The organism is Streptomyces sp. BK79, assembly GCF_044142145.1.
Lineage (GTDB): Bacteria > Actinomycetota > Actinomycetes > Streptomycetales > Streptomycetaceae > Streptomyces.
The window spans coordinates 166,342-221,574 of the sequence record NZ_JBHVOC010000016.1; the positions used below are offsets into that span (position 1 = coordinate 166,342).

At 74.5% G+C, this 55,233-nt stretch carries 53 protein-coding genes (1 of these 53 only partly in view); 30 read left to right on the forward strand and 23 right to left on the reverse strand.

Annotated elements, in window-relative coordinates:
• Window positions 1-1,354: the 3' portion of an RICIN domain-containing protein gene (locus ACFIF2_RS21415; protein ID WP_395574799.1), read on the forward strand. Its footprint begins 254 nt before the window's first position; 1,354 of the gene's 1,608 nt are visible here — the last part of the coding sequence; the start codon falls outside the window, past its left edge; it ends in the stop codon at window positions 1,352-1,354.
• A gap of 41 nt (window positions 1,355-1,395) precedes the next feature.
• On the opposite strand, the gene ACFIF2_RS21420 is transcribed toward ACFIF2_RS21415, so the two are convergent.
• A complete protein-coding gene (locus ACFIF2_RS21420; RefSeq protein ID WP_395574800.1) occupies window positions 1,396-2,580 on the reverse strand; it encodes a lactate 2-monooxygenase in 1,185 nt (394 codons plus the stop codon).
• Window positions 2,581-2,938: 358 nt separating this feature from the next.
• Between ACFIF2_RS21420 and ACFIF2_RS21425 the strand changes: the two genes are divergently transcribed.
• Entirely contained in the window at window positions 2,939-3,373 is a 435-nt protein-coding gene (locus tag ACFIF2_RS21425) for a protease inhibitor (protein WP_395574801.1), read from the forward strand.
• 188 nt (window positions 3,374-3,561) lie between these two features.
• On the opposite strand, the gene ACFIF2_RS21430 is transcribed toward ACFIF2_RS21425, so the two are convergent.
• From ACFIF2_RS21430 to ACFIF2_RS21470, 9 genes are all read right to left on the reverse strand, one after another.
• Window positions 3,562-3,816 (reverse strand): CDGSH iron-sulfur domain-containing protein, encoded by a 255-nt coding sequence (locus ACFIF2_RS21430; protein ID WP_395574802.1) that lies wholly within the window; start codon window positions 3,814-3,816, stop codon window positions 3,562-3,564.
• Window positions 3,797-4,441, reverse strand: coding sequence for a HemK2/MTQ2 family protein methyltransferase (locus ACFIF2_RS21435; protein ID WP_395574803.1), 645 nt, complete (start codon window positions 4,439-4,441; stop codon window positions 3,797-3,799). Before ACFIF2_RS21435 ends, ACFIF2_RS21430 begins: the two co-directional genes overlap by 20 nt.
• A 30-nt stretch (window positions 4,442-4,471) precedes the next feature.
• Window positions 4,472-5,524: an iron-containing redox enzyme family protein gene (locus ACFIF2_RS21440; RefSeq protein WP_395574804.1), complete on the reverse strand. Its 1,053-nt coding sequence runs from the start codon at window positions 5,522-5,524 to the stop codon at window positions 4,472-4,474.
• Window positions 5,525-5,580: 56 nt separating this feature from the next.
• Window positions 5,581-5,760: a hypothetical protein gene (locus ACFIF2_RS21445; RefSeq protein WP_395574805.1), complete on the reverse strand. Its 180-nt coding sequence runs from the start codon at window positions 5,758-5,760 to the stop codon at window positions 5,581-5,583.
• A gap of 64 nt (window positions 5,761-5,824) precedes the next feature.
• Window positions 5,825-6,838, reverse strand: a complete 1,014-nt coding sequence (locus ACFIF2_RS21450) for a Ppx/GppA family phosphatase (protein ID WP_395574806.1) — start codon at window positions 6,836-6,838, stop codon at window positions 5,825-5,827.
• 81 nt (window positions 6,839-6,919) lie between these two features.
• A complete protein-coding gene (locus tag ACFIF2_RS21455; RefSeq protein ID WP_395574807.1) occupies window positions 6,920-9,742 on the reverse strand; it encodes an NHLP bacteriocin export ABC transporter permease/ATPase subunit in 2,823 nt (940 codons plus the stop codon).
• 1 nt (window position 9,743) lies between these two features.
• The gene (locus ACFIF2_RS21460) at window positions 9,744-11,966 is read right to left on the reverse strand and encodes an NHLP family bacteriocin export ABC transporter peptidase/permease/ATPase subunit (protein ID WP_395574808.1); all 2,223 of its coding nucleotides are present in this window, start codon (window positions 11,964-11,966) and stop codon (window positions 9,744-9,746) included.
• Window positions 11,963-12,769 (reverse strand): HlyD family efflux transporter periplasmic adaptor subunit, encoded by an 807-nt coding sequence (locus ACFIF2_RS21465; RefSeq protein WP_395574809.1) that lies wholly within the window; start codon window positions 12,767-12,769, stop codon window positions 11,963-11,965. Before ACFIF2_RS21465 ends, ACFIF2_RS21460 begins: the two co-directional genes overlap by 4 nt.
• Before the next feature lie 120 nt (window positions 12,770-12,889).
• Window positions 12,890-13,105, reverse strand: coding sequence for a type A2 lantipeptide (locus ACFIF2_RS21470; protein ID WP_395574810.1), 216 nt, complete (start codon window positions 13,103-13,105; stop codon window positions 12,890-12,892).
• Between the two features lie 582 nt (window positions 13,106-13,687).
• Here ACFIF2_RS21470 and ACFIF2_RS21475 point away from each other — a divergent pair.
• Complete coding sequence (locus ACFIF2_RS21475) at window positions 13,688-14,995, forward strand: S1 family peptidase (protein WP_395574811.1); 1,308 nt, start codon at window positions 13,688-13,690, stop codon at window positions 14,993-14,995.
• Window positions 14,996-15,133: 138 nt separating this feature from the next.
• On the opposite strand, the gene ACFIF2_RS21480 is transcribed toward ACFIF2_RS21475, so the two are convergent.
• Window positions 15,134-17,284 carry a SpoIIE family protein phosphatase gene (locus ACFIF2_RS21480; protein ID WP_395574812.1) on the reverse strand — a complete coding sequence of 717 codons (2,151 nt, stop codon included), beginning with the start codon at window positions 17,282-17,284 and terminating at the stop codon, window positions 15,134-15,136.
• 186 nt (window positions 17,285-17,470) lie between these two features.
• Here ACFIF2_RS21480 and ACFIF2_RS21485 point away from each other — a divergent pair, with 186 nt between their 5' ends.
• The 5 genes from ACFIF2_RS21485 (at window position 17,471) to ACFIF2_RS21505 (ending at window position 22,329) form a co-directional block, all read left to right on the forward strand.
• Window positions 17,471-19,954, forward strand: a complete 2,484-nt coding sequence (locus ACFIF2_RS21485; protein ID WP_395574813.1) for a SpoIIE family protein phosphatase — start codon at window positions 17,471-17,473, stop codon at window positions 19,952-19,954.
• 86 nt (window positions 19,955-20,040) lie between these two features.
• Window positions 20,041-20,460 (forward strand): CBS domain-containing protein, encoded by a 420-nt coding sequence (locus ACFIF2_RS21490; RefSeq protein WP_395574814.1) that lies wholly within the window; start codon window positions 20,041-20,043, stop codon window positions 20,458-20,460.
• Window positions 20,461-20,547: 87 nt separating this feature from the next.
• Window positions 20,548-20,730, forward strand: a complete 183-nt coding sequence (locus ACFIF2_RS21495) for a hypothetical protein (RefSeq protein ID WP_395574815.1) — start codon at window positions 20,548-20,550, stop codon at window positions 20,728-20,730.
• Between the two features lie 88 nt (window positions 20,731-20,818).
• On the forward strand, window positions 20,819-21,805 hold the full coding sequence (gene rfbB, locus ACFIF2_RS21500; RefSeq protein ID WP_395574816.1) for a dTDP-glucose 4,6-dehydratase: 987 nt from the start codon (window positions 20,819-20,821) through the stop codon (window positions 21,803-21,805).
• 23 nt (window positions 21,806-21,828) lie between these two features.
• Window positions 21,829-22,329 (forward strand): metallophosphoesterase family protein, encoded by a 501-nt coding sequence (locus ACFIF2_RS21505; protein WP_395574817.1) that lies wholly within the window; start codon window positions 21,829-21,831, stop codon window positions 22,327-22,329.
• Window positions 22,330-22,355: 26 nt separating this feature from the next.
• On the opposite strand, the gene ACFIF2_RS21510 is transcribed toward ACFIF2_RS21505, so the two are convergent.
• Window positions 22,356-23,609 carry a YncE family protein gene (locus ACFIF2_RS21510; protein WP_395574818.1) on the reverse strand — a complete coding sequence of 418 codons (1,254 nt, stop codon included), beginning with the start codon at window positions 23,607-23,609 and terminating at the stop codon, window positions 22,356-22,358.
• 178 nt (window positions 23,610-23,787) lie between these two features.
• On the opposite strand from ACFIF2_RS21510, the gene ACFIF2_RS21515 reads away from it, so the two are divergent.
• Window positions 23,788-24,447, forward strand: a complete 660-nt coding sequence (locus ACFIF2_RS21515) for a TetR/AcrR family transcriptional regulator (RefSeq protein ID WP_395574819.1) — start codon at window positions 23,788-23,790, stop codon at window positions 24,445-24,447.
• A 54-nt stretch (window positions 24,448-24,501) separates the two neighbouring features.
• On the opposite strand, the gene ACFIF2_RS21520 is transcribed toward ACFIF2_RS21515, so the two are convergent.
• Window positions 24,502-24,867: a nuclear transport factor 2 family protein gene (locus ACFIF2_RS21520; RefSeq protein WP_395574820.1), complete on the reverse strand. Its 366-nt coding sequence runs from the start codon at window positions 24,865-24,867 to the stop codon at window positions 24,502-24,504.
• A gap of 183 nt (window positions 24,868-25,050) precedes the next feature.
• Between ACFIF2_RS21520 and ACFIF2_RS21525 the strand changes: the two genes are divergently transcribed.
• The 4 genes from ACFIF2_RS21525 (at window position 25,051) to ACFIF2_RS21540 (ending at window position 28,222) form a co-directional block, all read left to right on the forward strand.
• On the forward strand, window positions 25,051-25,335 hold the full coding sequence (locus ACFIF2_RS21525) for a hypothetical protein (protein WP_395574821.1): 285 nt from the start codon (window positions 25,051-25,053) through the stop codon (window positions 25,333-25,335).
• A 128-nt stretch (window positions 25,336-25,463) separates the two neighbouring features.
• Window positions 25,464-26,552 carry an S-(hydroxymethyl)mycothiol dehydrogenase gene (locus ACFIF2_RS21530; protein WP_395574822.1) on the forward strand — a complete coding sequence of 363 codons (1,089 nt, stop codon included), beginning with the start codon at window positions 25,464-25,466 and terminating at the stop codon, window positions 26,550-26,552.
• Window positions 26,552-27,181, forward strand: coding sequence for an MBL fold metallo-hydrolase (locus ACFIF2_RS21535; RefSeq protein ID WP_395574823.1), 630 nt, complete (start codon window positions 26,552-26,554; stop codon window positions 27,179-27,181). The genes ACFIF2_RS21530 and ACFIF2_RS21535 overlap by 1 nt, the downstream gene beginning before the upstream one ends.
• Window positions 27,182-27,295: 114 nt before the next feature.
• Window positions 27,296-28,222, forward strand: coding sequence for an SDR family oxidoreductase (locus ACFIF2_RS21540; protein WP_395574824.1), 927 nt, complete (start codon window positions 27,296-27,298; stop codon window positions 28,220-28,222).
• On the opposite strand, the gene ACFIF2_RS21545 is transcribed toward ACFIF2_RS21540, so the two are convergent.
• Window positions 28,206-28,745, reverse strand: a complete 540-nt coding sequence (locus tag ACFIF2_RS21545) for a hypothetical protein (RefSeq protein WP_395574825.1) — start codon at window positions 28,743-28,745, stop codon at window positions 28,206-28,208. The genes ACFIF2_RS21540 and ACFIF2_RS21545 overlap by 17 nt on opposite strands.
• A gap of 49 nt (window positions 28,746-28,794) precedes the next feature.
• On the opposite strand from ACFIF2_RS21545, the gene ACFIF2_RS21550 reads away from it, so the two are divergent.
• The 3 genes from ACFIF2_RS21550 (at window position 28,795) to ACFIF2_RS21560 (ending at window position 30,848) form a co-directional block, all read left to right on the forward strand.
• Entirely contained in the window at window positions 28,795-29,595 is an 801-nt protein-coding gene (locus ACFIF2_RS21550; protein ID WP_395574826.1) for an SDR family NAD(P)-dependent oxidoreductase, read from the forward strand.
• Window positions 29,596-29,748: 153 nt separating this feature from the next.
• Window positions 29,749-30,444, forward strand: coding sequence for a L,D-transpeptidase family protein (locus ACFIF2_RS21555; RefSeq protein ID WP_395574827.1), 696 nt, complete (start codon window positions 29,749-29,751; stop codon window positions 30,442-30,444).
• A gap of 218 nt (window positions 30,445-30,662) precedes the next feature.
• On the forward strand, window positions 30,663-30,848 hold the full coding sequence (locus ACFIF2_RS21560; protein ID WP_395574828.1) for a hypothetical protein: 186 nt from the start codon (window positions 30,663-30,665) through the stop codon (window positions 30,846-30,848).
• A 127-nt stretch (window positions 30,849-30,975) separates the two neighbouring features.
• Here the strand turns inward: ACFIF2_RS21560 and ACFIF2_RS21565 are convergent, their stop codons facing one another.
• Window positions 30,976-32,337: a S1 family peptidase gene (locus ACFIF2_RS21565; RefSeq protein WP_395574829.1), complete on the reverse strand. Its 1,362-nt coding sequence runs from the start codon at window positions 32,335-32,337 to the stop codon at window positions 30,976-30,978.
• A 178-nt stretch (window positions 32,338-32,515) separates the two neighbouring features.
• Here ACFIF2_RS21565 and ACFIF2_RS21570 point away from each other — a divergent pair, with 178 nt between their 5' ends.
• Complete coding sequence (locus tag ACFIF2_RS21570; RefSeq protein WP_395574830.1) at window positions 32,516-33,694, forward strand: MalY/PatB family protein; 1,179 nt, start codon at window positions 32,516-32,518, stop codon at window positions 33,692-33,694.
• A 56-nt stretch (window positions 33,695-33,750) separates the two neighbouring features.
• Window positions 33,751-34,143 carry a PPOX class F420-dependent oxidoreductase gene (locus ACFIF2_RS21575; protein ID WP_395574831.1) on the forward strand — a complete coding sequence of 131 codons (393 nt, stop codon included), beginning with the start codon at window positions 33,751-33,753 and terminating at the stop codon, window positions 34,141-34,143.
• 7 nt (window positions 34,144-34,150) lie between these two features.
• On the opposite strand, the gene ACFIF2_RS21580 is transcribed toward ACFIF2_RS21575, so the two are convergent.
• Window positions 34,151-34,564 (reverse strand): Zn-ribbon domain-containing OB-fold protein, encoded by a 414-nt coding sequence (locus ACFIF2_RS21580; RefSeq protein ID WP_395574832.1) that lies wholly within the window; start codon window positions 34,562-34,564, stop codon window positions 34,151-34,153.
• Between the two features lie 185 nt (window positions 34,565-34,749).
• Entirely contained in the window at window positions 34,750-35,493 is a 744-nt protein-coding gene (locus tag ACFIF2_RS21585) for a TetR family transcriptional regulator (RefSeq protein WP_395574833.1), read from the reverse strand.
• Between the two features lie 137 nt (window positions 35,494-35,630).
• On the opposite strand from ACFIF2_RS21585, the gene ACFIF2_RS21590 reads away from it, so the two are divergent.
• Both ACFIF2_RS21590 and ACFIF2_RS21595 read left to right on the forward strand, forming a co-directional pair.
• Window positions 35,631-36,467 carry a hypothetical protein gene (locus tag ACFIF2_RS21590; RefSeq protein WP_395574834.1) on the forward strand — a complete coding sequence of 279 codons (837 nt, stop codon included), beginning with the start codon at window positions 35,631-35,633 and terminating at the stop codon, window positions 36,465-36,467.
• A 45-nt stretch (window positions 36,468-36,512) separates the two neighbouring features.
• Window positions 36,513-37,001: a flavin reductase family protein gene (locus ACFIF2_RS21595; protein WP_395574835.1), complete on the forward strand. Its 489-nt coding sequence runs from the start codon at window positions 36,513-36,515 to the stop codon at window positions 36,999-37,001.
• 16 nt (window positions 37,002-37,017) lie between these two features.
• Here ACFIF2_RS21595 and ACFIF2_RS21600 read toward each other — a convergent pair whose 3' ends face one another.
• On the reverse strand, window positions 37,018-37,401 hold the full coding sequence (locus ACFIF2_RS21600) for a hypothetical protein (protein WP_395574836.1): 384 nt from the start codon (window positions 37,399-37,401) through the stop codon (window positions 37,018-37,020).
• A gap of 301 nt (window positions 37,402-37,702) precedes the next feature.
• The gene (locus ACFIF2_RS21605; protein ID WP_395574837.1) at window positions 37,703-38,620 is read right to left on the reverse strand and encodes a MurR/RpiR family transcriptional regulator; all 918 of its coding nucleotides are present in this window, start codon (window positions 38,618-38,620) and stop codon (window positions 37,703-37,705) included.
• Between the two features lie 204 nt (window positions 38,621-38,824).
• Here ACFIF2_RS21605 and ACFIF2_RS21610 point away from each other — a divergent pair, with 204 nt between their 5' ends.
• Both ACFIF2_RS21610 and ACFIF2_RS21615 read left to right on the forward strand, forming a co-directional pair.
• On the forward strand, window positions 38,825-38,986 hold the full coding sequence (locus ACFIF2_RS21610) for a hypothetical protein (RefSeq protein ID WP_395574838.1): 162 nt from the start codon (window positions 38,825-38,827) through the stop codon (window positions 38,984-38,986).
• Window positions 38,987-39,076: 90 nt separating this feature from the next.
• Complete coding sequence (locus ACFIF2_RS21615) at window positions 39,077-39,502, forward strand: DUF3662 domain-containing protein (RefSeq protein WP_395574839.1); 426 nt, start codon at window positions 39,077-39,079, stop codon at window positions 39,500-39,502.
• Here ACFIF2_RS21615 and ACFIF2_RS21620 read toward each other — a convergent pair.
• Entirely contained in the window at window positions 39,497-40,153 is a 657-nt protein-coding gene (locus ACFIF2_RS21620; protein WP_395574840.1) for a nucleoside/nucleotide kinase family protein, read from the reverse strand. The genes ACFIF2_RS21615 and ACFIF2_RS21620 overlap by 6 nt on opposite strands.
• 54 nt (window positions 40,154-40,207) lie before the next feature.
• Between ACFIF2_RS21620 and ACFIF2_RS21625 the strand changes: the two genes are divergently transcribed.
• From ACFIF2_RS21625 to ACFIF2_RS21640, 4 genes are all read left to right on the forward strand, one after another.
• Window positions 40,208-40,948, forward strand: coding sequence for a beta-phosphoglucomutase family hydrolase (locus ACFIF2_RS21625; protein ID WP_395574841.1), 741 nt, complete (start codon window positions 40,208-40,210; stop codon window positions 40,946-40,948).
• Window positions 40,945-43,299, forward strand: a complete 2,355-nt coding sequence (locus ACFIF2_RS21630) for a glycoside hydrolase family 65 protein (protein ID WP_395574842.1) — start codon at window positions 40,945-40,947, stop codon at window positions 43,297-43,299. Before ACFIF2_RS21625 ends, ACFIF2_RS21630 begins: the two co-directional genes overlap by 4 nt.
• Before the next feature lie 170 nt (window positions 43,300-43,469).
• Window positions 43,470-44,948 carry a hypothetical protein gene (locus ACFIF2_RS21635; protein ID WP_395574843.1) on the forward strand — a complete coding sequence of 493 codons (1,479 nt, stop codon included), beginning with the start codon at window positions 43,470-43,472 and terminating at the stop codon, window positions 44,946-44,948.
• 115 nt (window positions 44,949-45,063) lie between these two features.
• Complete coding sequence (locus ACFIF2_RS21640; RefSeq protein WP_395574844.1) at window positions 45,064-45,570, forward strand: DUF5709 domain-containing protein; 507 nt, start codon at window positions 45,064-45,066, stop codon at window positions 45,568-45,570.
• A 186-nt stretch (window positions 45,571-45,756) separates the two neighbouring features.
• Here ACFIF2_RS21640 and ACFIF2_RS21645 read toward each other — a convergent pair whose 3' ends face one another.
• Together ACFIF2_RS21645 and ACFIF2_RS21650 are read right to left on the reverse strand one after the other, a co-directional pair.
• Window positions 45,757-45,978, reverse strand: coding sequence for a hypothetical protein (locus ACFIF2_RS21645; RefSeq protein ID WP_395574845.1), 222 nt, complete (start codon window positions 45,976-45,978; stop codon window positions 45,757-45,759).
• A 119-nt stretch (window positions 45,979-46,097) separates the two neighbouring features.
• Complete coding sequence (locus tag ACFIF2_RS21650) at window positions 46,098-47,216, reverse strand: PP2C family protein-serine/threonine phosphatase (RefSeq protein ID WP_395574846.1); 1,119 nt, start codon at window positions 47,214-47,216, stop codon at window positions 46,098-46,100.
• A 153-nt stretch (window positions 47,217-47,369) separates the two neighbouring features.
• Between ACFIF2_RS21650 and ACFIF2_RS21655 the strand changes: the two genes are divergently transcribed.
• Window positions 47,370-47,747, forward strand: coding sequence for a hypothetical protein (locus tag ACFIF2_RS21655; protein WP_395574857.1), 378 nt, complete (start codon window positions 47,370-47,372; stop codon window positions 47,745-47,747).
• Window positions 47,748-47,751: 4 nt separating this feature from the next.
• Here ACFIF2_RS21655 and ACFIF2_RS21660 read toward each other — a convergent pair whose 3' ends face one another.
• Window positions 47,752-48,639 carry a Gfo/Idh/MocA family protein gene (locus ACFIF2_RS21660; protein WP_395574847.1) on the reverse strand — a complete coding sequence of 296 codons (888 nt, stop codon included), beginning with the start codon at window positions 48,637-48,639 and terminating at the stop codon, window positions 47,752-47,754.
• Between the two features lie 315 nt (window positions 48,640-48,954).
• Here ACFIF2_RS21660 and ACFIF2_RS21665 point away from each other — a divergent pair, with 315 nt between their 5' ends.
• From ACFIF2_RS21665 to ACFIF2_RS21675, 3 genes are all read left to right on the forward strand, one after another.
• Window positions 48,955-49,887 carry an alpha/beta hydrolase gene (locus ACFIF2_RS21665; RefSeq protein ID WP_395574848.1) on the forward strand — a complete coding sequence of 311 codons (933 nt, stop codon included), beginning with the start codon at window positions 48,955-48,957 and terminating at the stop codon, window positions 49,885-49,887.
• Window positions 49,888-50,140: 253 nt separating this feature from the next.
• On the forward strand, window positions 50,141-53,749 hold the full coding sequence (locus ACFIF2_RS21670) for a LuxR C-terminal-related transcriptional regulator (protein ID WP_395574849.1): 3,609 nt from the start codon (window positions 50,141-50,143) through the stop codon (window positions 53,747-53,749).
• 116 nt (window positions 53,750-53,865) lie between these two features.
• A complete protein-coding gene (locus ACFIF2_RS21675) occupies window positions 53,866-55,155 on the forward strand; it encodes a PucR family transcriptional regulator (protein WP_395574850.1) in 1,290 nt (429 codons plus the stop codon).
• Window positions 55,156-55,233: the final 78 nt, after the last annotated feature.

Here is a 55,233-nt window from a genome sequence, read left to right on the forward strand (position 1 = left end):
GGACGCGGCCACCGCCCTGCGTCCGCGCCTGCTGGTGGCCGTCCGGGACACGGTCCGGCAGTGGTCCGGCGACGACGCGATATCCGGAGTTCTCCCGGACCTGCTCAAACCCGCCGGCGGGCGTGGTATGCGGGCGGCGAAGTCACTGACTCCGGAAAACCGCACGCTGGCCGCGCGGGCATTCGCCTCCCTTCCCGGACCGGCCCGTTGTTTGCTGTGGCACACGGAGGTCGAAGGTGAACCGATAAGCGTCCCGGCCGGTCTCCTCGGGATGGATACCGACACCGCGTCGGTCACGTGCGCGCAGGCACGGGAGAAATTCCGCGAGGCGTGTCTGGACGCCCACCGGCAACTCGCGCCCAGTCAGGACTGCCGCTTCCACAGCCGTCTGCTGGACGTCCCGATCCGCCGGGGCGGCGCCCTGCTGCCCGACGTCCGCAGGCATCTGGCGGACTGCCGGCACTGCCGGCACGCGGCCGAGCAGCTCGGGCACTTCGAGCGGGGGCTGGGGACGCTGATCGCCGAGGCGGTGCTCGGCTGGGGCGCCCGGCGCTACCTCGACTCCCGTCCGGGGCGGGCGGCGCCCGGCGCGCTCGCCAAGGGGGCCGCCCGGCACCGCGGCGGGCGCCCGGGACTGCTGGCGCGGATCCCCGTGCCCGCGCGCCGGATCCCGGGCCGGCCGCGTTCCGGCCGGGCGGCGCTGAGACAGTTCGGCGCCGCCTCCGTCGGCGTGCTGGCCGTCGTGCTCGTGGTGAGCGTCTGGTCGTACGGCGGCGGCGGCGCCGATCCCACCGCCTCCACGAGCGCCGTCGGCGGCGACGGCGCGGCGTCCGGGACCAGCCGGCCGCGACCGTCCGACGCGGCCGGCGCACCCGCGGCGGCCGACCGGACGCGTCTGCGCAACGTCGCCGCGGACCTCTGCCTCGACGTGCGGGGCGAGCCGAAGGCCGGAGCGGGCACCCGGCTGGCGGCGTGCTCCGAGGCGTGGACCCAGCAGTGGACCCACGAGGACGACGGGCTGCTGCGCAGCGTCGCCGACCCGGGACTGTGCCTGGACTCGCGGGCGGACGCCGGGGTCGTCATCCTCGGCACCTGCGCCGACGCGGGCACCGGGCGGGGCGACGACGTGCGCTACGACCTGAGCGGGCAGGGGGAGCTGGTGCCGCGCTGGCAGGACCAGCTCGCCGTCGCCGCCACCACCGTCACCACGGACGCCGACATCGTGGTGAAGGTGCGTGACGACTCCGAGGGCCAGCGCTGGCGGACCGATCCGGTACCGACGGCGGACGGCTCCCTGTCCGTCTCCGGTACCGGCGCCCCGGACGTCCGGAAGGCGGAGCTCCCGGGCGGCTGACCCGTCCGCGCGAGCACGGCCCGACGGTCATGGCCCGACGGTCATGGCCCGGTCGGTCGCACGGGGTCCTCGACGAGGTCCGCGGGTCCCGGCGTGAGCGGCGAGGCGTGTCCCGACAGGGCCAGCGTCAGGTCCAGCTCGGCGAGCAGGCAGCGGATGACGTGTTCGACGCCCGCCTGCCCGTCGAGGCCCAGGCCGTAGACGTAGGGGCGGCCGAGCAGCACCGCCCGGGCGCCGAGCGCGAGCGCCTTGAAGACGTCGTCGCCGGTGCGCACGCCGCTGTCGAACAGCACGGTGAGCCGGTCGCCGACCGCCTCCACCACGCGCGGCAGCGCGTCGGCCGCGGCGACGGAACCGGCCACCTGCCGCCCGCCGTGGTTGGAGACCACGACGCCGTCCATCCCGGCGTCGGCGGCGAGCCGGGCGTCGTCCGGGTGCAGGATGCCCTTGAGGACGATCGGACCGTCCCAGTTCTCCCGCAGGAAGGCCAGATCCGGCCAGGACTTGGCAGGATCGGAGAACATGCCCACGAAGTGCATCACCGCCGCGTCCGGGTCCTCGTGGACCGGCTTCGCCAGCCCCGCCCGGAACGCCGGGTCGGAGAAGTAGTTGGCGGTGCCCACCCCGCGCAGGAACGGCAGGTACGCCTGGTCGAGATCGCGCGGGCGCCAGGACAGCAGCGGCGTGTCCAGCGTGACGAACAGCGCGGTGTACCCGGCCGCCCCCGCCCGTCGCAGGAAGCTGCGCGCCACCTCGCGGTCCTTGGGCCAGTACAGCTGGAACCAGCGCTCGGCGTCGCCCATCGCCTCGGCCACCTGCTCCAGGGGCGTGCTGGAGGCCGACGAGAGGACGTACGGCACGCCCTGCGCGGCGGCGGCCCGGGCGGCGGCCGGCTCCGCGTCCGGGTGCATGATCGACAGGACCCCCACCGGGGCCAGCGCCACCGGCGCGGGCAGGCGGCGGCCCAGGACCTCGACCGAGAGGTCCCGCTCGTGCACGTCGCGCAGCATGCGCGGGACGATGCGGCGCCGGTCCAGGGCGGCCCGGTTGGCGCGGGCGGTGCTGCCGTCACCCGCGCCGCCGGCCACGTACCCGACGGGGCCGGGGCCCAGGCGCCGCTCGGTGAGTTCCTCGAGCCGGGTCAGGTCCGTGGGCAGGCGGGGTACGGCACCCGTCATCCCGTTCAGGTAGATCTCGTACTGGAAGTCCGCCCAGTGCTTGGCCATGCCCAGGTCCCGCCTCTCGTCGTCCTGCTCGCGCCGCGAGCACCGTACCCGCGAGTATGTCGGCGCCCTGGGGCAGAGGGAACGGGCGTGTTTCCGGAGTGTTTCCGGCCTATCGGCGAAGGTGCGGATCACGCCATCCGGCCAGTTCGCGCCGCAACGACCGATCAAGAACCGCCGGGAATGGGACTTGAAACGTTCGAGGTCTGTGACTTCGCGCCACTGATTCAATACGCAAGGTTACCGAAACCCATGGGGTCGAGATGAGTTTCGGCGACGGACTCGGCATAGTCGCGCTCGCCGTTCCGGCACACCGAGCCGGAACGGCACCCTCCTCGAAACGAGCGGAAGGATGCACACAATGCGGAACACCGCGCGCTGGGCAGCGACTCTGGGCCTGACGGCCACCGCCGTCTGCGGGCCCCTCGCCGGGGCCTCCCTCGCCTCCCCGGCCACCGCCCCTGCGTCGCTCTACGCCCCCTCGGCCCTCGTGCTGACCGTGGGGTACGGAGAGAGCGCTGCCACCGCCGCACCGATACGCGCGGTCACCCTGACCTGCGCCCCGACGCCCTCGGGGACGCACCCCGCGGCCGCGTCCGCCTGCGCCGAACTGCGCGGCGCGGGCGGCGACCCCGGCGCCCTGTCCGCCGACCCCGGTGTGCTGTGCACCCGGGAGTACGCCCCCGTCGTCGTCACCGTCGCCGGGGTCTGGCAGGGCCGGCACCTCTCCTACGAACGCACCTTCGCCAACGAGTGCGTGAAGAACGCGGGCAGCGCGAGCGTCTTCACCTTCTGAGGACCGGGACCCGTGACCCGTGCGGCATGACCGGCGGCTCGCCACTGGGGAGTGCGAGCGTCGCCGTACGGGACGCGCGGTCCCGCACCGGGGGCGGCGGGCGGAGTGGGGCCGTCCGCCGTCCTCCCCGTCGTCCGGTCCGCGTCGTCCGGTCCGCGTCGTCCGGCCCGTCCGGCCCGTCCGGGGCGTCAGCCCTTCGCCGTCGGCCCGTCGCCCGCCGCGGACGACCTGGCGCGGTGACTGGTGTCGCACCAGGGGTAGCGCCGGCTGCGGCGGCAGGTGCACAGGGCGACCCGGAAGCGGTCGGACGAGACCGTCGTCCCGTCCTCCAGCTCCACCTCCACCGGGCCCTCGACCAGCAGCGGCCCCCGCCGCTGCATCCTGACCCGGCGCCGGTCGCCGGCGTCGGACGGGCGCGGGGGATCAGACGGGGAGTTCGGCACGGACGACCACCAGCTCTTCCTCGTTGTCGGTCCCGGACAGCAGGCCGCGCCTGCGCAGCCAGGGTTCCCGGCCGCGCACCACGGGACCGAACGCGATCCGCTGCCGCCGGGTGACCGCCGCCTTCAGACCGGACTCACGCAGCTGTCCGACGGTCAGCCCGGGATCGCTGAGCGCGGACTGCACCAGCAGCAGCACCCCGCCGGGCCGCAGCAGCGCCGGAACCTCCCGGCAGATCCGGTCCAGGACCAGCCGCCCGTCGTGGCCCGCGTCCCAGGCCCGAGCGGCACCGCGCGGCCGGCGCCCGCCGCCCGGGGCGGGCACGTACGGCGGGTTGGCCAGCACCAGGTCGAACGACTCACCGCGTACGGGGGTGAAGAGGTTCCCGTGCCGGACACGGATCCGCAGCCCGGCCCGGGCGGCGTTCAGGCGCGCCGCGTACACCGCCCGCCACGACACGTCGACCGCGGTCACCAGCGCGCCGCGCCGCGCCGCGGTCAGGGCCAGGGCGCCCGTGCCGGTTCCCACGTCGAGTACGGCGGCGCCCGGCGGCAGCGCCTCGTCGGACAGGGCCCCGGCCAGCAGAGCGGTGTCCTCCTGGGGGGCGTAGACGCCCGGTAGCACCATGAAATTCACGGAACCCACGTACCCCGGCGTTCACGGAATATGGGAGATTTCGGGAGACTCGCGGGACGGGCGGGACAGCGGGGTACGCAGGGACGACCGCCCCGCCCGCCAGTCGGCGAGCAATTGGGCGCCGAAGCGGCCCTCCACGAACTCCGTGGCGTCGATGCCGAAGGCGACGTCCGCCGCGAGGTGCGGTTCCTGCTCCAGCAGCCCGTCGATCACCTCGTGCCGCACGATCTGCTCGTGCACCGCGTCGGCCTCGACGTGCTCGTCGTAGAAGTGCTCGGCGGCCGGCCCGGCACCGGCGCGGCGCATCGCCTCGGCGAGCCGCCGCGAACCGGGGGACGAGGTGATCTCCACCGCCGCGAAATGACCCACCAGCGCCCCGCGCAGTTCCCGGTGCAGGCCGAACAGGGACATCATGTTCACCGTGACCAGGCACTCCGCGGACGCCGCGTCGAGATGACGCCCGTACGCCGTGTCCAGGCCCAGGTCCGCCATCAGGTCGGCGAACAGGCGGGCGTGCACCCGCTCGGCACGGCCGCCGCCGTACTCGTCGAACTCCACCGCCGCCATCGCCGCCTTGGCGCGCCCCCACAGCCGGGGCAGCACCCAGGCGTGCGGGTCGGCCTCCTTCAGGTGGTACAGGGAGCGCTGGGCCGCGTACTCGCGCAGGTGCCACAGCTCGCCCTCGTCCCGCAGGAAGTGACTCACGCCCTTTCCGTCGACGGGCTCGACGAGCAGCGCCCCGACCGCGTCCGCCACGCTGTCGTGGACCGGGGTGTCGGCCCGCAGGGCGGACAGGAAGCGGTCCTCCATGGCGGCCCGCGTGCCCAGCAGGCCGGGGTCCCACTCCAGGGCCGGGGACACCCCGGCGAAGCCCCGGTAGTGCAGTTCGTAGCACTGGTACAGGGCGAGCTGGAGGTCGTCACCGTACGGCGACGCGGCGGCGACGGTCTCCGGGGCGGGCAGCGGGCCCGTCCCGAGCAGATAGCCGCCGACGGCCTCGGAGAGCGGGCCCCGGGCCGTCGGCGGCCGCGGTCCTTCGCGGTCGGTGGGAGGGGTGTCGTACTCGGTGTCCATGACCTCGCGAGTACCCGGCGACCGCCGCGGCACCCCGTTCCGCGCGGCGGCGCGGGTCACTCTCCCTCGGCGTCCTTCTGGGCCCCGGTGTTGGGCGAGGTGGCGTCACCCGCCTCGCCCCGGCGCGGGGCGTCGTCGGCCTCGGCGTCGCGGGGCCGCGCCTCCTCGATCTCGCGCAGGACCTCCTCGATGGCCGTCTCGGGCTCCTGAGGGGTGCGGTGGTCGTTCTCGGACATGTGATCTCCCGTTCCTTGCTTCTTGCGTTCGTACGTTTCCCGTCCGGCGGGCCCGTGGACCCGCTCAGCCGGACGTGGTGGCGATGCGCAGCGGCACCGGGGCGGGCGCCGCAGGGGCCTCGTCGTTGCGGCGGACGACCTCCGCCCACCAGGAGGGGCCGTCCTCGATGTGACGCAGCAGGATCCCCTCGCGGATGGCCCAGGGGCAGAGGGTGACCGACTCCAGTCCCGTCAGCTTCATCGCGGTGTGCCCGACCACCGCCCCGGCCAGACTCTGCGCCGCCCGTGGCGCGGAGATGCCGGGCAGCCGGGCCCGCTCGGCGGCGGACAGGGCGGCCAGCCGGCCGGCCGCCTCACCTAGGTCCGAGCAGAGCATCCGGCGCTCCACGAACGGCCCGTGCCGGCCCGGTGAGGCCCCGCACAGCCGCCCGAGCTGCTGGAAGGTCCGCGAGGTGGCCACCGCAGTGCGCGGCCCCTCCCAGCGGATCCGCGCCGCCACGTCCCGCAGCTGATGGCGGACCTTGCGGCGCAGCGCCCGGACCTGCTCCGGCTCCGGAGCGTCCTCGCCGCCCGCGAGGAACTCGTGGGTCAGCCGCGCCGCCCCCAGCGGCAGCGAGGCCACGAAGTCGGGCAGCCGGCCGCGGCCGAAGGCTACCTCCAGCGAGCCGCCGCCGATGTCGAGCAGCGCCAGCGGCCCCGCCCGCCAGCCCATCCAGCGCCGGGCGCCCAGGAAGGTCAGCTCCGCCTCCACCTCGCCCGGCAGGGTGCACAGGGCGATACCCGTACGGTCGCGGACGGTGCGCAGCACCTCCCCGCGGTTGGGCGCGGCACGCACCACGGCGGTCGCGAAGGCCAGCGGGTCGGCCGCACCCCAGCGGGCCGCCGTCCGGCCGGCGTCGGCGACCGCCTCCGCGAGCCGCTCCACCGCCTCCCCGGGGATCGGACCGCCGGGCTCGACCTGCTCCGACAGCCGCAGCCGCCACTTGGCGGTGTGGACCGGCAGCGGTACGCCGCCCTCCGCGTCCGCCACCATCAGCCGGACCGTCTTCGAGCCCACATCCACCACGCTGATACGCATGAAGGCCCAGGTACCCATTTCGGCGCCCGCCCAACGGTCCCGGGGCGGTACGGCCGGAAACCGGACGCTCCGCCCGGCACGTCAGGCCAGCTGTCGCCGCACCAGCTCGTACAGCCGACCGCCCGTGTCCGCGAGGAGCTGGGCCGGCGGGCCCTGCTGGGCCACCTTGCCGTCCTCCATCACGATCACGCGGTCGGCGTCCAGCACCGTGGACAGCCGGTGGGCGATGACGATCCGGGTGGCGTCGAGCGCCTTGGTGGACTCGATCACCGTGCGCTGCGTCTCGTTGTCCAGCGCGCTGGTCGCCTCGTCGAAGAAGAGGAGACGCGGCCGACGGATCAGCGCCTGCGCGATCATCAGCCGCTGCCGCTGGCCCCCGGAGACCGCCCCGCTGCCCGAGACGATCGTGTGCAGGCCCATCGGCATCCGCTCGATGTCCTCCGCGAGGCCCGCCATCCGGGCCGCCGCCATCGCCTCCTCGGGCGTGTACGGCTCGGTGCCGCAGATGACGTCCAGGATCGAACCGGTGAAGGGCTGCGCGTGCTGGAGCACCACCCCGCACTGCCGGCGCACCGCCGACGGGTCGAGGGCGGACAGGTCCTGGCCGTCGTACAGGACACTGCCCGACAGCGGCCGGTCGAAGCCGATCAGCAGCCTCAGCAGCGTCGACTTGCCGCAGCCGCTGGGACCGACGATCGCCACGAACTCGCCCGGCCGGACCTCGAAGGACACGTCGTCCAGGACCAGCGGACCGTCGTCGGTGTACCGGAACGACAGCCGCCGCGCCTCGATCGCGCCGGACAGCGGCCCCGGCCGGGTGCTCGACGCACGCACCTCGGGCGTGGCGTCCAGGACCGGCCGGATCTCCTCGAAGAGCGGCAGCGCGGCCACCGCCGACACGAACGCGCCGGTCAGCTGGGCCACCGAGGTCAGCAGCATCGTCACCGACGCGTTGAAGGTGAGGAAGTCGGACGCCGACATCGAACCGCGCGCCGGGCCCGCCAGCAGCATGAACATCAGGAGGGTGCACAGCGGCAGGTACACCGCCGCGAGCACCGCGTTCAGGTTCTTGACGCGCCCCGCCCGCTGCTGCAGCTCACGGCTGTGCGCGAACCGCTCCGCCCATGCCGCGTACGCGTAGTTCTCCGCCGCCGCGACCCGCAGCTTGGGCAGCCCGCGCAGGGTCTGGAACGCCTGGTTGTTGAGCTGGTTGGTGAGCTTGACCAGCCGCCGCTGCCAGCGCACCTGCCACAGGCCCAGCGCCAGGAACACGGCGGCGACGACCACCAGCATGCCGATCGCGGCGAGTGCCATCGGCACGCTGTACCAGAGCAGCAGACCCAGGTTCATCACCCCGACCGTCACCGACTGGGCCACCGTCGGGCCCACCCCCGCCAGCAGTCTGCGGATCGCGCTGATGCCCATCGCGGCGCTCGCCAGCTCGCCAGTGGACCGCTCGGTGAAGAACGTCGTCGGCAGCCGCAGCAGCCTGTCCCACACGGCCGGCTGGAGCGTCGCCTCGATCCGTCCCTCCAGCCGCAGGATGGTGAGGTTCTGCATCAGCATGAAGGCCGCCGCCACGACACTGCTCAGCATCACCGCGAGACACACCTGCACGATCAGCCCGGTCTGGGCCTTCGGCACGAACTCGCCGAGCACCTTGCCGGTCGCGACCGGCACCAGCGCGCCGAGCGCCACCGTCACCAGCCCGGCGAGCAGCAGAGCGGTCAGGTCGCCGCGGGTGCCCTGGAGGCAGAAGCGCAGCAGCCGCAGCGGGCTGAGCCGCCGTTCGGGCAGCGGCCGGTAGAACATCACCGCACGCGGCTCGAACTCCTCGGCGTTCGCCTTCTCGACCGGCGTCCGACGGCCGGTGGCCGGGTGGACGGCCACATAACCGCCGCGCTGCCACAGCAGTGCCACCGGCGCCCCCGACAGGGCCCGGTGACCGACCAGCGGTCCTATGTCGTCCCGCCACCAGCGGCCTTCCAGCCGTACGGTCCGGGTCCGCACGCGCGAGGCGACGGCCACCCGCTCCACGGGGTCGGTCCGGTCGCCCTCCGCGCCGCCCCGGGCGGGCTCGGCGAGCGTGATCCCGGCGGCGCGGGCGACCAGTGCGCACGCCGCGTACGTGGCGTCGGCGTCGGCGGCCGTGGTGCGCCGGTCCGACCGCCTGCCGATGGAGGCGAGCAGCGTCCGGTCGGCCCGGGCGCGCACCGCCTCACCGGCCCTGATGCCGGCCGCCGTCCGCGTCTCGTGGGTGCGCTCCAGCTGCTCGATCCAGCGGTCCAGGGTGGTCAGCAGCCGGTACTGCTGGTCGACCATGCTCTGCCACAGCGCGGGGTCCATGAGCAGGTCGGCGGCGGCCTCGTCGCCGTACACCGCCCCGTACTGCACGCTGCCCGGCGGGACCTGCATCCAGAACACGTCGTCGTCGGTGGGCGCCGCGGCCCCCTCGTTCGCCATCGGCGCCTGGAACAGGACGCTGAGGCTGCGGCCCACGCCGAGGGCGAGGGCGTACTCCAGCGGACTCGTCGTCGGCGGCACGTACCGGGCGTTGCCGTACTCGTCGTACGACCAGGTCTGGGTGCTCGCCGGCTGGTACAGCTCGCGCAGGGCGATGCGGTGGACCACGCAGTCCCGCAGCGGACGCGCGACCAGCGTGTGCTGGGGACCGGCGACCGGCCCGAGCAGCACCGAGCCCGCCTCCAGCCGGCCCAGGTGGTGCCAGTGCCCCTGTTCCCCGGCGTCGACGGCGAACAGGTCGGCCGCGCCGGACGCCACCAGCCACAGGACCTGGGGACCCTCCAGGTCCAGGCGGGTGAAGCCGGCGCAGTCGACGCGGGTGCCCAGCGAGCCGAGCGCCCCGAGGACGAGGTCGCCCTGGCCTTCGTGCACGGAGGTCATCTCACCGCTCCCTGACCAGCGCCGCGTACGCGCCGCCGTGCGCGACCAGCGCCTCGTGCCGTCCGCGCTCCACCACCGTGCCGTGCTGGAGCACGACGATCTCGTCGCTGTCCCGCACGGTGCTGAGCCGGTGCGCGATCACCACGCAGGCGCAGCCGCGCCGGCGCAGGTTGTCCATGACCACCAGTTCCGTCTCCGCGTCCAGGGCGCTGGTCACCTCGTCGAGGACGAGGATGCTCGGCCGGCGGACCAGGGCCCGGGCGATCTCCAGGCGCTGGCGCTGCCCGCCGGAGAAGTTCCGTCCGTCCTGCTCGACCCGGCTGTGGATGCCGCCCGGGCGGCGCATCACCACGTCCTCCAGGGCGGCGTCCCTGAGCGCCTCCACCACCGCGTCGTCGGGGACCGACGGGTCCCACAGCGCCACGTTGTCGCGCACGGAGCCCTCGAAGAGGAACACGTCCTGGTCGACGAAGGAGACGGACGACGCCAGCGCCCCGCGCGGGATGTCCTCCAGCCGCCGGCCGTCGATGCGGATCACGCCGTCCCAGGGGGCGTACAGCCCCGAGATCAGCCGGGACACCGTGGACTTGCCGCTGCCCGAGCCGCCGACCAGCGCCACCTGCTGACCCGGCCCGACGGTCAGGTCGAAGCCGGTGAGCAGGGGCTTGTCGAGCGGGTTGTAGCCGAACGAGACGTTCTGCAGCTCGACGTGACCGCGCAGCCGGCGGGTGGAGTCGATCCCGCCGGGACGGTCGTGGAGCGGGTCGGTCCGGAAGTTCTCCACGTCCTTCAGCCGGGCCACGTCGGCCGCGAAGTCCTGGATGCGGCCCGCGACGCCGTTGAGCCGGGTCAGCGGGGCCGTGAAGCGCACCACCAGCGCCTGGAACGCGACCAGCAGACCGACCGAGATGTGGCCCTCGACCGCCCGCATGCCGCCGATCCACAGGATCAGCCCGCTGTTGAGCGTCGCCAGCGTCGGCGCGACCACCCCCAGCCAGGCGCTCGGCACCCCGAGCCGCTGCTGCTCCTCCAGCGTGGTGGCGTGCTGCCCCGCCCACTTGCGGAAGTAGCCGTCCTCACCGCCGGTCGCCTTCATCGTCTCGATCAGCTGGAGGCCGGTGTACGCGGTGTTGGTCAGCCGCGCCGTGTCCGCCCGCAGTTTCGCCGTACGGGTGGCCCGCAGCTTGATGACGATCCGCATGGCGAGGATGTTGAGCAGCGCCACGCCGATGCCGACGAAGGTGAGCTGCGGGTCGTACGTGTACAGCAGCACCGCGTACAGGACGACGACGATCGCGTCGACGCCCGCCGCGGCGAGGTCGCGGGCCAGGGTCTCGGCGACGGCGTCGTTGGACTGGAGGCGTTGCACCAGGTCGGCCGGACTGCGCTGGGAGAAGAAGGTCACCGGCAGCCGCAGCAGGTGGCGCAGGAAACGGGCGCTGGAGAGGGTGGAGGAGATGATGCGGCCGTGCAGCAGGTTGGCCTGCTGGAGCCAGGTCAGCACCACCGTCAGCAGCACGCAGGCCGCCATCGACGCGAACAGCACGCCGAGCAGCGAGGTCTGCCCCCCGATCAGGAACGTGTCGATGTAGGTACGGCTGAGCGCGGGCACCGCCGCGCCCACCGCCACCAGCAGCAGGCTCGCCAGCACGGCGGCGGGCAGGGTGCCCGCGGTGCCGCGCAGCCGGGCCGGCATCGCGCCCAGCACACCGGGCCTGCGGCCGCCCCGGGTGAAGTCCTCGCCGGGCTCCATGGTCAGGACGACCCCGGTGAACGACCCGTCGAAGTCCTCCAGGGACACGAAACGGCGGCCCTTGCCGGGGTCGTTGACGAACACCCCGCGCCGACCGAAGCGGCGCCCCATGCCGTCGTAGACGACGTAGTGGTTGAACTCCCAGAAGAGGATGGCCGGTGCCGTCACCTCGGCGAGGGCGGCCAGGTCCATCTGCATGCCCTTGGCGGTGAAGCCGTAGCCGCGGGCCGCCTTCAGCAGGTTGCTGGCGCGTGAGCCGTCGCGGGAGACGCCGCAGGCGATGCGCAGCTCCTCCAGCGGGACGTGCCGGCCGTAGTGGCCGAGCACCATCGCGAGGGACGCGGCGCCGCACTCCACGGCCTCCATCTGCAGCACGGTCGGTGTGCGGACCGTCTTGGCGCGGCTCTTGGGCACGCGGCGCTCGGGCGGGGCGGCGCGGCGTCTGCCCCGGGTCTCCTGTGCGGTACTCACGGCAGCAGCCAATCGACGGGACGCTGGTCGGCCAGCCGGATGGAACCCTCGGCCATGGTCATGGAGGTCAGCTCGAAGGGCGGTCCGTCCGCGGACGACCAGGCGTAGCCGCTCTCGGTCGACTTCGAGGTGTCCAGGCGCACCGTCACGGCGACCGGCCTGCCCTCCTTGGTGAACTGCTCGCCGAGCTGGCTGTCGCCGAGGAACGCGGAGATGGTCTGCGCCGACTGCGCCGAGCGGTCCACCGACTTCACCGTGCCGCGCAGGACGCCGTACTGCTGGGTCGGCACCGACTGGACGGTCAGGTCGACCGAGGCGTGCGCGGGGATGGCGGCGGCCTTCTCGGCGGGGACGTAGACCGTGGCGTAGAGCGGGTCGCCGGCGTGGGCGACCTTCTCGACGGAGGCGACGTTGGCGCCGGTCTGGATGATCTGCCCGACGGTCGCCGCGAGTGCGCTGACCCGGCCGGCGTCGACCGTGCGGACCACGCTCTCGCCCTCGTTCGTGCGCACCTTCAGTACGGGGGAGTCGGCGGGTAGCCGCTCACCCTGGCGCGCGAGGACCGCGGTGACCTGGCCGGAGACGGGGCTCTGCAGGAGGTAGCTGCCCTGCCCGTGGGTGAGAACGGCGGGCGCGCCGACCGTGGAGGTCACCGATCCGCTCACCGCCCACACGGAGGCGGCGGCCATCGCGACCACGGTCACGGACAGCACCAGCCAGCCCTGCGGGCGGGCGAAGCGCACCGGGAGGTCGAGTTCCTCCGGCGACTGGAGTTTGGTGAGGGCCTGTTGGCGGAACTGCACGTCGGACGTATCCCAGAGTTTCCCGGAGAAGCCCGCGCGGCGTGGCGCGGGGCTTGAGAAGAACGGCCGAAAAGTCCCGGAGCCTGGAGGGCTCCGGGACTCAGCGGCATGGGGGCGCGATCAGAGACCGGCGACCAGGTTGGTGACCGGGGCCGTGTTCAGGCCGGTGACGCCCTCGACGGTGCCGATGGCGGTGTTGACCAGGCCGGAGACCGGGGCGATGCCGTCCACCAGGCCGGTGACGGTGCCGACGGCGTTCACGGACAGACCGCCGGAGACGTTGTCGAGGTCGGCGTCGGAGATCTCGACGGTCTCAACCTGGGGGGTGGAGTTCATGATGGAACTTCCCTTCGTATAGCCATTTCACAAGGGGGGAGCGGCCCCCTCTGGGGACAGATGACGGCCGCGACCGCGGGTGCCGGGCGGCCCCTTTCCGGAGCCCTCCGCGACCGCCGCGGTGCGATGGATCAAAGCACGCGGCCGGTGCGCGCTTCCAATCAATCACCACCCCCCACCAGGGCAGTTGCGACGTCCGCGCACCCAAGCGTGCACGGGAGCGCACGTCTTCGCGGCGACTTCTTCACATGGGGCCCCACATCGTCTCGCGCCGCCCCTTGCTCCCACCCGGGTGATTCCGGCACTCCCGCCCCAAAGGCGTGCGAGGGGGCGCGGGATTGTGCAGATCCGCCAACCGGGGTGACCGGGTTGAGCATTCGATGTGCAGATTCGCTGAAGCCCGCATTCCGCTCCGTGATCGGAACAGAACGTCGCCGACCGAATGCGGAGGGTGTCGATCGGAAGGGGTGGGTCGGAGGACATTGAACGGTCCGTCCGGCCTGTGCGTACCAACAGCCGTCCAGGTGCCCCCCGACAGCTGCCGGACCGGCGGCACGGACCCGTCCCAGGAGGTCGAGAAGGTTGAGTCACAAGCGAATCCCGAAGCGCAGGGCCGCGATGGCGGCAGGCGGTGTGGTGGCGCTCGGCGCGGCCGCCGTCCTGCTGCCCAACGCCAACGCCTCCCAGGACGGCGGGGCCCCGGACGACGCCGCCGCGGCGCCGAGGACCCTCAAGGCGGCGGACGCGTCGGATCTCGCCTCGCGGCTCGCCGGACAGCTCGGCGACGCCTTCGCCGGCTCCTACTACGACGCCGGAGAGCGGCAGCTCGTCGTCAACGTCGTGGCCGGGGACGACAACCAGGTCGTCGTGCGGGCGAAGAAGGCGGGCGCGGAGGTTCGCGAGGTCGACAACAGCATGAGCGAGCTGCGGGCCGGCGCGGGCACTCTGAAGTCCGAGGCGACCATCCCCGGCACCTCGTGGGCGATCGACCCGCGCACCAACAAGATCCTGGTGACCGCCGACCGCACCGTCACCGGCGCCGACTGGGACCGGCTGGAGTCCACCGTCGAGCGCCTCGGCTCCGGCATGGCGACCGTCAGGAAGTCCCCGGGCACCTTCAAGACGTTCGTGTCGGGCGGCGACGCCATCTTCGGCGGCGGCGCGCGCTGCTCCCTCGGCTTCAACGTCACCGCGGGCGACGGCTCGCCCGCCTTCCTGACGGCCGGTCACTGCGGGGTCGCGGACGCCCAGTGGTCCGACGCGCAGGGCGGGCAGCCGATCGCCACCGTCGACCAGGCGGTCTTCCCCGGCGAGGGCGACTTCGCGCTCGTCCGGTACGACGACCCGGCGACCGAGGCGCCGAGCGAGGTGAACCTCGGGGACCAGACGCTCGCGATCTCCCGGGCCGCCGAGGCGACGGTCGGTCAGCAGGTCTTCCGGATGGGCAGCACGACCGGACTGGCGGACGGCCAGGTCCTCGGCCTGGACGCCACCGTCAACTACCCCGAGGGGACGGTCACCGGTCTCATCCAGACCGACGTGTGCGCCGAACCGGGTGACAGCGGAGGCTCTTTGTTCACCCAGGACGGCCTCGCGATAGGGCTGACCTCCGGCGGCAGCGGCGACTGCACGGCCGGCGGCGAGACCTTCTTCCAGCCGGTCACCACCGCGCTGGAGGCCGTGGGCGCCACGTTGGGAGACGGTGACGGCGGGGGTGCGGGTGCCGGTGCCGGCGCGGGTGCAGGTGCCGGGGACGACTCGGGCGCGGGGGACGTCGGTGATGCCGGTGACGGCGCGGGGGCCGGGGACGCGGGTGATGACGCGGGTGCCGGGGACGTGGGTGACGGCGCGGGCGTCGGCAGCGGTGACGGCTCCGGGCTGACGGGCTGATCCGGACCCCGTACGCGCGGCGCCGCCCCGCGGCCCGTCGGCCGGTCCCACGGGGCCGGCCGGCGTCGGCGGTCCGGCCCTCCGGCGGGGGAGAGGGCCGGAGGGCCGCACGGCGCGGTCCGCCACGGCACCGGCGGGTCAGTCGCCGCGGGCCCGCAGCAGCATCAGGGCGATGTCGTCGGGGTGCCCCTGCGCGCCGTGCTCGTGCCGGACCAGGTGGTCGGCGAGTTCGTCCAGCGGCAGGTCCCCGGCGTCGGCCAGCCGCCGGCCCAGGTCGTCGAGGGCGTCGTCGAAGTCGACGCCGGGGGACTCCACGAGGCCGTCGGTGTAGAGGACGAGGAGGGACCCGGGGGCCAGGTCGATCTCCGTGCACGGGTACGCGGCCGAGGGGTCGACGCCCAGCAGCGGACCGCCCTCGACGTCCAGCGCCCGCACCCTCCCGTCGGGCCGGCGCAGCAGCGGCGGCGGGTGGCCCGCGCGGGCCAGCACCGCCCGCCCGCGCGCCGGGTCCAGCCGGAGGTACAGGCAGCTGGCGAACAGCTCGGTCCCGAGGTCGATCAGCAGCCGGTTGGTGCTGCGTACGACCTCCTGCGGGGCCTGCCCGACGGTGGTGTACGCGCGGATCGCGGTGCGTACCTGCCCCATCAGCCCCGCCGCGGTCGCGTTGTGCCCCTGGACGTCCCCGATCACCGCGGCCGCCGTCGCGCCGGCCGGCATCAGGTCGTAGAAGTCGCCGCCGATGTCCATGCCCCGGGTGGCCGGCAGATAGCGGGCGGCGGCCTCGATGCCGGGGACCGCGGGCAGCGAGTGCGGCAGCAGGGCCTCCTGCAGCCCGTGTGCCATCCGGTGCTTGGCGTCGTAGAGCAGGGCCCGGTCCAGGGCCTGGGCGATCAGCCCGGCCAGGCTCGTCAGGATCGCGCGTTCCTCCGTGGTGAAGATGTGCGGCCGTCCGTAGGCGAGCACACACGTGCCCACGGGCCGGCCCGAGGTGATCAGGGGCAGATAGGCCCAGGCCGCGAAGCCGTCGTGCGTGCCCCGCCGGGCCGGATACAGGTGCCTGAGCTGTTCCCAGGACTCGAAGAACGCGGGCACGCCCGTCCGCAGGACCTGCGCGCCGGGGATCCGCTCCGTGAGCGGACTCCCGTCGAAGCGTTCCGGGATCCTCGGGTCCGGGTAGCCGCGGTGCCCCAGCACGTGCAGCCGCCCAGCCCGGGAGCCCAGGACGACCAGGGCCTGGCTGCCCACGGTCGGCGCGACCTCGTCCGCGATCAGCTGCACCACGTCCTGCACGCTCACCGCCTCGGAGAGCGCGCCGGTCAGGCTGACCACCCGGGAGACGGTCACCAGCCGGGGCGGAGCGGCCTCGTCCGTCACGGATGCGGCCGGATCAGGCCGCGACACCCCGCGGGCCCGGCTGATGCGGACACTGAGCCCGGTGCGGGTCGGGTACATGCGGAACGACAGCCAGGTGCCGGGCGGGCGCAGCGCGACGAAGGACGTGGCCTGCTGGCTGAACAGGGCGGCGCGGTACCGGTCCTCGTACACCGGGTCGTTGAGCCACGGCACCGACGTCCACAACTGGGTGCCGATCAGGGTGGAGACCGGCACGTCCAGGAGCGCGGCCGCCGCCGGGTTCGCGTAACCGACCCGGCCGTGCAGGTCGAGGGAGCACAGCCCGTACGGCAGCCGTCCCACCATGCGCACGGCCTCCAGCGAGCCGAGCGTGCCGGGCGCGCCCCCGACCACGGGGGCGGCCAGCAGGTCGGGCTCCGGGTGGACGGGAACGCTCGCCGCGGCCGCCCGCTCCAGCCGCACCGCGAGCCGTCCGCAGGCCGCCGTCAGGTGTGCGCGCTCCCGCTCTGACAGCCCCTCGGGACGCGAGCCGGGCCAGGTCAGGAACACCGCGCCGTACGCCGCGGACTCGGTCGCCACGGGCAGCGCGACCAGGGCGAAGGGATACGGCAGGACCACGGCGACCCGGGGAAAGCTCCGGGCCATCTCCTCCCCGTCGCCGACCCAGACCAGCCTCCGTTCGCGCACCGCGTCCGCCACCGGCACCGGCGAGTGCAGCGTCACCCGCTCCCAGGGGGCCGCGAACGCCCTCGGCAGACCCGCCATCACCGCCATCTCCAGCACCGGCGGGTCGGCGCCCAGCAGGTATACCGCCCCCGAGTGCGCGTGGACGTCCTCCATCATCGCGGCCAGCGCCAGGGACAGCACCGGGAGGCCGTCCGGTTCACCCGGGACGTGCGCCGCCGGGGACGACCGGTCGTCGGACACAGCGACCACCTCCTCGCGCGGGCGCGCCCGTGGCCCCGGGTACAAATCTCCTCCCCACGGGCCCACCCCGCACGGCGAGCGCCACACCGGCACCCCGCCCTCACGGCGCGCCCCGCCCTCACGGCCCGCCCCGCCCGTCCCGCGAGCCACTTCCGTGTCCTGATCGCCGGTACGTCGGTCGCAAGGGCTGCGCGGATGTCCCACAAGCGCTGTAATGGCGGCGTGGTCAGTGAGGGCGTGGTGCGGCGCGGAGCGAGAACGCTGCGTGCCGAGGGTGCCCTGAGGGCGATCGCGTCCGGCCCCGCCCCCGAGGAGCGGCCGCGTCGCGTCCTCGAACAGGCGCTGGTCTTCGCGGGCGCCTCCCTCGCCGCCCTTTACACGCCCGGCGAGAACCGCGAGCTGCTCTGCCTGGCCGAGTCGGCCGGCGCGCCGCGCACCCTGTACGGCGTGCGCGACGGCTACCCCACCGCCGGCGGCTCCCCGGTCGCCGACGCCCACCGGAGCGGGACCCCGGTGTGGCTCGGTCCGGAGGAGTTCGCGGGGTCGGCCGAGTCGCGCCACGTGCCGTCGAGCGGCTTCTCCCTCGCCGCCCTCCCCGTGCACGGGAACGGCGGCGGATGCCTCCTCGCCCTCACCGAGCGCCCGGAGGGTTTCGACGCCGATGATCGCGCCTGCCTCGAACTGATCGCCGGGGCCGTCACCTGTCCCGCGCCGCCCGTCGCCGCCGAGGGCGGGGAACTGCGGCCGAGCGCCTTCACCCTGGCCATGGACACCGGCCGGGTCGAGGTCGGCGACGACATCCTGCGCCTGTTCGGCCTCGCGCCCGGCGAGTTCGACGGCAAGGTCGAGACCCTGCTCGGCCTGACCGTGCCCGAGGACCTCCCCTCGCTGATGTCGGTGACGGAGGCCGACCACATGTCCATCGGCGACCGCGAGCTGGAGTTCCGCGTGCTCCAGCCGACCGGCCCGCCGAAGTGGCTCCGGCTGAGCGGGCGCCTGCTGCCGGGCGGCGAGGGGCAGCCGGCCCGCCTCGTGGGCACGGTCGCCGACGCCTCCACCCTGCGCCCGGACGTGACCGACGTGGCCCGGGTCCAGCGCCTCGCCGCCGCGCTGGCCACCGCGGGCACCGTCCGCGACGTCAGCCAGGCCGTGGTCGCCGCCCTGCGCAGGCCGCTGCGCGCCGACCGGATCGCGCTGGCCGAGCTGGAGAACGACCGCCTCGTCGTCACCGTCCTGGACCCGCCCGAGCCCGAGTCCTGGCCCGAACTGTGGCGGCTGGAGTGGCGCACCGAGTGGCCCGACGCGCCGGTGCGGGCCATGCCCACCCTCGCCGCCGCGCTGAGCGAGGGCCGCGCCCGGATCTGGCCGGCCGGCACCGGCGACCTGGAACCCGCCCTCGCCGACGTCGGTCCCGGCGGCCTCGCCGTCCTCCCGCTGCCCGCCGGCGGCCGCATGGCCGGCGCCTGTCTGATCGGCTGGGACGCCCCGCACGACTTCGGGCCCGACGAACGCGCCCTGCTCACCGCCTCCGCCGGGCTCGCCGGGCAGGCCCTGATGCGCGCCCACGCCTTCGACGCCGAGCACGAACTCGTCGGCATGCTCCAGCGCCAGCTGCTGCCGCGCCGGCTGCCGAAGCTGCCCGGCGCGGAGGCAGTCGCCCGGTACCTGCCCAGCACGGCCGGCCTGGAGCTGGGCGGCGACTGGTACGACGTGATCCCGCTGCCCGACCACCACGTCGCCCTCGTCATCGGCGACGTCCAGGGACACAGCGCCGCCGCCGCCACCCTGATGGGCCAGATGCGCACCGCCCTGCGCGCCTACGCCGTCGAGGGGCACCCGCCGGACGTGGTGGTCTCCCACGCGAACCGGCTGCTGGTCGGCATGGAGAGCGACCTCTTCGCCACCTGCGTGTACGTCGACCTGGACATGGAGGAGGGCTCCGCCTGGTGCGTGCGGGCCGGGCACCTGCCCCCGGTGCTGCGCCACCCCGACGGCACGACGGAGATCGCGGAGACGGAGGGCGGCCCGCCGCTGGGCGTGGTGGCCCAGGCCGACTTCCCGATGAGCCCGCTGCGGCTGCGGCCCGGCACGCTGATCGCCCTCACCACGGACGGTCTGGTGGAGCGCGCCGACGCCGACATCGACGAGGGCATGGACGCCTTCGCGCACGCGCTGGCCGGGTCCGACCCCGCCCACCTCGGGCTGGTCGCCGACGCCCTGCTGGGCAACGCCCGCCGCAGCGACGACGTCGCCCTGCTGCTGGTGCGCTACGACGCCATGGCCGTACGTCCGCTGCGGGAGAGCTGGTCGGTGTGGCGGCTGCCCGAGGCCGTGCGGCACGCCCGCCGCTTCACCCGCCGCACCCTGCGCTCCTGGGAGGTGCCGGACGACGACGTCGACGGCGTCCTCCTGATCGTCTCCGAGCTGGTCACCAACGCCCTGGTGCACACCGACGGCCAGGTCCGCCTCGACCTCACCCTGGTCAACGGCCGGCTGCGCGTCGCGGTCGCCGACGCCTCGCCCCGTACGCCGGTCAAGCCGACCAGCATCGGCTGGGAGGCCACCGGCGGTCGCGGCATCCTCCTCGTGGAGGCGATGTCGGCGACCTGGGGCAGCCTGCCGGTCAGCGGGGGCAAGCAGGTCTGGAGCGAGATCCCGCTGCACCGCGCCCCGCGGTAGGTGCCGGCGCCGCCCCGCCGGGTACCCGGACGCCCGGAGGACGAGCGAGACAGGTCACGAGCGAGACAGGGAACGAGGGACCACCCATGACCCAGTACGTCCGCGACATCATGACCGGCGACCCGGTGACCGTGGAGCCGCAGGCCTCCGTCACCGCCGTCGCCCGCATCATGCGCGACCAGGATCTCGGAGCCGTGCTGGTCACGGACGGCGACGAACTGCGCGGCCTGGTCACCGACCGTGACCTGGTGGTCCGGTCCGTGGCGGAGGGCGGCGACCCGGAGCGGACCACGGTGGCCGGCGCGTGCAGCGACGACCTGGTGACCGTGCGCTCCGACGACGCGCTGGACCACGCCGTCGAGCTGATGCGCGAGCACGCCGTGCGCCGGGTCCCGGTCGTCGACGACGGCCGCCCCGTCGGCATCGTCTCCCTCGGCGACCTGGCCATGGAACGCGACCCGCGGTCGGCGCTCGGCGACATCAGCGTCGCCCGGCCCAACCCGTAGGGGCGCGCCTGCCCGGTGTTTCGCGGCGTCGCGCTCGGGGACCCGGAGCGCGACCGCACCGGACGCGCAGAAGGAAGATGATGCCCCGTGACCCCGGACACCCGTGAGAAACCCGCCGTCCGCCGCCTGGAGACGGGCTGGTCCAAAGCCCGCCGTCAGCGCGGCCGGGGTGGTGCGATGCGCACCTGGATACCGGCCGTCGAGGACGGCGGCGCCACCCCCGCACCGCAGGCGGGGCAGGAGTCGAACATCGTCAGGGGCGAGGACTGATCCCACCCCGTCAGCGGTGAGGCCCCACGGGTAACGTCGAGGACGTCCGCACCGCCCGCCCCGACCCCAGCAAGGCACCGCACCGCTCATGAACCTCCTCGTCACCGGCGCCGCCGGATTCATCGGCTCCCGGTACGTCCGCGCCCTCCTCGCCCGGGACATTCCCGAGCCGCCGCGGATCACGGTGCTGGACAGCCTCACCTACGCGGGCACCCTCGACAACCTCGAACTCGGCCACCCCCGGCTGGACTTCGTGCACGGCGACATCCGCGACGCCGCACTCGTCGACAAACTCATGGCCGACGCCGACCAGGTGGTGCACTTCGCCGCCGAGTCCCACGTGGACCGCTCGATCGACGCCGCCGCCGACTTCGTCCTCACCAACGTCGTCGGCACCCAGACCCTCCTGGACGCCGCCCTGCGCCACCGCGTGGGGCCCTTCGTGCACGTCTCCACCGACGAGGTCTACGGCTCCGTCGACGCCGGCTCGGCGTCCGAGGAGCACCCGCTGCGGCCCAGTTCCCCGTACTCCGCCTCCAAGGCGTCGGGCGACCTGCTGGCCCTCTCGTACCACCGCACCCACGGCCTGGACGTACGGGTGACCCGGTGCTCCAACAACTACGGCCCGCACCAGTTCCCCGAGAAGCTGGTGCCGCTGTTCGTCACCCACCTCCTCGACGGCCGCGAGGTCCCGCTGTACGGCGACGGGCGCAACGTCCGCGACTGGCTGCACGTCGACGACCACTGCCGGGGCGTCGACCTCGTGCGGACCCGGGGCCGGGCCGGCGAGGTCTACAACATCGGCGGCGGCACCGAGCTGAGCAACCTCGACCTCACCGGCCTGCTCCTCGACGCCTGCGGCGCCGGCTGGGACCGGGTCCGGCACGTCGAGGACCGCAAGGGCCACGACCTGCGCTACTCGGTCGACTGGAGCAAGGCCCGCGACGAACTGGGCTACCGGCCCCGGCACGGCTTCGAGGCCGGGCTGGCCGCCACCGTCGCCTGGTACCGGGACAACCGGGCCTGGTGGGAGCCGCTCAAGCGGCGCACCGCCGAGTACCGCGAGCCCCGCTGAGCCCCGGCCACTACGCTGGATCCGTGCGCCTGCTGCTCCTGTCCGACACCCACCTGCCGAAGCGGGCCAGGGAACTGCCCGAGCGGCTGCTCGCCGAGATCCCGGACGCCGATGTGGTCCTGCACGCCGGCGACTGGGTCGACACGGCCACCCTCGACCTGCTGGAGAGCCGCAGCCGCCGGCTCGTCGGGGTGTACGGCAACAACGACGGACCCGGCCTGCGCGCCCGGCTGCCCGAGGTGGCCTACGCCGAGCTGGGCGGCCTGCGGTTCGGCGTCGTCCACGAGACGGGCGCGGCCCAGGGGCGCGAGGCCCGCTGCGCGGCCCGCTTCCCCGGCCTGGACGTCCTGGTCTTCGGGCACAGCCACATCCCCTGGGACACCACCGCCGGCACCGGCCTGCGCCTGCTCAACCCCGGGTCGCCCACCGACCGGCGCCGTCAGCCGTACTGCACCTACATGACGGCCACGGCCGACGACGGCCGGCTCGAGGACGTCGTCCTGCACCGGCTGCCGCGCCGGTAGCGGCGCGGCAGCCGGTCGCGGGGCGGTCAGGAGGCCGAGGGCCCCGTCCAGTCGGCCGGCACGTGCCCGAGGCGGACCCGCTGGGGGTGGTCGCCGACCGGGACGGACACCGACTTCTCGCCGGTGGCGAAGTCGATGGCCGTGACCTGGTCGGCGCCGCTCTCGGAGACCACGCAGTGGGTGCCGTCGCCGCTGACGGTGGCCCAGTACGGCTTCGCGGCGGTGACGAGCGGACCCTGTTCCAGCGTCGCGCGGTCGACGACCGTCGCGTAGTCGTCCATGGTGCCCGCGACGCACAGCTTGGCCCCGTCCGGGCTCATCGAGATGCCGTGGTGCCGCGAGTCGTTGACCCAGGTGGTGCGGTCCCCGCTGGTGGCCGGGTTCTTCGGCAGGGTCTTCGTCCGGGTGATGCGGTCGGCGGCGATGTCGTACTCGAAGAAGCCGTTGAAGAACGACACCTGGAAGTACAGCTTGGCCTCGTCGGGGGAGAAGGCCGCGGGGCGGACGGCGTCGGAGTGGTCGCCGAGCCCGATCGCGTCGAGCCGCTCACGCATGTCGATCACCTCGACCCGCTGGAACGTCGTCGCGTCCACGACCGTGATGCGCCGGTCGCCCTTCGTCCAGTCCAGCCAGGGGGCGTCCAGCGCGGTGTTCACCTCCCCGATCGACATGTTCCAGATGTACCTGCCGTCGCGGGTGAAGATGTTCTCGTGCGGCTTGTCGCCCGTGCCGAACTTCCCGAGCTGCGCGCCGGTTTCGATGTCCAGCACGTGCACGGTGTTGGACGTGGACGCCGACACCGCGACCCGGGTGCCGTCGGGGGAGACCGCCATGTGGTCGGAGCGGTAGCCGGACACGGGGAAGCGCCACTCGATGTCGCCGGTGGCGAGGTCGAGGGAGACGACGTCGGCGAAGCTCGGCCGCGAGACGACGACCGACGTGCCGTCGGGCGTGGAGTACATGTCGTCGACGAACTGGTCGTGGCCCTCGCCGACGCTGTTGCGGATGGCCTGGAAGTAGATCCACTTGACCGGATCGGCGTTGATCTCGGCCATCCGCTCCGCCTTGTCCGGGACGACGTCGATCCGGCCGATCCGCGCGAAGTCGCCGGTGGAGCGGATGACGTCGGCGGTGCCGTCCCAGTTGTTGCCGACGAACATCACCTCGCGCAGGCCGGCGGGGGCGTCCGGGCCGGCCGCGGCACCGGTCGCCGGGGTGGCGACGACGAGGGCGAGTGCGGCGGTCACGGCGCGAAGGTGCCTGGGTCCGAAGGCAGGCATGCTGCTCTCCTCTGGCAGGGGGCGTGGTGGGGTGGTGGTGACGCACGCGTTCTGAACACAGCCGCTTTCAGAGTGAACTTACTGAAAAGTAAGGAAGGGGAGTCCCTCTCCACAAGACCGCGTGCACGACAAAATCAGTCGGAGGCCGGGAGTGCGGGCGCGGACGGGGGAGCGGCGGGTGGCGGGCAGGCTCAGGGCCCCGACGGGCCGCTACGGCGGGAAGTCCGCCGCGCAGCGCCAGGCCGAGCGGCGTCGGCGCTTCCTCGACGCCGCGCTCACGCTGTTCGGCGACACCCCCGGCTACCGCGCCACGACCGTGGCGGCGCTCAGCGAGGCCGCGGGACTGTCCACCCGCCAGTTCTACGAGGAGTTCCGCACCCTGGAGGACGTGCTCGCCGCCCTGCACCTCCAGGTCAACGACTGGGCCGAGGAAGCCGTCCTCGCCGCCGCGGCCGACGCGCGCGACCTGCCGCTGCCCGAACGCGCGGCCGCCGTCTTCCGCGCCTACGCCGGCAACGTCACCGCCGACCCGCGCCGCGTCCGCATCACCTTCGTGGAGATCGTCGGCGTCAGCCCGCGCCTGGAGGAGCAGCGGCTGGCCCGCCGCGCCCGCTGGGTGGACCTCATCCGCGCCGAGGCCCAGGCGGCCGTCGCGCGCGGGGAGGCGGCGCCCCGCGACCACCGCCTCGCCGCCACGGCGTTCATCGGCGCCGTCAACGGCCTGCTCCACGACTACAGCGCGGGCTGGGTGGACGCGACCCTGGAGGAGGTCGTCGACGAACTGGTCCGCCAGCTCCTCTCCCTGCTCCGGCCGCCCGGACCGCCCCCGGCGGGCTGACCGCCGGCCCGCCCGGGAGCGGACCCGGGCGGCCGGGCGACGACGGACGCCCGGCTACTCGTCCCAGGCCTGGACGGTGGTCTGCTCGACGATCTCGCCGTCCCGCAGCGTCAGCATCGACTCGGCGAGCACCCGCCCGCCGTCCGGATACGCGCACGCCTCCGTGAAGGCGACCTGGTCGCCCTGGACGACGCAGCGCTCCAGCCGGTGGGTCATGTCGCGGCTGTAGACGTCGTCCAGCATCTCGGCGATCTCGTCCCGGCCGCGCAGGACCTTGGGGCGGCTGGGCTGGTCGTACCGGTCGACGACGCGGACCTCCGCGTCCGGCGCGTAGAGCGACACGAGGGGTGCCGCCGTGTCTCCTTCGATGCCCCGGCGCAGCGCTTCGACGTCGAATCCGGGGCTCGGTTCCGTGCCCATGACGACCTCCTGGGGTGCCGTGGAAGGCCGCGCGGCCCGAGAGGGGGCCGGACCGGCGGGGCCCTCTCCTTCGAGCCTCCTCCGTCCGGGCGCCCGTGGCAACGCGGCCGGACCACTGGTCCTGACGGGTGAGCGGCACCGCCCGCCCGTGTCCGGCGCGGGCCCGACGGCGTTGTTCGGAACATGATCTCAACACGACGTATCGTCGCCGCTGTCGGGCTCGCCGCCGGGGTCACCGGCCTCGCCGCGCCGACGGCGAGCGCCGCCGACGCCGGCGCACCGGGCTCCGACAAGCTCAGCGTCCTCAGGACGCTGGACTCGCTCGCCGTCGACGACATGCCCGCCGAGGACCGGGCCCAGTTGCCGCGCCCCTCCCAGCAGCTGAGCCGGCTGAACGACCTCAACCAGCTCCAGCAGGTCACCGGGCTGGTCTCCCCGCTGTTCGGCGCCGTTCCCGCGCTCGGCTGACGACCGCGCCGAACCCGACGCCGAGGGCCGCCCGACTCCGGGCGGCCCTCACGCGCGTGCGCCCCTGACTGATCAGTTGCGCGTAGGGTCTCAGGGAACGCTGAACTGCCGAAGAAGGGGTCCAGACCATGGCGCAGGAAGTCCGCGGCGTGATCGCACCGGGCAAGGACGAACCGGTGCGGATCGAGACGATCGTCGTGCCCGATCCCGGCCCGGGTGAGGCCGTGGTCCGCATCCAGGCCTGCGGTGTGTGCCACACCGACCTGCACTACAAGCAGGGCGGCATCAGCGACGACTACCCCTTCCTGCTCGGCCACGAGGCCGCGGGCGTCGTGGAGTCCGTCGGCGCCGGCGTCACCGACGTCGCCCCCGGCGACTTCGTGATCCTCAACTGGCGCGCGGTGTGCGGCACGTGCCGGGCCTGTCTGCGCGGACGGCCCTGGTACTGCTTCGACACCCACAACGCCGAGCAGAAGATGACCCTCGCCTCCACCGGCCAGGAACTCTCCCCGGCCCTCGGCATCGGCGCCTTCGCCGAGAAGACGCTGGTCGCCGCCGGACAGTGCACCAAGGTCGACCCGGCCGTCTCCGCGCAGGTGGCCGGACTGCTGGGCTGCGGCGTGATGGCCGGCATCGGCGCCGCCATCAACACCGGAAACGTCGGCCGCGGCGACACCGTCGCCGTCATCGGCTGCGGCGGCGTCGGCGACGCGGCGATCGCCGGCTCCCACCTGGCCGGGGCGGCCAAGGTCATCGCCGTCGACATCGACGACCGCAAGCTGGAGACCGCCCGCTCCATGGGCGCCACCCACACCGTCAACTCCCGCGAGACCGACCCCGTCGAGGCGATCCGCGAACTCACCGGCGGCTTCGGCGCCGACGTCGTCATCGAGGCGGTCGGCCGCCCGGAGACCTACCGGCAGGCCTTCTACGCCCGCGACCTGGCCGGCACCGTCGTCCTCGTCGGCGTCCCCACGCCCGAGATGAAGCTCGAACTGCCGCTCCTCGACGTCTTCGGCCGCGGCGGATCCCTGAAGTCGTCCTGGTACGGCGACTGTCTGCCCTCCCGGGACTTCCCGATGCTCGTCGACCTGCACCTCCAGGGCCGCCTCGATCTGGACAAGTTCGTCACCGAGACCATCCGGCTGGACGAGGTCGAGAAGGCCTTCGAGCGGATGCACGCCGGTGACGTGCTGCGTTCGGTGGTGGTGCTGTGATGACCGCCCGCATCGAACGCCTCGTCACCTCCGGCCGGTTCAGCCTCGACGGCGGCACCTGGGACGTCGACAACAACGTGTGGATCGTCGGCGACGACCACGAGGTGATCGTCATCGACGCCGCCCACGACGCCGACGCCATCGCCGAGGCCGTCGGCGACCGCAGGCTGACCGCCATCGTGTGCACCCACGCCCACAACGACCACGTGAACGCCGCGCCCGCCCTCGCCGAGCGCACCGGCGCCACCATCTGGCTGCACCCCGACGACCTGCCGCTGTGGCACCAGACCCACCCCGACCGGGACCCCGACGCCTGGCTGTCCGACGGCCAGGTCATCGAGGCCGCCGGCGCCGACCTGACCGTCCTGCACACCCCCGGACACGCCCCCGGCGCCGTCTGCCTGTACGACCCCGGCCTCGGAGCCGTCTTCACCGGCGACACCCTCTTCCAGGGCGGGCCCGGCGCCACGGGCCGGTCCTACTCCCACTTCCCGACCATCATCGACTCGATCCGCGACCGCCTGCTGGTCCTGCCGCCCGGCACCGAGGTCCACACCGGCCACGGAGATCCGACCACCATCGGCGCCGAGGCCCCGCACCTCGACGAGTGGGTCAAGCGCGGGCACTGACCCGCCGGACACCCACCCGTCGCGAGACACGCGTAAAAGGTGACAGAAGATGTCCGGCTTCCCGGGCACTCTCGATCACGACACCACTCGTGCGGGAGAGAACGGGAGCCGGACATGGCAGGGTCACCGAAAAGGCCGTTGGCAGGCAGGGTCGCGCTGGTCGCGGGAGCCACCCGGGGAGCCGGGCGCGGCATCGCCGTCGAACTGGGCGCGGCTGGCGCCACCGTCTACGTCACCGGCCGCAGCACCCGCGCCCGGCGCTCGGAGTACGACCGCCCCGAGACCATCGAGGACACCGCCGACCTGGTCACCGAGGCCGGCGGCCGGGGCATCGCCGTACCCACCGACCACCTCGTCCCGGCGCAGGTCGCCGCGCTCGTCGACCGCATCGCCCGGGAACAGGACCGCCTCGACGTCCTGGTCAACGACATCTGGGGCGGCGAGACCCTTTTCGCGTGGGACAGCCCCGTCTGGGAGCACGACCTCGACAAGGGCCTCAGACTGCTGCGGCTCGCGGTGGAGACCCACGCCGTCACCAGCCACCACGCCCTGCCGCTGCTGCTGCGCCGCCCCGGCGGACTGGTCGTCGAGGTCACCGACGGCACCGACGACTACAACCGCGACCACTACCGCGTCTCCTTCTTCTACGACCTCGCCAAGTCGTCCGTCCTGCGCATGGCCTTCGCCCTCGGCCACGAGGTCGGGCCGCGCGGTGCCACCGCCGTCGCGCTCACCCCGGGCTGGCTGCGCTCGGAGATGATGCTCGACCACTTCGGCGTGCGCGAGGAGAACTGGCGCGACGCCCTCGACCGCGTCCCGCACTTCGCCATCTCCGAGACCCCCCGCTACGTCGGCCGCGCCATCACCGCCCTCGCCACCGACCCGGGCGTCGCCCGCTTCAACGGCCGGTCCTTCTCGAGCGGCGGCCTCGCCCAGGAGTACGGCTTCACCGACGTCGACGGCAGCCGCCCCGACGCCTGGCGCTACCTGGTCGAGGTCCAGGACGCCGACAAGCCGGCCGACGTCACCGGGTACCGCTGACGGGCGGCAGCTGCCACCGGGCCGCGTGACCCGGCGGCAGCGCCAGGTCCTCCCGTACGGCCGCGTAGTAGCCCTCCCGGCCCGCGCGCTGGCGCTCCAGCAGCACCTGCCAAGCCTGCGGGTCACGCGTCTCCTCACGCAGGAAGCGCTCCATCTCGAGCACCGCCACGACCCAGGTGCGTGCCTTCTCCACCACCTCCCTGCTGCCCAGCAGGAGCAGCGCCTCCCCGGCGGGGTCCCGGGCGACGGCGGCCTCCGCCTGGGCCGGCGCTGCCTCCTCGGGACTCAGCGGGTGCGGGTGCGGGTCGTTGCCGAGGTGGGCGGCGATCCGGTACGTCAGCGTGACGGAGGTCTTGAGCGTGCGCGCGTAGTCGGCGTACGCCGCGAGTTTGCGCTCCTCCCAGCGTGCCGCCGTCTCGCTGCGGGCCCGCGCCCGGTCACCGCGGACCACGGCGAGGTAGGAACCGAGCGCGCCGATGACGACGCCTATGAGCGCGGGGAGTTGCTGCAGGAACGCGGACATGGACGCACGTTATCCGCCGGGGTGATCGTCGCGGCAGTACCGTCGGGCCATGACGAACACAGGGCGTTTCATCGGTCACGGAATACTGGTCACGGGCGCGGCCCGGGGCATCGGCGCGGCCACCGCTCGCCGGTTCGCCACCGAGGGGGCGCGGGTGCTGCTCACCGACGTCGACCCGGACGCGGCCCGCCGGACGGCGGGGGAGCTGGCGGAACAGGGCCTCGCCGCCGAGGCGTTCGCCTGCGACGTGGCCGACCGGGCGTCCGTCGAAGCGGCCGTCGCCCACGCGGTGGCCCGCTTCGGCACCCTCGACGTGCTGGTCAACAACGCGTACGCCTGCAGCCCCGACGCCCCGCTCTTCGAGGACGAGCCGGACGACGCCTGGGCCCGCGACCTCGACGTCACCCTCACCGGCGCCTACCGCTGCTGCCGGGCCGCCCTGCCCCACCTGGCCGCCTCCGGACGCGGCGCCATCGTGAGCGTCGGCTCGGTCAACGGCCTCCAGGACTTCGGCAACCACGCCTACAGCGCCGCCAAGGCCGGCCTCGGCTCCCTCACCCGCACCCTCGCCGGGCACGCCGCGCCGCGGGGCGTCCGCGTCAACCTGGTGACGCCGGGCACCGTGCGCACCACGGCCTGGGAGGGGCGGGACGAGGAGCTGGCGGCGGTGCGGGGGCTGTACCCACTGGGCCGGGTCGGTGAGCCCGAGGACATCGCGGCCGCCGTCGCCTTCCTCGCCTCCCGCGACGCGTCCTGGATCACCGGGACCACGCTGGTCGTCGACGGCGGCCTGACCTCGGTCAACACCGGGTTCCGGCAGGCGGTCCAGGCGTTCGACGACCCGGACTGATGTGCGGGCGTCCGGTGGCGTTCGTCACGGTTTCGTCGCGACCCGGGCGCGGCGGGCAACCGAAGCGGCCGGGCGGCGGTCTAGCAGTCGGGGAAAGCGCCACGGGTGGCCTTCCGCCGCACCGACCGCTTCAGAGGGAAAGGCTGACCAGCCATGGGGGACATCCGCAGACGGGGAGCCGTCGCACTCGGCGTCACCGCACTGGTGGCACCGCTCACACTCGTTCTCGGCGCCTCGCCGGCCCAGGCGGCGAGCTGCACCACCAAGACGGGCCCGTACCAGAAGAAGGTGGAGAAGTTCCTCGGCCGGCCGGTCGACGGCAAGCAGTCCACCGCCGACTGCAAGGCGATCCGCGCCTTCCAGACCAAGCACGGCATCACGCCGAACATCGGCTACGCGGGCCCCGTGACCTGGGGCGTGATGGACCTCATGCAGAAGCAGAAGGCCGTCGGGAAGAACCCGAACAAGTCCGGCAAGTGCCCGGTCAACAAGGGCCGGATCGCCTGTGTCGACCTCACCCTCCAGCTGAGCTGGATCCAGGACGGCAAGAAGCTGGTGTACGGACCGGTGCCGGTCCGCACCGGCCGCAACGGCCACGAGACCCGCACCGGCCTGAAGAAGGTCTACTGGCGCAACATCGACCACCATTCGACCCTCTACGACGTGCCGATGCCCTACAGCCAGTTCTTCGACGGCGGGCAGGCCTTCCACTCGGCCGGCGTCAGCATGTGGAACCCGCCGGGCTCGCACGGGTGCGTCAACATGACGAAGACCGACGCCAAGAAGTACTGGTCGCTGCTGAAGAAGAACGACGACGTCTACGTGTACGGCCGCAAGCCGGGCACCTGACGGACAGGGGCGCCCGGCCCGTGGGACGCGTCACAGTCCGGGCGCGTCCCCGAGGCCCGGGGCGTCGGCGCCTGAGGGCCGTGTGCGGCAGGACACACCCGCCGAGACGAACTCGGCTGCGGGCCTTGACAGATGAGGTGATCGACGTGACCAGCAACACGGTCCGTTATGTCCGTTTGGCTCGCGATTACTCACATCGTCTTCACGCCCGGCGCCGTATGCTTCACAGCATGTCCACCACTGTTGAACCCTCCTCCGAGCGATCGGCTGCCGAGGTCAACGAGGAGATCCGGGCCCTGTGGCTCCGGTCGGGCGGGACACTGAGCGTCGAGCAGCGCGCCGAGTACCAGCGCCTCGTCCTGGAGTGGGCCGCCGCGGCCCCGGAGCCGGTGAAGGCCGCCTGACCGGCCCCCGAGTCCCGCTCGTCGACCCGATCTCCTCCCTCGCCGACCTGATCCCCGGCCCCGGGCACCCCGCACGAGGGGTGCCCTTCTCGTCCGGCCTCTCGTCCCGGCCCCTGCCGCCGGCCTGTCATCCCCACGTCGCCGAGTAGTGCCGCCGGTACGCCTTGCGCTCCTGCTCCCCACGGATCCACCGCGTGGCCACCAGAGCGGCCAGGCTGCCCCCGACGACGAGCATGCCGGGGCCGACGTTCCGGCGGTCCGTGAGACGGGAGAGCAGGGTCGAGCCGCTCACGCCCGTCACGGGTGCCGCGGCGCCCGGCGCGGCACCGCCGCCACCGCCCGCGGCGGCCGGCGACGAGGGTGCGGCCGCCCCCGGACCCGCCCCCTCCCGCTCGGCGGCGAGCAGGCGGACGCCGAGCGACGCCATGGCCTCCGACAGCGGCTGGAAGAACGTCGTCCCCCCGTTGTCGCAGTCGCCGTTGCCGCCCGACGTCACGCCGAGCGCGACGCCCTCGGAGAACATCGGCCCGCCGCTGTCGCCCGGTTCGGCGCACACGTCGGTCTCGATCAGGCCGGTGACCGTGCCCTCGGGGTAGTTCACGGTCGCGTCCAGTGCCGTCACCCGGCCGTCGCGCAGTCCGCTGGTGCTGCCGCTGCGGAACACCCGCTGTCCGACGGCCGCTTCACCCGCACCCGTGATCCGCACCCCCTTGCCTCCGCCGACCGCCACCACCCCGGCGCCGTCGCCCGCCTCGCCGTTCGCGTACTCCACCAGGGAGAAGTCGTCCCCGGGGAAGCTGCCCGCGACCGTCTTCCCGACCTGCCGGTCGCCCCCGCGGTCGCCGAACCAGACGGACCCCGTCGGCCCGCAGTGACCGGCGGTCAGGATGAAGTCGCGCTGCCCGTCGGTCACGTTGAACCCCGCCGAGCATCGCCCCGCCGTGGACAGGATCGGCTCCGCGCCGTTCAGGCGCGTGGTGAACGTGCCCTCGGCGCGCTCCATGCGGACGAAGCCGCCGATGCCCTCGGCGACGCCCGTCAGCCGGGACCAGTCCGCCCGGGAGACCGTGCTGTCACCCCGTACCACCACCTCGTTCGACCGGTAGTCGAGGGACCACGCCGTGCCGGGCACCCGGGGCGCCGCACGCAGCGTCGCGGTGGCCGACTCCAGTTCGGACAGGCTGTGCCGCACGAACCTCGCCGCGGCGCCGGCCCGCCGCACCTCATCGGCGCCGGCCTCGTCGGTGACCGCGACCACCGGCCGCCCGTCGGCGCCGATCCAGTGGCCCGCCGTACGGGAGGCGCCCAGCCGGGACACGAGAGCGGCGCCCCCGCCGGGCGCGGACCGCGTCAGCGTGTGCGGGGCGGCGGAGGTGTCCGGGGGTTCGGTCGCCACGGCCCGGGTGACCATCGTCCCCCCGACCAGGAGTCCGCCGACGGCCGCCAGCCGTGCCACTCGCCGGACGATACGTCGTCGTGCGTGCCTCATGCGTGCGCTCCCGAACCCGACTCACGGCGTCGCCGCCGCGGGGGCCTCCGGACGTCGAGCGCCCTCCTCCCATACGGGGACGGGCGCGCCCGCGTTCACCGGACCGGCACGCACGCCGCCGCCGGCCCCGGTGGCGCCCCGTTCCCCGGGCCCGCCGCGGCGTCCTATCTTGTGCCCCATGACCAGCATCCCGCAGGACCAGCCCGACGGACCGAACCCCCTGCAGGCGCTCACGCTCGACCGGTTGCGCCGCCGTACCAGCATGAAGTGGCGCACCCACCCCGCGGACGTGCTCCCGCTGTGGGTGGCCGAGATGGACGTCCCGCTGGCCGGCGCCGTCGTGCGCGCCGTCACCGAGGCCATGGAACTCGGCGACACGGGTTACCCCGTCGGCACCGCCTACGCCGAGGCCCTGGCCGGCTTCGCGGGCAAGCGGTGGGGCTGGGACGACCTCGCCGTCGAACGCACCGCGATCGTGCCCGACGTGATGCTGGGTGTCGTGGAGATGCTCAAACTGGTCACCGGACCCGGCGACCCGGTGATCGTCAACCCGCCGGTGTACCCGCCCTTCTACCCGTTCGTGACCCACCTGGACCGGCGCGTCGTCGAGGCGCCGCTCGGACCGGACCTGCGGATCGACCTCGGGGTGCTCGAGGAGGCGTTCCGGCGGGCCGTCGCCGACGGCGGACGGGCCGCCTACCTGCTCTGCAGCCCGCACAACCCGACCGGCACCGTGCACACCGCCGCCGAACTGGCCGCCGTCGCCGCCCTCGCGGAGCGGTACGGCGTCCGGGTCGTCGCCGACGAGATCCACGCGCCGGTCGTCACCGGGGACGCGCGGTTCGTGCCGTACCTGAGCGTGCCGGGCGCCGGGCGCGGGCTCTCCCTGATGTCCGCGTCCAAGGGCTGGAACCTGGCCGGGCTCAAGGCGGCGCTCGCCCTCGCCGGACCCGGCGCCGCCGCCGACCTGGCGCGGATGCCCGAGGAGGTCGGCCACGGGCCGAGTCACGTCGGCGTCCTCGCCCACACCGCCGCCCTGCGCGACGGCACCGCCTGGCTGGACGCCGTGCTGGCCGGGATCGACGCCAACCGGCGGCTGCTCACCGGCCTGCTGGCCGAGCACCTGCCCGGGGTCGTCCACCGGGCCGGGGAGGCGACGTACCTCGCCTGGCTCGACTGCCGACCGCTCGGCCTCGGCGACGACCCCGCCGAGGTCTTCCTGCGCCGCGGCCGGGTGGCGCTCAACTCGGGCATCCCGTTCGGCAGCGGCGGCGCGGGGCACGTGCGGCTCAACCTGGCGACCTCGGCGGAGGTGCTGACGGAGGCGGTGCGCAGGATGGCGGCGGCCGTGGGGTGAGGGCGGGGGGAGTTCGGTGCGGCCGGGTACGGGTCCCGTGCCTAGACTTGCCGACCATGGACGCCTCACTGGCCCGGCTCGGCGCCGGCAAGTACCTGCTGGTCACCACCTACCGGAAGAACGGCACCCCGGTCGCCACCCCGGTGTGGGTCGTCCGGGACGGGGACGCCCTCGGCGTCTGGACGGCCGCCGACTCCTGGAAGGTCAAGCGCGTCCGCAACCGCGCCGACGTCCTGGTCGGCCCCTGCGACCTGCGCGGCAACCCGACCGGCGAGCAGGTCCCGGCGACGGCGGAGGTCTGCGACCCGGCCACCACCGGCCGTTACCGCGGGCTGATCGCCCGCAAGTACGGCGTCGTCGGCCGGCTCACCCTGTTCGGCAGCCGCCTGCGCCGCGGCCTGGACGGCACCGTGGGGATCAGGATCACACTCACCCCCGTCGGCGACTGACGGCCGCTCAGGTCCAGGCCCGGTACGGCTCGTCGACCAACTGGAACACCGGCTCGCCCCGCACCGGGTCCTGGGCCGTGGACAGTCGTACCCGGTCCCCGCTGTGGATGCCGATGAGCGGGCCCATGACCCGGCCGCGCAGCACGAAACCCTCGGCCATCTCGATCAGGGAGACGTTGCGCGCGGCCGGGGTGTTGCGGTGCACCACCGTGGCGTGGCGCACCGTCCCCGCGCCCTCGCTGCGTTCGGTCCGCAGGTCGCTGCCCCGGCAGACCGGGCACAGCACCCGGTGGTACATGGCGGTGCCGCACCAGGTGCAGCGCTGGAAGAAGATGGCCTCGGCGTCCGGGGCCTTGGGGTCGAGCACGCCCGTCGCGGAGCCGGCTGCCTGCTGAGCGACGTTTCCTGAGGGGTGGTACACGCTGGTCAACTCCCTGCACTCGGGCCGGAATGCCGCGTGCGCGGTCGCCCGGGCACGCGTGTGCGCGGCTCGCCGTGCCACCGTGCACGCACCACAAGGTATGGCACTGAGTGTCAGCTGTAAAGGCACTCCGTACCCCCTTGATCGGGCCGTCGGACCGCCGGACCGCAAGGGCGCCGGACCGGTCAGCCGCAGGCGAGGGCGGTCTCGACCTCGCGTACGACCCGCCACAGGGGTGTCCCGCGCCGGCAGGCCACGACCACCACGTCCTCGGGTCCCTCCGGCTCCTCGGCCGGCGGCGCGGCGGGAGGCGTGCCGAAGGTGGACTGCGCGTACTGCAGCGCGTGGTCCACCGCGGCGCCCGCGTCGTCCCGCCCGTCCGAACGCAGCCAGGAGCGCAGGGCGTTGTTGTGCGCCGCCACCACCGCGGCCGCGATCACGTCGGCGTGCAGGATCCCGTCCGGCCGCCCGCCCAGGCGCCCGCGCAGGTACGCGGCGAGGGCGCGCTCGTAGCGCCACACCACCGACAGTTCGTAGGCGCGCAGCCCGGGAACCTTCCTGGTCAGGTGGTAACGCTGCACCGAGAAGGCCGGGTTCTCGGCGTACATGCGCAGCACGAGCCGCGCCGCGTCGCAGACCCGCGCCACCGGGTCCGCGTCCTCGGGCGAGGCGTCGAGGAAGGCCGTCATGTCGGCCAGGCACCGCTCGTGGTCGGGGAAGACCACGTCCTCCTTGGAGGGGAAGTAGCGGAAGAACGACCGCCGTCCGACGCCGGCGAGCGCGACGATGTCGTCGACGGTCGTCTGTTCGTAGCCCCGCTCCAGGAAGAGCCGGAAGGCCGCCGAGACCAGCGCCTCCCGCATCGGCGGCCGGGAACCCGCCGCGTCCGTCCCGTCCCCGCGGCGGGGCGCCGCACTGCTGGAGCTCATGCAGGGGAACGTAGCAGCTCAACCGCGTCCGTGGCACTCAGTGCAGCCCTTCGGGGGAACTGAGTGCACCCCGTGCGCTCCCGGCCTCGCCCTGCCGGTCGCATACGATCGGCTCAACCCCGCCCGAGGAGTCCCGCATGCCGTCCGCCCGCCCCCGCCTCCTGTACGTCACCGACCTGTCCTACCCGGCGCGGGGACGGCGCTACTGCGACGAGGACATCTTCCTGACCTCCCGGCTGCGCGAAGACTTCGACCTGGCGCTGTGCCACCCCGGGGAGGCCGCCGCGCTGCTCGACGCCTTCGACGCCGTCGTCGTCCGCAACAGCGGTCCCGTGCTGGGCCACCGGGCGGCGTACGACGCGTTCCGCGAGCGCGCGGCCGAGCGCGGGACCCGGGTCTACAACCAGCTCACCGGCCGGGCGGACATGGCGGGCAAGCAGTACCTGCTGGACCTGACCGCGGCCGGGTACCCGGTCATCCCGACCGTGGACCGGCCCGAGGACCTGAACCGCCTGCCCGCGGCGGACGAGTACGTCGTCAAGCCCAGGCTCGGCGCCGACTCGATCGGCCTGCGGATCGTGCCGGCGGACCGCGTGGAGGAGGAGGTGCGCGCCGGCGCCGGCGACGTCCTGGTCCAGCCGCGCGTCGACTTCGCCCACGAGATCTCCTTCTGCTTCGTCGACCGGGACTTCCAGTACGCCCTGTACGCGCCGCGCCCCGACCGCCGCTGGGAACTGGTGCCGTACGACGCCACCGAGGCCGACCTCGACTTCGCGCGCCGGTTCATCGAGTGGAACGGCGTCGAGCACGGCATCCAGCGCGTCGACGCCTGCCGCGCGCCCGGCGGCGAACTGCTCCTGGTGGAGCTGGAGGACCTCAACCCCTACCTGTCGCTGGACGCCCTCGACGAGCCGGTCCGCGACGCCTTCGTCGAGGCCCTGCGGAGGGCGCTGTGGCGGCTTCTGCGCGAGTGACCCGCCTGGAACCTGTCCGGCGAAGCGCCCCGGACACCCCCTAGCATGGCCGGCATGGACGCGTTTCTCGGTCGGCTCGACCCGGACATGTGCGTGGTGACGGCGGCGGCGGGCGGGGAGCGGGCCGGCTGCCTGGTCGGCTTCTCCTCGCAGTGCTCCCTCGATCCCGTGCGGTTCGCCGTGTGGCTCTCCGAGCTCAACCGGACCTTCCGGGTGGCCCGGTCCGCCGACGTCCTGGCGGTCCATCTGCTCGCCCGCGACCAGCGGGGGACGGCCGAACTCTTCGGCGGGCGGACCGGTGACCGGGTCGACAAACTGCGGGGCGTTTCCTGGCGGGAGGGGTACGGCGGGGCCGTCGTACTGGAGGACGTGGAGGCGTGGTTCGTCGGCCGCGTCGTGGAGCGGGTCGCCGGGGGCGACCACGTGGGCTTCGTCCTGGATCCGGTCGAGTGGGGCGGACGGGAACCGGCCGGCGGACCGCTGCTGCGGCTCGCCGACGCGACGGACATCCCGCCCGGCCATCCGGCGGACTGACGTTCCGGGCCCGCGGTCAGCGTCCGGTGGTGCCGCGTTCCGCCAGGGCGTCGGTGACCGCCCGCACGCTGCGCGCGATGTGCTGCAGCTGCAGGACCTCCGCCGCGTACAGCTTGATGGTGTGCTCGATGACCGACTCCGGCAGCCCGAGCCGGGGCAGGTCCGCGCGGGCGGTCTGGAGCGCGGTGCGGGCGACCCGGATCTCCTGCTGGACCTGGATCTGCGCGTGGCGGGCGAGCAGCACCGGGTGGCGGATCAGCGCCGGATAGCCGGCGTAGCGGGCCGGCACGAGTTCGCGCAGCCACTTGGCCGCCGAGCGTTCCCAGTCGTAACTGCCGGGGGCCTTGACCTGGCAGGGCCAGTCCGGGCCGATACGCGTGGTCGTCAGGGGCATGATCATCGCTTCCGGGTGGGCGGCGTCGACGGGGTGGGGCGACGGGGGCGGCCCCGGTCCAGGGGACGACCGGGACCGCCACGGGCGCTCGCGCAGGCGGCGCCCGACGGAACAACCCCGGGTGCGCCGGAGCGGGTAGGAGCCGGCGGCCAGGGATGTTCACGCGGGTTCGGACGCGCTCCGGGGCGGCCGGGTCGCGTTCCGTGAGCAGTATTTATATATGCGATGGGCTTTGCAAGACGTATGAAAACATTCATGCCCGTGAAAACATTCATGCCCGCCCAAGGGGACGCGCGAAGGATCCGGCTCAGTCCCGGAGGAAGAACTGGTGCTGCTCCGCGAGCTGCTCGTACTCCTCCAGCCGGGCCTGCGTCCGCTCGGGATCGGCGTCGGTCATCGCCTGGAGCAGGGCCGCGCACATCACGCCCGGCGCCGCGTACGAGTCGAAGACCAGCCGGGACCCCGTGCCGGTCGCGAAGGTGACGTCGGCCTCGTCGACGACGGGACCGAGCGCCAGGTCGGTGATCAGCGCCACCTTCAGCCCGGCACCGCGTGCCACGCGGACGGCGTTCAGGGTCTCGTGGGCGTGCCGGGGCAGGGAGAAGGCCAGCACCCACGTGCCGCCCGCCTCCCGGGACTGGAGCAGCGCGTCGTAGGCGACGCTGCCGCCGCGGGTCACCAGGCGCACGTCGGGGTGGACGCGGCGGGCGGCGTAGGCGAAGTACTCGGCGAGCGAGACGGAGATGCGCAGCCCGAGGACGGTCAGCGGGGCGGAGGCGGCCAGCTCGCGCCCGACGCCGATCACACGGTCGGCGTCGGTGAAGTCGCGCCGCAGGTTCTCCAGGTTCTCGATCTCGGCGTCGACGGCCGCCTGCAGCTCGTTGCCCCGGTTCTCCTCCGCCGGGGCGCCGCCGCGGGTGCCCAGCGCGATCGCCTGGAGCCGCTCCCGCAGCGCCGGGTAACCGCTGAAGCCGACCGCCGAGGCGAACCGCGTCACCGACGGCTGGCTCACGCCCACCCGGTCGGCGAGGTCGGTGATCGACAGGAACGCCGCCTCGGTGAGGTGCTCGATGAGGTACTGGGCGATGCGCCGCTGCCCGGGGGAGAGACGCGGCCGGTCGAACAGCGTCCTGAGCTGGGACATGGGGGAGACCTCCGTCTCCGGGTCCGCCCGTCCCGAGGTGATCGCCGATGCCTGCGCCCGTGCCTGCTGCGGCGAGGGCACGGGGGCGCCTCCTTTGTCTCCCACGGAGGTCAACATAGCTCACCCCCCGTGGCCGCCAGGGTGGTGCGACCGGCCCTTTCGGAGCCCGCGCGGCCGGAATCCGCCCGGTTCCGCGACGACACCCGGTGCCGTGGGGATAGCACCGCGTCGGCCGGGAACCCGCCGTCACGGAAGCGACCACAGCACGCGAGAGGAGCCGCGGTCATGACCGTCCCGGAAGAGAACCGGCCGAAGACCGACACCACCGACGAGGTTCTCGAACAGCGCGAGCAGGACGCGCCCCGCCAACCCGGTGGCACCGGCCGCACCCTGCGCGAGGCACTGGAGGAGGCACACGTCCGCCCCGACGACTTCGACGAGAAGTGACCGCACCCTGACCCCCCGAACGGCCCAGGGCGACCGGCCCGACCGGCCGAACCGACCGCCCTCCGAGCAGACCCCGGCAGGTGACACCGTATGGGCGCCATGAGCGCGCTGGAGAAGACGCTGGAGAACCGACTGGAAGCGCTGCGGGCGCGGATCCTCGACAAGGACCCCGTCGAACTGCTCGACGCCCTGCGCACCGAATGCGACGGCAACGCCGTGGTCTCGCCCGCCGGGCGGGTCATGGTGCCCAACGCCTACGACGTCGCGCTCGCCGGCGCCGTCCACGACGAACTGGCGCGCCAGGACGGCCGGGTGGGCCAGGTGCTCACGGACAGCCTGGCCCGGCACGCCGAGCGGCGCGGATACGAATGGGCCGGGCCCCTGGCCGTCCACGTCACCAGGTCGGACGACGTACCGAACGGCCGCTACTCCGTGGCGAGCGGCGTCATGCCGCACGTGAGCGCCGACGGCTTCCCGCACGCGGAGCAGCCGCACACCGCCGACGCCCGGTCATGACCGGCCGGCCGGCATCGCGGTAGCGGGCACCACGAGGTCGGCGCGGTCCCGGGTCGCGGCGACCAAGGCGGCGTTGCGCCCGTCGGTGCCGAGCGCCCAGGCGACCGCGTCCCGGTGGGACTTGCCGAACCGCTCGTGCCGCGCCACCAGACGGCGCACCCGCTCCGCCTCCTCCAGCTCGCAGAACCACACCTCGTCGAGGCAGGACCGCACCCGCGCCCACGCCCCGTCCGCCAGCAGCAGGTAGTTGCCCTCCGTCACGACCAGCCGCGCCGACGGCGGTACCGGTACCGCCCCGGCGAGCGGCTGCTCCAGCACCCGCTCGAAACCGGGCGCGTAGACGGTGTCCGCGTCCGCCTCCTCGCGCAGGCGGCGCAACAGGGCCGCGTACCCCGCCGCGTCGAAGGTGTCGGGCGCGCCCTTGCGGTCCCGGCGGCCGAGCCGGTCCAGTTCGGCGTCGGCGAGGTGGAAGCCGTCCATGGGGACGTGGGCGACCCACGGCTCGCCGGTCCCGTTCAGCTCCCGCACCAGGTGCTCGGCGAGCGTCGACTTGCCGGCGCCGGGACCGCCCGCGACACCGAGGAGCGCACGGCGTCCGCCGCGGGGGAGGGCACGGGCACGGGCGAGGAGGTCGTCGAAGGTCAGCGGCACACCGCAGAGTGTGTCACCTGATCGGACCCGCCCGGGTGGGGAACTGTGTCGGGTATGACCACGCAGCTAGGACTTCCCGAGGGCATCCGGGCCTGTCTCTTCGACCTCGACGGGGTCGTCACCAGGACGGCGGTGGTGCACGCGGCCGCCTGGAAGCAGACGTTCGACGCCTTCCTGCGCGAGCGGGACGGCGCGGACTTCCGCCCCTTCACCGACTCCGACTACGACGAGTACGTCGACGGCCGCCCCCGCGCCGACGGCGTGCGCTCCTTCCTCGCCTCCCGCGGCATCGAACTGCCCGAGGGCGACCCGGACGACCCGCCCGGCGCGCGGACCGTGAACGGCGTCGGCAACCGCAAGAACGCCCTGGTCCTGGAGAAGATCCGCACCGACGGTGTCGAGCCCTACGAGGGCACGCTGCGCTACATCGACGCGGTCCGCGCCGCCGGACTCGCCACCGCGATCGTCTCCTCCAGCGCCAACACCCAGGACGTCCTGCGCTCCATCGACGCCGAGCGCCTGTTCGACGTAAGGATCGACGGCGTCGTGGCCCGCGAGCGGAACCTGCCGGGCAAACCGCGCCCCGACACCTTCCTGGCCGCCGCCCGCGACCTCGGCGTCGAACCGTCCGGCGCCGCCGTATTCGAGGACGCCCTCGCCGGCATGGACGCCGGACGCTCCGGGCACTTCGGCTACGTCGTCGGCGTCGACCGCGTCGGCCAGACCGACGCCCTCTACGCCCACGGCGCCGACCGCGTCGTCAAGGACCTCGCGGAACTGGGGGGCCGGGCGTGATCACCAACCGGACGTACGCCGTCGAACCCTGGTCCGTGCGCGAGACGGCCCTCAACCTCGACCTCCTCGCCCAGAGCGAGTCCGTCTTCGCCCTGTCCAACGGGCACATCGGCTGGCGCGGCAACCTCGACGAGGGCGAACCCCACGGCCTGCCCGGCAGCTACCTCAACGGCGTCTACGAACTCCACCCGCTGCCCTACGCCGAGGCCGGCTACGGCTACCCCGAGTCCGGCCAGACCGTCATCAACGTCACCAACGGCAAGCTGCTGCGCCTCCTCGTCGACGACGAACCCTTCGACCTGCGCTACGGGCGGCTCGTCAAGCACGAACGGGCCCTGGACCTGCGCCGCGGCGTGCTGGAGCGGACCTGCGAATGGACCTCGCCCGCCGGTACGACCGTCCGGGTGCGCTCCACCCGGCTGGTCTCCCTCACCCAGCGGGCCATCGCCGCCGTGTCGTACGAGGTGGAGCCCGTCGACAGCCGGACCCGGGTGGTCATCCAGTCGGAACTGGTCGCCAACGAGAGCCTGCCCGACCCCGACGGCGACCCCCGCACGGCCAAGGCGCTGCGGTCGCCGCTGGAACCCGAGGAGGACCTCGCCGTCGGGTCCCGGCTGCGCCTGGTCCACCGGACGCGGCGCAGCGGGCTCAGGGTCGCCGTGGCCGCCGACCACGTCGTCGACGCGCCCGGGGAGACCACCACCAGCAGCGAGAGCAACGTGGACGTGTCCCGCCTGACCATCACCGCCGTGCTGGAGCCGGGCCAGCGGCTGCGGGTGCGCAAGACGGTCGCCCACGGCTGGTCGGGCGCCCGCTCCCGGCCCGCGATGAGCGACCAGGTGGAGGCCGCGCTCGCCGCCGCGGCGCACGGCGGCTGGGACGGCCTGGTCGACGAACAGCGCGCCTACCTCGACGACTTCTGGGCCCGGGCGGACGTCGAGGTGCACGGCGACGAGGAGATCCAGCAGGCCGTGCGCTTCGCCCTGTTCCACGTCCTCCAGGCCGGCGCCCGCGCCGAACAGCGGGCCATTCCCGCCAAGGGACTGACCGGCTCCGGCTACGACGGGCACGCGTTCTGGGACACCGAGATGTTCGTGCTGCCGGTGCTGACCTACACCGAGCCCAAGGCCGTCGCCGAGGCGCTGCGCTGGCGGCAGGACACCCTGCCCGCCGCCCGGGACCGCGCCGCCCAGCTCGGGCTGCGCGGCGCCGCGTTCCCCTGGCGGACCATCGACGGCTCGGAGGGCTCCGCGTACTGGCCGGCCGGCACCGCCGCCTTCCACGTGGCCGCCGACATCGCGCACGCCGCCGTGCGCTACACGGCGGCGACCGGCGACACCGACTTCGAACGCGACACCGCCCTCGAACTCCTGGTGGAGACGGCCCGGCTGTGGCGCTCGCTGGGCCACCACGACCACCACGGCGTGTTCCACATCGACGGCGTCACCGGCCCCGACGAGTACAGCGCCATCGCCGACGACAACACGTACACCAACCTCATGGCCCGCTCGAACCTGCTCGCCGCGGCCGACGCGTGCGAACGCCACCCCGACGAAGCGGTCCGGCTCGGCGTCGACGACGAGGAGAGCGCCGCCTGGCGGGACGCCGCCGAGTCCGTGCACATCCCGTACAACGAGGAGCTGGGTGTCCACGAGCAGCACTCGGGCTTCACCCGCTACCAGCGCTGGGACTTCGCCGGTACCGAAGCCGACCAGTACCCGCTGATGCTGCACTTCCCCTACTTCGACCTCTACCGCAAGCAGGTGATCAAGCAGTCCGACCTCGTCCTGGCGATGTACACCTGCGGCAGCTGGTTCGACGCCCACTGCGACGAGGACCAGATCGCCCGCAACTTCGCCTACTACGAGCCGCTCACCGTGCGGGACTCCTCCCTGTCCGCCTGCTGCCAGGCCGTCGTCGCGGCCCAGACCGGACACCTCCGGCTGGCCTACGACTACGCCGCCGAGGCCGCCCTGATGGACCTCGCCGACCTGGAGCACAACACCCGCGACGGGCTCCACATCGCCTCCCTCGCCGGTACGTGGATGGCGCTGGTCGCCGGGTTCGGCGGCACCCGGCGGGAGGGCGACAGCCTCCGGTTCACGCCGCGCCTGCCCGAGAAGTTCAGCCGCCTCGCCTTCCGGCTCCAGTTCCGCGGCCGGTGCCTGCGCGTGGAGATCCGCGCGGACAGGGCGACCTACACCCTGTTGGACGGCGAGCCCCTGACCATCCATCACCACGGCGACCGGCTGACGGTGAACGGCGACGGCCCCGTCGCCCGTCCCATTCCCGCTCCCAAGCGGCGCCCCACCCCCGAACAGCCCCCGCACCGCCGTCCCAACGCCCACTGACCCGTGCGCGCGAGGGCGGGCGCGGACCCTCCGACTGGCCGAGATCCGCCCTGCGTACGCGGGGGTCGCGGGTTAGTTTGACCTTGTTCTCCGGATTCCCGGGCTCCCGCCACCGGCGGCTGGAGGTGAGGACGAGCGACCCCGCGAGGCGCGGGGGTGAGGGGTGCACGATGGCCGACGGCGCGAACGCCATGCTGGCCGGCAGACGGCGCGGCGGACCGGCGGCGCCGTCCGGCACCCCACGGCGTCTCGGCCCACGTGCCCCGCTCGCGGCGGTGGCCGCCGTCTTCACCCTGGCCCAGCTGGTCTTCGTGCACCCCTGGATGGGTCTCGGCTGGGACGAGACGGTCTACGTCAGCCAGGTCAGCAGCCACCACCCCGCCGCCTTCTTCAGCGCCCCGCGCGCCCGGGGCGTCTCCCTGCTGGTGGCGCCCGTCGCGTCCTGGTCGTCGTCCACGGAACTGCTGCGCGTCTACCTCTCCGTGCTCTCCGGCCTCGGCCTCTACCTCGCCCTGCGGGCCTGGCGGGGCCTGTTCCCCACCCGCGTCCTGGCCACGGCCGGCGCCTTCTTCGCCACCCTGTGGGTGACCCTGTTCTACGGTCCGCAGGCCATGCCCAACTACTGGGTCGCGATCGGCGCCCTGGTGTGCGCGGGCTGCTTCCTGCGCTCCTGGCAGGGACCGGCCGGCCGGACCGCGCTGTGGGGCGTGGTGGCCGGGGCCGCGCTGATGGCGTGGATGCGGCCGACCGACGCCGTCTGGGTGACCCTGCCCCTGCTGGTGCTCGTCCTCGCCCGCCGCCGGTGGCCCCTGCTGCTCGCCCTCGTGGGCGGCCTCGCCGCCGGGGGAGTGGAGTGGGTGATCGAGGCGTACGGCTGGTACGGCGGCCTCGGCGAGCGGCTGTCGCGGGCCTCCGAGATCCAGGGCGGCCTCGGCTGGAGCATCGCGGTCGACGACCAGCTGCGCAGCCTGGGCGGGCGGGGCCTGTGCCGCCCCTGCACGGGATCCATGCCCCACCCGGTGGTCACCCTGTGGTGGATCGTCCTGCCGGCCCTCGCCGCCCTCGGGGCCGTGGTCGCGGTCCGGGCCGGGCGCGCCGCGCGGTCCCTGATCCCGCTCGCGTGCGCCGTGACGGCCGCCGCGCCCTACCTCTTCATGATCGGCTACGCGGCTCCCCGCTTCCTCCAGCCCGCCTACGCGCTGCTCGCCGTCCCGGTCGCCGACGCGCTGTGGCACCTGGTCAGGACCGGGCGCGGCCGATGGCGCCCGGTGGCCGCGCCCCTGGTCGCGCTGGCGCTGGCCGGCCATCTGGCGGTGCAGTTCGCCGTCCTCGAGGGGACCGTGGACCGCAACGTCGCCAGCCGCGAGGACTGGGCCCGCGTCGCCCGTGAGCTGCACCGCCTCGGGGTCCGCCCGCCCTGTCTGGTGACCGGGCACGAGTCCATCCCGATCGGCTACTACACCGGCTGCTCCTCCGGCGCCGTCAGCGGCAACAACGAGAACACCACCGCCGGCGAGATCGTCGGCACCGCCCGCCGGATCCCGGTCGCCGACGTCACCGGACCGGGCGGCACCCCGCCCGGATACGCCCGTGGGTGGACCCCGTACCGCGTCACCGACCTGACCGTCCGCGTCGCGCCGCGCGGCTGAGGATCACTGGCCGGAGCGGGTTAGAGATCGCGTTTCGGGAAACGCGAACCGCACACCGAGACACGCGAACCGCAGACCGAGACACCGAGCCGACGCAGCGCGCAAGGAGGCAGCGATGGGCACGGACCCGATGGCCGACGACGTCTACCAGCCCACCGGAACCAACGAGGAGCAGGAGGACGCCGCGCCGCTGGACCTCCAGGACGCCGTCGACGAGCGGACCTACGACGACACGCTCGACGAGGGCTACTCCCCGCCGGAGAAACCCCTCGGCGTGACCAAGCACGGCACCACCGCCGCCGAGCAGCACGACGGCGAGACCCTGGACGAGCGGCTGTCCCAGGAGGTGCCCGACGTGTCCGTGCCCGACGGGGACGGCGTGGGGGACCAGCCCGGCGGTGAGGGCGAACCGGTGGACCCGGAGGCCGGCACCGGCCGCTCCGGCCGCCTGGTCGCCCCCGACGAGGGCGTACGCGCCGACACGACCAAGGAGACGGTCGCCGAGGACGTGGGCATCGACGGCGGGGCCGCGGGCGCCGAGGAGGCCGCCATGCACGTCGTGGAGGACGAGACGGAGCTGCCCGACCCGGAGGACGAACGGAACGCCGGCCGCACCGCCTGACCCGATCGAGAGCTCGACCGAGGGCCCAGCCGAGGGTCCGTCCCCCGATCCACCCCGCCGCGCAGCCGTCACCGAGGCCCGCACGGGTGCCCCTGGCGCCCGTGCGGGCCTCGTGCCGTCCGACGGACGGGCCGCCCGGTGGGCGCCCGTGCGGGCCCGCCCCGGTTCAGGTCGGGCCCGCCTCGGTCAGGGGAGGAGTTTGTCCATGGCCGCGGGGCCCTCGTCGGCCAGCTTGCGCCGGGCCCATTCGAGGTTCTTCGGAGTGACGTCCCGGCCGGCCGCGAGGACCAGGTCCTCCGGGGACACATCGGTGCCGTTACGGGTGTGGAGCAGGTCGTCCGGCGTGGCGCGGTCGTCGCCCGCGCGGGCTTCGGACGGCCGGGAGGCGTCGGGCTGTGACGTCGACATGATCAGTGCTCCTCGGATCCGGATCGCTGCTTCGGTGCCGTGCTGTTGTCGGTCCCGAATATCCCGATAACACCATTCAATGCGGAAGCGGCCCGCGCATCCCGAGGGAGAGGGGTGATTCAGGCCATCGCATGGGGCGAGGGGGTGAGGACGAGCATCGTGACGTCGTCCTCCACGTCCGGGCACAAGCGCACCAGGTCGTCCCAGACCCGGCCGGGGAGCAGGGCCGGGTCCCCGCCGTCCGCGTCGGCGAGGACGGCCAGCCGGTCGGCCAGCGGGTAGAAGGCGCCGCCGGCGTCCCGGGCCTCGACCACCCCGTCGGAGGCGAGGAAGAGCCGGTCGCCCGGCCGCAGCGACACCGCGCACGCCTCGATCGCGCCGGCGTCCGACAGCCCCAGCCCGAGCGGCGTCCACGGGGCGACCTCCACCTCCGTGACCCGCGCGCCCCGCAGCAGCAGGGGCGGCGGGTTGCCGCAGACGACGACGCGCACCTCGCGGGCGTCGGCGGAGAACTCCAGCAGCGCGGCCGTGGCGAACAGCTCGGCGTGCCGCGCGTCCGCCGAGTCCACCAGCAGCCTGCGGTCGAGCCGCCGGGCCACCGACGCGAGGTCGGGCTGGTCGAGCACCGCCTCCCGGAACGCCCCCAGCAGCGAGGCGACCGTCGACACCGCCGACAGCCCGTGCCCCTGCACGTCGCCGGTCACCACCCGGACGCCGAAGGGTCCGTCCCGTACGTCGAAGAAGTCGCCGCCGACGAGGGTCCCGCGCTGCGCCGCCCGGTACAGCCCCGTGCAGCGCACCGCCCCGACCCGGTCGGGCAGCGGGGGCGCGAGGGCGCGCTGCGCGGCCTCGGCGACGGTGCGCTCCAGGTCCAGCTGGGCGTCGCGGCGGCTGCGGACGAACGACACGAAGACGCTGAGCACGGCCACGAAGACGATGGTCAGCAGGTCGGCGTCACCCGGCCGGTCGAGCTGGAGGGCGGGGATGTGCAGCAGCGCGATCACCACACCGCCGAGCAGCGCGGTCGCCAGCGGACCGTAGGACAGGACGGCCAGCGGCGGGATGGCGCCCAGCAGGAAACCGATCTCCAGGGGCTCGTCACTGATGAGCGTCGCCGCGCAGATCCCCACGAGCAGGACCGGCGGCAGCACCCGCACCCACCGGGGCGGCGGGGCGCCGCTCAGCCAGCTCCGCCGGTCCTCGCCCCGGCGCGGTGGCAGCGCCGACACCCATCGCACACCACCACGCTCCTACGCCGCGCCGCTTCCCGCACGCCGGGGCGGCGAAGCCGTACGCCCCCCCCGCCGGGCCGGGAGTCGTCCGGACCGGCGGGGGCGCCGGATGGCATGCTGGCCCGCACGGTGATCGACGGGGCGGCCGGCGGAGGCGACGTGGGGTTCGAGGGCGAGGTCTGGCAGGTGCGCGCGGCACCGGACGCGGGAGACGACCCGGGTGCGGGCGCCGGGATCGGGGAGATCGTCATCGACGACGCGGACTTCCCCTGGCTGTCCGGCAGGTTCCGCGCCGGCCCGGCGTACGGGGCCGTCCAGGAGTTGTTCGCCCGCGAACTCGCCCTCCTAGAGGAGGACGACGCGGGGCCGGGGGCGGAGTGGGAGGCGGTCTACGCCGAGATCGAACGACGGGTGCGGCTGATCTCCCCCGACGGCCCGGTCGCCGAGTTCCTGCTGCACGTCCGGGGCGAGCGGGCCTGGTTCCGGTGGAGCGACGAGCCGTTCGAGCCGTCCGGTCAGGGGGACGGCGGCGGCTGACCGGTCACCGCCCGTCGTTAAGCAGCGCCTCGGCCTCGGCGAGGATCTCGGTGACACGCAGCCCGAAGGCCGCGTCGCACGGGTGCGGTCGCCCGCCCGCGGCCGAGGCGAGCAGCGCGTCCAGGGCACGCAGCAGCGCGGGCACCGGTCCTTCGGCGGCCTCCGGAAGGAGCGTCACGCCCGCCCGGCCCCGCAGCTCCACCGCCGCACCCGCCGCTGCGGGCGGCGCCGTCAGACTGAGCGTGACCGTGCTGGACGCACCGCCGGCGTGCTCCAGGACGAGGTGGACGGTGTCCCCGGGCCCCGGTACCGCCGCCGACACCCGCCCGGTGTCACCGAGGACCGGCAGCAGCACGGACAGGGCGTGCGGTCCCACGTCCCACAGGGCGCCCTTCTCACGTCGCCACGGCGAGGCGGCGAACGGGCTGCCGCCCCCGTCGAACAGGGCGCCGAGCCACTGCGCCCGCGCCGTGAACCAGCCGTCCCGCGCGGCCTGTCCGGCGATCCACGCCTCCGTCTCCGGCTGGAACCGGGCGGTGAAGAAGACGACCGAGGCGACGCCCGCCGCCCGTACCGCGTCGACCACCGCACGCCCCTGCGCCACCGTCGTCGCGAGCGGCTTGTCGAGCAGCAGGTGGCACCCGGCCCGTGCCGCGCGCACCGCCAGTTCCGCCTGCACGGACGGAGGCAGGGCCACCGCCACCGCCTCCACGTCCGCGAGCAGGGCGTCGACGTCGTCGTAGGCCCGCGTGCCGTGCCGGTCCGCCAGCGCCTTCGCGGCGTCCGGGCGGCGCCCCCACACCCCCGTGAACTCCAGAGCGCCGTGCCCGCTCAGGGCGGGCGCGTGCGCCATGTCCGCCCACGGGCCGGTGCCGAGCAGACCGATACGCATCCCGTCGCCTCTCCACGATGCCGGACCCGGGCCGGGCCCGCCGACGTCCCTTCCCCGCGACCGGCGCGCGACGCCCGGCCGACCCGAGCGTGCCACACCGCCCCGGGGACCGGGCAAGGGGCGGGCCCCGCCCCACCCGTCGCACGAGACCGGTGATTCTGCCGATCCCCCCGACCGCACCACCCCTCGACAGTGGCACGGCCAGCTCATCGGCGACCCCGTCCGGCGGATGTCCCGGAACGCGACCCCACGCGTCCCGGGCCGTGTGCGACCACCGGCCGGTCCCCTTCGCCACGACAGAGAGGACGACTCCTCGTGGAGCAGAACCCCCACACCCAGGCCGCCCCCAGGGACACGCGACCGGCGTCGCGCGGAGTCCGGCGGCGGTTCGCCGGCGTGACGGCGGCCGTCGCCGCCGCCGTCGCGTTCAGCACCCTCACCGGCCCCGGCGCCCAGGCCGCCGACAACCCCTACGAGCGCGGCCCGGCGCCCACCGAGTCCAGCATCGAGGCACTGCGCGGCCCGTACTCCGTCGCGGACACCAGCGTCTCCTCGCTCGCGGTCACCGGCTTCGGCGGCGGCACGATCTACTACCCGACCAGCACCAGCGACGGCACGTTCGGCGCCGTCGCCGTCGCCCCCGGTTTCACCGCGTCCCAGTCCTCCATGGCCTGGCTCGGTCCGCGGCTGGCCTCGCAGGGCTTCGTGGTGTTCACCATCGACACCAACACCACGCTGGACCAGCCCGACTCGCGCGGCCGGCAGCTGCTGGCGGCGCTGGACTACCTCACCGAGCGCAGTTCCGTGCGCGGGCGGATCGACAGCAGCCGGCTCGGTGTCATGGGCCACTCGATGGGCGGCGGCGGCTCGCTGGAGGCCGCCAAGTCCCGTCCCTCCCTCCAGGCCGCCATCCCCCTGACGCCCTGGAACACGGACAAGACCTGGCCCGAGGTCAGCACCCCGACGCTGATCGTGGGCGCCGACGGTGACAGCGTCGCCCCGGTCTCCTCGCACTCCGAGCCGTTCTACTCCAGCCTGCCGTCCCGGACGGACCGGGCCTACCTGGAGCTGAACAACGCGACCCACTTCGCGCCGAACACGTCGAACACGACGATCGCGAAGTACAGCATTTCCTGGCTCAAGCGGTTCATCGACAACGACACCCGCTACGAGCAGTTCCTGTGCCCGCTGCCGCGGCCGAGCCTGGCCATCGAGGAGTACCGGGGCAACTGCCCGCACGCCTCCTGACGTTCCGCACGCACCATCCGGCGGCGGTCGCGCGCACGTGGCGACCGCCGTCGGCGCGTTGTGCCGCCGCCGCACGGCCCCGGGCCCGGTCCGCTGTGCCGCCGCACGGCCCCGGGCCCGGTCCGCTGGGCAGCGGCACAGTGCCCGTTCCCGGCGATGCGGCGACAACCGCAGGTGACACGGCCGGTGCGGCGGAGGGCCACGGCGGACCGATGGCTTCCGCGTCAGGTTACGCGCGCGTAACCTCCCGGGAATGACCGGAGAGACGACCGTACCCACGGCCGTGCGGATCCACGGCCGGAGCACCCAACGCCAGGCGGTGCGCGCCCTGCTGGACGGGCTGCGCACCCGCGGCGGCCACCTCCTCGTGACCGGCGAACCCGGACTCGGCCGGACCACCTTCCTCCGGTGGGCCGCCCACTCCTTCCGGGCCGGTCCCGTACTCCACCTCGGCCCCGGCCCCGGCCGGCCCGCGCGAGCCGACGCCGAGGAACTGCTCCGCGCCCTGCGGGCGGCGGCCGGCGACGCCCCCGCACTCGTGTGCGTCGACGACGCCCACCTGTGGGACGCCCCCGCCCGCGCCGCCCTGGCCCGCACGGCCGAACGCCTGCACACCGCCGGGCGCGTCGGGCTGCTCCTCTCCGTCGCCGGCGACCGGGCCGTCGACCATGAGTACGCCCGCATGCCGGTCGTCCGCCTGGACCCGCTCACGCCCCCGTGGGCCGACGCCCTGCTCGACGAGGTGACCGACGGGCCGGCCGACCCCGCCGTGCGCGAGGAACTGCTCGCCGAGGCCGACGGCAACCCGGCCCTGCTCCTCGCCCTGGTCCGCCGGCTGTCACCCGCCGAACTGAGCGGACACCGGCCCCTGCCCAGACCCCTGGCCGACGCCGGAACCCTGGCGGAGGTGGCGGGGCCCGGACCGGCCGGGCTGTCGGCACCCGCCCGGGACCTGCTGCTGACGGTGGCGGCGGCCCTCCGTGCGTCGGACGGGCCGGACGTCGACGCTGGCCCGGTCCTCGACGCCGTACGGCACCTGAGCGCGGCGACCGGGGCGGTGCCCTCCCTGGACCCGCTGCCCGCGCCGCTCGCCCTGACCGGCGACCGGCTCCGCTTCCACGCCTCGCTGGTCCGGCGCGCGGTCCATGCCGCCGCCGCGCCGGACCGGCGCCGCGCCGTCCACCGGGCGCTGGCCGACGTGCTGGCGGCGGGCGGACAGCCGCTCCCGGCGCTGCTGCACCGCTCCTGGTCCCTGGCCGGCCCCGCGCCCGCGCCGACGCTCGCGGACCGGCTGGCGGCGGTCGCGGCCGACGGCACGGTGCCTGGCTCGCACCGGCTGCGCGCCACGGCATACGCCCGCGCCGCCGAGCTGACGGCGGACGGCCCGTCACGCGCCGAGCGGTTCACGGCCGCGGCCTCCCAGGCGCTGCTCGCCGGCCGTCCCGACCGGGTCCGTCCCCTGCTCGCCGCCGCCCGCGACTGCGCGGCGCCGGCCGCCGTACGGGGACGGGCCGAGCTGGTGCGCGGCCTGATGGAACTCCGGGACGGCCCCGTCGGGGACGCCCACCAGTCGCTGCTGCTCGCCGCCTCCCTGCTCGCCGAGGACGCGCCCGCCGACGCGGCGACCGCCGCCCAGGCCGCCGCCGACGCGGCCTGGGCGGCGGGCGACCTCCCGGCCTGCCTGGCGACCCTCGCCCTACCAGGACCCCAGGCGCCCGGCTCCCTGGACGCCTCCGAGTCCGGCGCGCCTGCCCTCCGGGCGCCCGGGGCGCAACCGCCTGCCGGGTCGCAGCCGTCTGCTGGGTCGCAGCCGCTTGCTGGGTCGCAGCCGTCTGCCAGGTCCCAGCCGTTTGCCAGGTCCCAGCCGTTTGCCAGATCCCAGCCGTCTGCCGGGCCCCAGCCGTCTGCCGGGCCCCAGCCGTCTGCCGGGTGCCTGGCGCCGGCATCGTCCCGGGCGCCCGGTTCCCTGGCGCCCCCTGCGTCCCCGGGCCCTGAGGCCCTGACGCCCATCTCCCCGGCTCCCGGTGCCCCGGTGCCCGAGTCCTTGGAGTCCTCCGCGCCCGAAGCGCCTGAGTCCCCGGCTCCTCCACCCCGGCCGCCCGCCGAGACCCTGGCACCGGCACCGGCACCGCCCCCGGGGCCCGGGTCTCCGGTGCCTGGGCCATCGGCTCCGGTGCCCCAGACGGGCCCCGGGGCAGCCCCGGCATCCGTCCCCGCATCCGGCACCCCGGCACCCGGGGCGCCGGCACCCAGGACCCCCGCATCCGGGGCGCCGGCACCCAGGACCCCCGCATCCGGGACGTCGGCACCCGGGACCCCCGCATCCGAGACCCCGGCATCCGGGACGCCGGCACCCGACACCCCCGCGTCCGGGACGTCGGCACTCGGGGCGTCGGCACCCGACACCCCCGCGTCCGGGACGCCGGCACTCGGGGCGTCGGCACCCGGGGCGCCGGCACCCAGGACCCCCGCATCCGGGACGTCGGCACCCGGGACCCCCGCATCCGAGACCCCGGCATCCGGGACGCCGGCACCCGACACCCCCGCGCCCGGGACCCCCGCATCCGAAACCCCCGCGCCCGAGCCCCCGCCCCCCGGGCGGCTCGAACCGCTGAGCCCCGCCGGGCTCGCGGCCGGTGCTCTGAGTGAGCATCGCGTCGGTATGCGGGCGCTGCTCGAAGGGCGGCTCGACCGGGCCGTCGAGCCGCTCGGGCACGTGGTGGCGCGGGCGCGGACCGACGACCGGCCCGAGCGACTGCTGAGATCCGCGTCCGCCGCCCTGCTGCTCGGAGACGTGGACGCCGCCCGCCGGGCGGGGGCGCGGGCCCTGGCCGCCGCCCGGCAGCACGGGTCGGACTCGCTGGTGCCGCAGGCGCTGGAGTACCTCGCCTACGCCGAACTGCGCGCCGGCCGGCACCCGCAGGCCCGCGCCCACGCGGAGGAGGGCCTGCGCACCGCGCTGCGGACCGGGCAGCGCAACACGGCCGCCCACCACCAGGCGGTCCTGGCCCTCGCGGCGTCGATCGAGGACGAGCCGGACACCGTCGCCCGGCTCGTGGCCGCCGCGCTGACCACGGCCCGCCGGCACGGGCTGGCCCAGGCGGCGACCCTCGCCGAGTGGGCGGCGGCCCGGGCCGACCTGGGCCGGGGGCGCCCCCTCGACGCCGCCGACCGGCTCGGACTCCTGGTCCTGCCCGGCCCCGGGCGCGGCCACTTCGCCGTGTGGCGGCTCGCCGTGCCGTGCTTCGTGGAGGCCGCCGTCCTCGCCGGACGCCACGAGGACACCCGGGAGGTCCTCGACGACTTCGCCGGCTGGGCGGCGTTCGGCGCCGATCCGCAGGCCGAGGCGCAACTGGCCCGCTGCCGCGCCCTCCTCGCGCCGCCCGACCGCGCCGACGACCTGTACCTGCGCGCGCTCGCCCGGCACGACGAGGCGGGCGGCGACTTCGAACGGGCCCGCACCGCCCTGCTGTACGGCAAGTGGCTGCGCCGGCGGCGCAGACCCCGCGAGGCCCGCGGCCGCCTCGGCACCGCCCTGGCCGGCTTCGACCGCTGCGGGGCCGGCGTCTGGGCGGCCCAGGCGCGCGGCGAGCTGCGGGCGCTGGGCGCGGGGCCGCGCGCGGGGAGCGCCGGAGCGCTGACCGGTCTGACGCCGCAGCAGCTGCGCATCGCGCGGCACGTCGCCGAGGGCGCCACCAACCGGGAGGTCGCGCTGACCCTCGCGGTCAGCACCCGCACCGTCGACTACCACCTCCGCAAGGTCTTCGCCGCCCTCGGCGTGCGGTCCCGTCTGGAGCTGGCCCGCATGGTCGAGAACGCCGAGCAGGCCGCCGTGACCGAAAAGAGCGGTGCACAACCCTAGGGACCGACCGGACGGTATGCCATCCTTCGGGCAGGACGAGTCAGGGGGCATGCCCGGCGCGGGCGGACGGCCCGTCGCGGGGCGCCTCCGCAAGCCCTGGCCTGGGGAGGACCGCGATGCAGCACGCCGTACGGTCACGAGCAGCGATCCGCACCGGACTGACGCCCGTTCCACGCCCGCGGACACCGAGCGTCGCGTCCTTGATGGACGCGGACGCCCTGCGGGTCCTGCACCGGGCGGCCCGCGCGCTGCTCGACGACCTGCCCGACCTGACCGACCGGCTGGTGGCCCTGCTGCGGGAGCAGGAGCCGGCCTACCGCGCGGCCATCACCCGGGACCCGCAGGCCACCTGGCAGGAGGCCCAGCGCTCGCTGCGGCACAGCGTGACCTCGCTGCTCGACCCCCGCGGCGCGCGGGAGGCGGCCCGCCGCTGCTCCTGGCGGATCGGCGCCTCCCGCGCCGAGCAGGGGCTCCCGCTGGACGCCCTGCTGCACGCCTTCCGTCTCGGCGGCTCTCTGGTGTGGCAGCGGCTGGTCGAGGAGACCTCGAAGGCCGCCCCCGAGGACGTACGCCTCCTCGTGCACGTGGCCGCCGACGTGTGGAACTTCGTCGACGAGCACTGCACCCTCGTCAGCGACGCCTACCGGCAGACCGAGTGGCAGCTGGGTCGGCGGCGCGAGAACCGGGTCCGGCTGCTGGCGGCCGGGCTGCTCGACGGCACCAGCCGCATCGCCGACCTGCCCGAGGCCGCCCAGGCGCTCGGCCTGCCGGAACAGGGGCGGTACGTCGTCGTGGCGGTCACCGGGGTGCACCCCGCCCGCCGCGACGCCGCCCGTGCCGCCGCCGTACCGTCCTGTGCCCGCGTCCACTGGCACGCCGGGGCCGACGTCGACTACGGGATCGTGCTGGTCGGCGCGGGCGACGACGTTCCGGCGAGTGACCCGGAGGACGCCGGTTCCGGGGCCTGCGGACCGCTCGCCGGCCTCCGCGTCGGGATCGGCAGCCCCGTCGACGGGCTCGCCGCCGTCGGCGACGCCCGCAGGCTGGCCGACACGGCCCTGGACATCTGTCCCCCGGGCGGTGGCACGGTGCGACTGGCCGACCACCTCCCCGCCGCCATGGTCGTCACCAGCCCCGAGCTGGGCCGCGCCCTCGCCGAGAAGGTACTCGGCCCGCTGCTGCGCCTGGAGCCCGCCGACCGCGAGGTGCTGCTGGACACCCTCACCACGTGGCTCGACTGCGACGGCTCGGCGCAACGGGCGGGCGAACGCCTCTACTGCCACCGCAACACGGTCCTCAACCGCCTCCGCCGCTGCGAGCAACTGACCGGCCGCTCCCTGGCCCGCCCGGCCGACCTGGTCGAGATGACCCTGGCCCTCACCGCCCGACGGCTCCTGCGCGACTGAGCCCGAGCGGCGGCCCCCAGGTGTGAAGCATGCGGGGCGGGGGGGGGGGGGGGGGGGGGGGGGGGGGGGGGGGGGGGC

Excerpts from the sequence above, each read along its gene's own strand:
- ACFIF2_RS21530 (WP_395574822.1), top strand. The coding sequence starts at position 25,464 with ATGGCGCAGGAAGTCCGCGGCGTGATCGCACCGGGCAAGGACGAACCG.
- ACFIF2_RS21610 (WP_395574838.1), top strand. The coding sequence starts at position 38,825 with ATGACCGTCCCGGAAGAGAACCGGCCGAAGACCGACACCACCGACGAG.
- ACFIF2_RS21570 (WP_395574830.1), top strand. The coding sequence starts at position 32,516 with ATGACCAGCATCCCGCAGGACCAGCCCGACGGACCGAACCCCCTGCAG.
- ACFIF2_RS21435 (WP_395574803.1), bottom strand. The coding sequence starts at position 4,441 with ATGGTGCTACCGGGCGTCTACGCCCCCCAGGAGGACACCGCTCTGCTG.
- ACFIF2_RS21590 (WP_395574834.1), top strand. The coding sequence starts at position 35,631 with ATGCCGTCCGCCCGCCCCCGCCTCCTGTACGTCACCGACCTGTCCTAC.
- ACFIF2_RS21485 (WP_395574813.1), top strand. The coding sequence starts at position 17,471 with ATGTCCCACAAGCGCTGTAATGGCGGCGTGGTCAGTGAGGGCGTGGTG.
- ACFIF2_RS21455 (WP_395574807.1), bottom strand. The coding sequence starts at position 9,742 with ATGACCTCCGTGCACGAAGGCCAGGGCGACCTCGTCCTCGGGGCGCTC.
- ACFIF2_RS21440 (WP_395574804.1), bottom strand. The coding sequence starts at position 5,524 with ATGGACACCGAGTACGACACCCCTCCCACCGACCGCGAAGGACCGCGG.
- ACFIF2_RS21595 (WP_395574835.1), top strand. The coding sequence starts at position 36,513 with ATGGCCGGCATGGACGCGTTTCTCGGTCGGCTCGACCCGGACATGTGC.
- ACFIF2_RS21635 (WP_395574843.1), top strand. The coding sequence starts at position 43,470 with ATGGCCGACGGCGCGAACGCCATGCTGGCCGGCAGACGGCGCGGCGGA.
- ACFIF2_RS21420 (WP_395574800.1), bottom strand. The coding sequence starts at position 2,580 with ATGGCCAAGCACTGGGCGGACTTCCAGTACGAGATCTACCTGAACGGG.
- ACFIF2_RS21625 (WP_395574841.1), top strand. The coding sequence starts at position 40,208 with ATGACCACGCAGCTAGGACTTCCCGAGGGCATCCGGGCCTGTCTCTTC.
- ACFIF2_RS21565 (WP_395574829.1), bottom strand. The coding sequence starts at position 32,337 with ATGAGGCACGCACGACGACGTATCGTCCGGCGAGTGGCACGGCTGGCG.
- ACFIF2_RS21540 (WP_395574824.1), top strand. The coding sequence starts at position 27,296 with ATGGCAGGGTCACCGAAAAGGCCGTTGGCAGGCAGGGTCGCGCTGGTC.
- ACFIF2_RS21470 (WP_395574810.1), bottom strand. The coding sequence starts at position 13,105 with ATGAACTCCACCCCCCAGGTTGAGACCGTCGAGATCTCCGACGCCGAC.
- ACFIF2_RS21615 (WP_395574839.1), top strand. The coding sequence starts at position 39,077 with ATGGGCGCCATGAGCGCGCTGGAGAAGACGCTGGAGAACCGACTGGAA.
- rfbB (WP_395574816.1), top strand. The coding sequence starts at position 20,819 with ATGAACCTCCTCGTCACCGGCGCCGCCGGATTCATCGGCTCCCGGTAC.
- ACFIF2_RS21555 (WP_395574827.1), top strand. The coding sequence starts at position 29,749 with ATGGGGGACATCCGCAGACGGGGAGCCGTCGCACTCGGCGTCACCGCA.
- ACFIF2_RS21660 (WP_395574847.1), bottom strand. The coding sequence starts at position 48,639 with ATGCGTATCGGTCTGCTCGGCACCGGCCCGTGGGCGGACATGGCGCAC.
- ACFIF2_RS21425 (WP_395574801.1), top strand. The coding sequence starts at position 2,939 with ATGCGGAACACCGCGCGCTGGGCAGCGACTCTGGGCCTGACGGCCACC.
- ACFIF2_RS21585 (WP_395574833.1), bottom strand. The coding sequence starts at position 35,493 with ATGAGCTCCAGCAGTGCGGCGCCCCGCCGCGGGGACGGGACGGACGCG.
- ACFIF2_RS21450 (WP_395574806.1), bottom strand. The coding sequence starts at position 6,838 with ATGCGTATCAGCGTGGTGGATGTGGGCTCGAAGACGGTCCGGCTGATG.
- ACFIF2_RS21520 (WP_395574820.1), bottom strand. The coding sequence starts at position 24,867 with ATGGGCACGGAACCGAGCCCCGGATTCGACGTCGAAGCGCTGCGCCGG.
- ACFIF2_RS21550 (WP_395574826.1), top strand. The coding sequence starts at position 28,795 with ATGACGAACACAGGGCGTTTCATCGGTCACGGAATACTGGTCACGGGC.
- ACFIF2_RS21535 (WP_395574823.1), top strand. The coding sequence starts at position 26,552 with ATGACCGCCCGCATCGAACGCCTCGTCACCTCCGGCCGGTTCAGCCTC.
- ACFIF2_RS21575 (WP_395574831.1), top strand. The coding sequence starts at position 33,751 with ATGGACGCCTCACTGGCCCGGCTCGGCGCCGGCAAGTACCTGCTGGTC.
- ACFIF2_RS21675 (WP_395574850.1), top strand. The coding sequence starts at position 53,866 with ATGCAGCACGCCGTACGGTCACGAGCAGCGATCCGCACCGGACTGACG.
- ACFIF2_RS21490 (WP_395574814.1), top strand. The coding sequence starts at position 20,041 with ATGACCCAGTACGTCCGCGACATCATGACCGGCGACCCGGTGACCGTG.
- ACFIF2_RS21670 (WP_395574849.1), top strand. The coding sequence starts at position 50,141 with ATGACCGGAGAGACGACCGTACCCACGGCCGTGCGGATCCACGGCCGG.
- ACFIF2_RS21600 (WP_395574836.1), bottom strand. The coding sequence starts at position 37,401 with ATGATCATGCCCCTGACGACCACGCGTATCGGCCCGGACTGGCCCTGC.
- ACFIF2_RS21525 (WP_395574821.1), top strand. The coding sequence starts at position 25,051 with ATGATCTCAACACGACGTATCGTCGCCGCTGTCGGGCTCGCCGCCGGG.
- ACFIF2_RS21545 (WP_395574825.1), bottom strand. The coding sequence starts at position 28,745 with ATGTCCGCGTTCCTGCAGCAACTCCCCGCGCTCATAGGCGTCGTCATC.
- ACFIF2_RS21645 (WP_395574845.1), bottom strand. The coding sequence starts at position 45,978 with ATGTCGACGTCACAGCCCGACGCCTCCCGGCCGTCCGAAGCCCGCGCG.
- ACFIF2_RS21640 (WP_395574844.1), top strand. The coding sequence starts at position 45,064 with ATGGGCACGGACCCGATGGCCGACGACGTCTACCAGCCCACCGGAACC.
- ACFIF2_RS21445 (WP_395574805.1), bottom strand. The coding sequence starts at position 5,760 with ATGTCCGAGAACGACCACCGCACCCCTCAGGAGCCCGAGACGGCCATC.
- ACFIF2_RS21560 (WP_395574828.1), top strand. The coding sequence starts at position 30,663 with ATGCTTCACAGCATGTCCACCACTGTTGAACCCTCCTCCGAGCGATCG.
- ACFIF2_RS21510 (WP_395574818.1), bottom strand. The coding sequence starts at position 23,609 with ATGCCTGCCTTCGGACCCAGGCACCTTCGCGCCGTGACCGCCGCACTC.